At 58.4% G+C, this 57,671-nt stretch carries 50 protein-coding genes and 1 tRNA gene (1 of these 51 running past the window's edge); 17 read left to right on the plus strand and 34 right to left on the minus strand.

The window, feature by feature from the left end; all coding sequences use genetic code 11:
• Positions 1 to 178 precede the first annotated feature (178 nt).
• The 17 genes from DWY03_RS05740 to recJ form a co-directional block, all read right to left on the minus strand.
• Entirely contained in the window at positions 179 to 787 is a 609-nt protein-coding gene (locus tag DWY03_RS05740; protein WP_117840142.1) for a helix-turn-helix transcriptional regulator, read from the minus strand.
• A 272-nt stretch (positions 788 to 1,059) separates the two neighbouring features.
• The gene (gene rplT / locus DWY03_RS05745) at positions 1,060 to 1,419 is read right to left on the minus strand and encodes a 50S ribosomal protein L20 (protein ID WP_006234421.1); all 360 of its coding nucleotides are present in this window, start codon (positions 1,417 to 1,419) and stop codon (positions 1,060 to 1,062) included.
• Between the two features lie 46 nt (positions 1,420 to 1,465).
• Positions 1,466 to 1,657, minus strand: coding sequence for a 50S ribosomal protein L35 (gene rpmI, locus DWY03_RS05750; protein WP_006234422.1), 192 nt, complete (start codon positions 1,655 to 1,657; stop codon positions 1,466 to 1,468).
• Between the two features lie 32 nt (positions 1,658 to 1,689).
• Positions 1,690 to 2,259, minus strand: a complete 570-nt coding sequence (infC, locus tag DWY03_RS05755; protein WP_006234423.1) for a translation initiation factor IF-3 — start codon at positions 2,257 to 2,259, stop codon at positions 1,690 to 1,692.
• Positions 2,260 to 2,691: 432 nt separating this feature from the next.
• Positions 2,692 to 2,778, minus strand: a tRNA-Leu gene (locus DWY03_RS05760).
• Positions 2,779 to 2,817: 39 nt separating this feature from the next.
• Positions 2,818 to 4,251 (minus strand): transglutaminase-like domain-containing protein, encoded by a 1,434-nt coding sequence (locus tag DWY03_RS05765; protein WP_117840143.1) that lies wholly within the window; start codon positions 4,249 to 4,251, stop codon positions 2,818 to 2,820.
• 351 nt (positions 4,252 to 4,602) lie between these two features.
• Positions 4,603 to 5,469 (minus strand): class II fructose-1,6-bisphosphate aldolase, encoded by an 867-nt coding sequence (fba, locus tag DWY03_RS05770; RefSeq protein WP_117840144.1) that lies wholly within the window; start codon positions 5,467 to 5,469, stop codon positions 4,603 to 4,605.
• Between the two features lie 187 nt (positions 5,470 to 5,656).
• Positions 5,657 to 6,577 (minus strand): AEC family transporter, encoded by a 921-nt coding sequence (locus DWY03_RS05775; RefSeq protein WP_117655166.1) that lies wholly within the window; start codon positions 6,575 to 6,577, stop codon positions 5,657 to 5,659.
• A complete protein-coding gene (locus DWY03_RS05780) occupies positions 6,577 to 8,010 on the minus strand; it encodes a glycoside hydrolase family 1 protein (protein WP_117736935.1) in 1,434 nt (477 codons plus the stop codon). Before DWY03_RS05780 ends, DWY03_RS05775 begins: the two co-directional genes overlap by 1 nt.
• A 66-nt stretch (positions 8,011 to 8,076) precedes the next feature.
• On the minus strand, positions 8,077 to 9,540 hold the full coding sequence (locus DWY03_RS05785) for a glycoside hydrolase family 1 protein (RefSeq protein WP_117655168.1): 1,464 nt from the start codon (positions 9,538 to 9,540) through the stop codon (positions 8,077 to 8,079).
• Between the two features lie 97 nt (positions 9,541 to 9,637).
• Positions 9,638 to 10,948: a PTS sugar transporter subunit IIC gene (locus DWY03_RS05790; RefSeq protein ID WP_117655169.1), complete on the minus strand. Its 1,311-nt coding sequence runs from the start codon at positions 10,946 to 10,948 to the stop codon at positions 9,638 to 9,640.
• 96 nt (positions 10,949 to 11,044) lie between these two features.
• A complete protein-coding gene (locus DWY03_RS05795) occupies positions 11,045 to 11,353 on the minus strand; it encodes a PTS sugar transporter subunit IIB (protein ID WP_117655170.1) in 309 nt (102 codons plus the stop codon).
• A 63-nt stretch (positions 11,354 to 11,416) separates the two neighbouring features.
• Positions 11,417 to 11,737, minus strand: a complete 321-nt coding sequence (locus DWY03_RS05800) for a PTS lactose/cellobiose transporter subunit IIA (protein WP_117655171.1) — start codon at positions 11,735 to 11,737, stop codon at positions 11,417 to 11,419.
• A 12-nt stretch (positions 11,738 to 11,749) separates the two neighbouring features.
• A complete protein-coding gene (locus DWY03_RS05805; protein WP_117840169.1) occupies positions 11,750 to 13,678 on the minus strand; it encodes a transcription antiterminator in 1,929 nt (642 codons plus the stop codon).
• 119 nt (positions 13,679 to 13,797) lie between these two features.
• Complete coding sequence (locus DWY03_RS05810; protein WP_117655172.1) at positions 13,798 to 14,478, minus strand: MBL fold metallo-hydrolase; 681 nt, start codon at positions 14,476 to 14,478, stop codon at positions 13,798 to 13,800.
• An 84-nt stretch (positions 14,479 to 14,562) separates the two neighbouring features.
• Entirely contained in the window at positions 14,563 to 16,923 is a 2,361-nt protein-coding gene (locus tag DWY03_RS05815) for a bifunctional (p)ppGpp synthetase/guanosine-3',5'-bis(diphosphate) 3'-pyrophosphohydrolase (RefSeq protein WP_117840145.1), read from the minus strand.
• Positions 16,924 to 16,938: 15 nt separating this feature from the next.
• Positions 16,939 to 20,226: a single-stranded-DNA-specific exonuclease RecJ gene (gene recJ, locus DWY03_RS05820; RefSeq protein ID WP_117840146.1), complete on the minus strand. Its 3,288-nt coding sequence runs from the start codon at positions 20,224 to 20,226 to the stop codon at positions 16,939 to 16,941.
• A 276-nt stretch (positions 20,227 to 20,502) separates the two neighbouring features.
• Here recJ and DWY03_RS05825 point away from each other — a divergent pair, with 276 nt between their 5' ends.
• Positions 20,503 to 21,501 (plus strand): bile acid:sodium symporter family protein, encoded by a 999-nt coding sequence (locus DWY03_RS05825; protein ID WP_117640564.1) that lies wholly within the window; start codon positions 20,503 to 20,505, stop codon positions 21,499 to 21,501.
• A 30-nt stretch (positions 21,502 to 21,531) separates the two neighbouring features.
• On the opposite strand, the gene DWY03_RS05830 is transcribed toward DWY03_RS05825, so the two are convergent.
• From DWY03_RS05830 to DWY03_RS05865, 8 genes are all read right to left on the minus strand, one after another.
• Positions 21,532 to 22,329 carry a DUF4931 domain-containing protein gene (locus tag DWY03_RS05830; protein ID WP_117840147.1) on the minus strand — a complete coding sequence of 266 codons (798 nt, stop codon included), beginning with the start codon at positions 22,327 to 22,329 and terminating at the stop codon, positions 21,532 to 21,534.
• 3 nt (positions 22,330 to 22,332) lie between these two features.
• Positions 22,333 to 23,010 (minus strand): copper homeostasis protein CutC, encoded by a 678-nt coding sequence (locus DWY03_RS05835; protein ID WP_117840148.1) that lies wholly within the window; start codon positions 23,008 to 23,010, stop codon positions 22,333 to 22,335.
• A 319-nt stretch (positions 23,011 to 23,329) separates the two neighbouring features.
• Positions 23,330 to 24,031 (minus strand): ABC transporter ATP-binding protein, encoded by a 702-nt coding sequence (locus tag DWY03_RS05840; protein ID WP_035137222.1) that lies wholly within the window; start codon positions 24,029 to 24,031, stop codon positions 23,330 to 23,332.
• Between the two features lie 12 nt (positions 24,032 to 24,043).
• A complete protein-coding gene (locus tag DWY03_RS05845) occupies positions 24,044 to 24,904 on the minus strand; it encodes an ABC transporter ATP-binding protein (RefSeq protein ID WP_117840149.1) in 861 nt (286 codons plus the stop codon).
• Positions 24,894 to 25,973 carry a branched-chain amino acid ABC transporter permease gene (locus tag DWY03_RS05850; RefSeq protein ID WP_117840150.1) on the minus strand — a complete coding sequence of 360 codons (1,080 nt, stop codon included), beginning with the start codon at positions 25,971 to 25,973 and terminating at the stop codon, positions 24,894 to 24,896. Before DWY03_RS05850 ends, DWY03_RS05845 begins: the two co-directional genes overlap by 11 nt.
• 9 nt (positions 25,974 to 25,982) lie before the next feature.
• Positions 25,983 to 26,864 (minus strand): branched-chain amino acid ABC transporter permease, encoded by an 882-nt coding sequence (locus tag DWY03_RS05855; RefSeq protein ID WP_117757685.1) that lies wholly within the window; start codon positions 26,862 to 26,864, stop codon positions 25,983 to 25,985.
• A 139-nt stretch (positions 26,865 to 27,003) separates the two neighbouring features.
• Positions 27,004 to 28,191, minus strand: coding sequence for an ABC transporter substrate-binding protein (locus DWY03_RS05860; RefSeq protein ID WP_117840151.1), 1,188 nt, complete (start codon positions 28,189 to 28,191; stop codon positions 27,004 to 27,006).
• A 271-nt stretch (positions 28,192 to 28,462) separates the two neighbouring features.
• Entirely contained in the window at positions 28,463 to 29,629 is a 1,167-nt protein-coding gene (locus DWY03_RS05865) for an ABC transporter substrate-binding protein (protein ID WP_117840152.1), read from the minus strand.
• Between the two features lie 251 nt (positions 29,630 to 29,880).
• Here DWY03_RS05865 and DWY03_RS05870 point away from each other — a divergent pair, with 251 nt between their 5' ends.
• The 7 genes from DWY03_RS05870 (at position 29,881) to DWY03_RS05900 (ending at position 37,460) form a co-directional block, all read left to right on the plus strand.
• Entirely contained in the window at positions 29,881 to 31,224 is a 1,344-nt protein-coding gene (locus DWY03_RS05870; protein ID WP_117840153.1) for a homoserine dehydrogenase, read from the plus strand.
• A gap of 214 nt (positions 31,225 to 31,438) precedes the next feature.
• Complete coding sequence (locus tag DWY03_RS05875; RefSeq protein ID WP_117645711.1) at positions 31,439 to 32,188, plus strand: SDR family NAD(P)-dependent oxidoreductase; 750 nt, start codon at positions 31,439 to 31,441, stop codon at positions 32,186 to 32,188.
• Between the two features lie 402 nt (positions 32,189 to 32,590).
• Complete coding sequence (locus tag DWY03_RS05880) at positions 32,591 to 33,523, plus strand: FHA domain-containing protein (RefSeq protein WP_117774287.1); 933 nt, start codon at positions 32,591 to 32,593, stop codon at positions 33,521 to 33,523.
• A gap of 19 nt (positions 33,524 to 33,542) precedes the next feature.
• Positions 33,543 to 34,649 carry an SPFH domain-containing protein gene (locus DWY03_RS05885; protein ID WP_117774286.1) on the plus strand — a complete coding sequence of 369 codons (1,107 nt, stop codon included), beginning with the start codon at positions 33,543 to 33,545 and terminating at the stop codon, positions 34,647 to 34,649.
• On the plus strand, positions 34,649 to 35,323 hold the full coding sequence (locus DWY03_RS05890) for a hypothetical protein (RefSeq protein ID WP_117840154.1): 675 nt from the start codon (positions 34,649 to 34,651) through the stop codon (positions 35,321 to 35,323). Before DWY03_RS05885 ends, DWY03_RS05890 begins: the two co-directional genes overlap by 1 nt.
• Positions 35,323 to 35,982 carry a TIR domain-containing protein gene (locus tag DWY03_RS05895; RefSeq protein WP_117840155.1) on the plus strand — a complete coding sequence of 220 codons (660 nt, stop codon included), beginning with the start codon at positions 35,323 to 35,325 and terminating at the stop codon, positions 35,980 to 35,982. Before DWY03_RS05890 ends, DWY03_RS05895 begins: the two co-directional genes overlap by 1 nt.
• Positions 35,979 to 37,460 (plus strand): hypothetical protein, encoded by a 1,482-nt coding sequence (locus DWY03_RS05900; RefSeq protein WP_117840156.1) that lies wholly within the window; start codon positions 35,979 to 35,981, stop codon positions 37,458 to 37,460. The genes DWY03_RS05895 and DWY03_RS05900 overlap by 4 nt, the downstream gene beginning before the upstream one ends.
• A gap of 127 nt (positions 37,461 to 37,587) precedes the next feature.
• Here DWY03_RS05900 and DWY03_RS05905 read toward each other — a convergent pair whose 3' ends face one another.
• Both DWY03_RS05905 and DWY03_RS05910 read right to left on the minus strand, forming a co-directional pair.
• A complete protein-coding gene (locus DWY03_RS05905) occupies positions 37,588 to 38,829 on the minus strand; it encodes a Fic family protein (RefSeq protein ID WP_117774095.1) in 1,242 nt (413 codons plus the stop codon).
• Between the two features lie 420 nt (positions 38,830 to 39,249).
• Positions 39,250 to 40,812 (minus strand): cation:proton antiporter, encoded by a 1,563-nt coding sequence (locus DWY03_RS05910; protein WP_117840157.1) that lies wholly within the window; start codon positions 40,810 to 40,812, stop codon positions 39,250 to 39,252.
• Positions 40,813 to 40,996: 184 nt separating this feature from the next.
• Here DWY03_RS05910 and DWY03_RS05915 point away from each other — a divergent pair, with 184 nt between their 5' ends.
• Positions 40,997 to 44,743 (plus strand): phosphoribosylformylglycinamidine synthase, encoded by a 3,747-nt coding sequence (locus DWY03_RS05915; RefSeq protein ID WP_117840158.1) that lies wholly within the window; start codon positions 40,997 to 40,999, stop codon positions 44,741 to 44,743.
• Positions 44,744 to 44,842: 99 nt separating this feature from the next.
• Complete coding sequence (locus DWY03_RS05920; protein WP_117840159.1) at positions 44,843 to 45,778, plus strand: DMT family transporter; 936 nt, start codon at positions 44,843 to 44,845, stop codon at positions 45,776 to 45,778.
• 98 nt (positions 45,779 to 45,876) lie between these two features.
• On the opposite strand, the gene DWY03_RS05925 is transcribed toward DWY03_RS05920, so the two are convergent.
• The 4 genes from DWY03_RS05925 to DWY03_RS05940 form a co-directional block, all read right to left on the minus strand.
• Positions 45,877 to 47,019: a GGDEF domain-containing protein gene (locus DWY03_RS05925; protein WP_117774092.1), complete on the minus strand. Its 1,143-nt coding sequence runs from the start codon at positions 47,017 to 47,019 to the stop codon at positions 45,877 to 45,879.
• Between the two features lie 189 nt (positions 47,020 to 47,208).
• The gene (locus tag DWY03_RS05930) at positions 47,209 to 48,231 is read right to left on the minus strand and encodes a 2-keto-3-deoxygluconate permease (RefSeq protein WP_117840160.1); all 1,023 of its coding nucleotides are present in this window, start codon (positions 48,229 to 48,231) and stop codon (positions 47,209 to 47,211) included.
• Positions 48,232 to 48,381: 150 nt separating this feature from the next.
• Positions 48,382 to 48,705: an AzlD domain-containing protein gene (locus DWY03_RS05935; protein WP_035137063.1), complete on the minus strand. Its 324-nt coding sequence runs from the start codon at positions 48,703 to 48,705 to the stop codon at positions 48,382 to 48,384.
• Positions 48,695 to 49,387, minus strand: a complete 693-nt coding sequence (locus DWY03_RS05940; RefSeq protein ID WP_117840161.1) for an AzlC family ABC transporter permease — start codon at positions 49,385 to 49,387, stop codon at positions 48,695 to 48,697. Before DWY03_RS05940 ends, DWY03_RS05935 begins: the two co-directional genes overlap by 11 nt.
• Positions 49,388 to 49,513: 126 nt before the next feature.
• Here DWY03_RS05940 and DWY03_RS05945 point away from each other — a divergent pair, with 126 nt between their 5' ends.
• The gene (locus DWY03_RS05945) at positions 49,514 to 50,326 is read left to right on the plus strand and encodes an HD domain-containing protein (RefSeq protein WP_117840162.1); all 813 of its coding nucleotides are present in this window, start codon (positions 49,514 to 49,516) and stop codon (positions 50,324 to 50,326) included.
• On the opposite strand, the gene DWY03_RS05950 is transcribed toward DWY03_RS05945, so the two are convergent.
• The 3 genes from DWY03_RS05950 to DWY03_RS05960 are packed head-to-tail and all read right to left on the minus strand — an operon-like array spanning position 50,323 to position 53,948.
• Positions 50,323 to 51,528 (minus strand): electron transfer flavoprotein subunit alpha, encoded by a 1,206-nt coding sequence (locus DWY03_RS05950; protein WP_117840163.1) that lies wholly within the window; start codon positions 51,526 to 51,528, stop codon positions 50,323 to 50,325. The genes DWY03_RS05945 and DWY03_RS05950 overlap by 4 nt on opposite strands.
• Positions 51,529 to 52,344 carry an electron transfer flavoprotein subunit beta/FixA family protein gene (locus tag DWY03_RS05955; RefSeq protein WP_117840164.1) on the minus strand — a complete coding sequence of 272 codons (816 nt, stop codon included), beginning with the start codon at positions 52,342 to 52,344 and terminating at the stop codon, positions 51,529 to 51,531.
• Positions 52,345 to 52,346: 2 nt separating this feature from the next.
• Positions 52,347 to 53,948, minus strand: coding sequence for an FAD-binding oxidoreductase (locus DWY03_RS05960; RefSeq protein WP_117840165.1), 1,602 nt, complete (start codon positions 53,946 to 53,948; stop codon positions 52,347 to 52,349).
• A 346-nt stretch (positions 53,949 to 54,294) separates the two neighbouring features.
• On the opposite strand from DWY03_RS05960, the gene DWY03_RS05965 reads away from it, so the two are divergent.
• The 6 genes from DWY03_RS05965 to DWY03_RS05990 form a co-directional block, all read left to right on the plus strand.
• The gene (locus tag DWY03_RS05965) at positions 54,295 to 54,591 is read left to right on the plus strand and encodes a hypothetical protein (protein WP_117563502.1); all 297 of its coding nucleotides are present in this window, start codon (positions 54,295 to 54,297) and stop codon (positions 54,589 to 54,591) included.
• Entirely contained in the window at positions 54,588 to 55,097 is a 510-nt protein-coding gene (locus DWY03_RS05970) for a hypothetical protein (protein ID WP_117647479.1), read from the plus strand. The genes DWY03_RS05965 and DWY03_RS05970 overlap by 4 nt, the downstream gene beginning before the upstream one ends.
• Positions 55,098 to 55,187: 90 nt before the next feature.
• Positions 55,188 to 55,787 carry a hypothetical protein gene (locus DWY03_RS05975; protein WP_117563504.1) on the plus strand — a complete coding sequence of 200 codons (600 nt, stop codon included), beginning with the start codon at positions 55,188 to 55,190 and terminating at the stop codon, positions 55,785 to 55,787.
• The gene (locus tag DWY03_RS05980; RefSeq protein ID WP_117563505.1) at positions 55,771 to 56,052 is read left to right on the plus strand and encodes a hypothetical protein; all 282 of its coding nucleotides are present in this window, start codon (positions 55,771 to 55,773) and stop codon (positions 56,050 to 56,052) included. The genes DWY03_RS05975 and DWY03_RS05980 overlap by 17 nt, the downstream gene beginning before the upstream one ends.
• An 18-nt stretch (positions 56,053 to 56,070) precedes the next feature.
• Positions 56,071 to 57,501, plus strand: a complete 1,431-nt coding sequence (locus DWY03_RS05985) for a hypothetical protein (protein WP_117840166.1) — start codon at positions 56,071 to 56,073, stop codon at positions 57,499 to 57,501.
• A gap of 118 nt (positions 57,502 to 57,619) precedes the next feature.
• A protein-coding gene (locus DWY03_RS05990) for a DUF554 domain-containing protein (protein ID WP_197032801.1) crosses the window boundary here: on the plus strand, positions 57,620 to 57,671 show its start. The gene runs 665 nt beyond the window's last position; 52 of the gene's 717 nt are visible here — the first part of the coding sequence; its start codon is at positions 57,620 to 57,622; its stop codon lies beyond the right edge, outside the window.

Here is a 57,671-nt window from a genome sequence, read left to right on the forward strand (position 1 = left end):
ATTGCCAGACCGGAGGGGCGCCGGGGGCGGGAATCTGGGTGCACACATTTCCTACACAAATGAGAATGGGGCCCTCTCTGTGAGAGCCTAGAAAGAACAGGGCCGCGGCTCCCCTATTAGAGCGGCCCTTCGGTTTTCCAACGGTTAAGCTTCGGCCGCATTAATGGCTGTATACCCATTAGAAATGGGACATAGCAGCGTTAATGAGTTCAAAAACGATTAGTCCAATAAGAGCCGCTGCGGCAAACTTGATGGCATTCGCAAGCTGTGGATGCTCATAAGCCCAGCCCGTCCTCGTCTCTTCGCTGTCCGCCTTCTTTCCGTCCAAGAAGTCGGATATCTCTTGATACGTCACCAAATCATTCTTCTTCTTGATATGTTCCGCTGCAAGCGCGCAGCACATTGCGCCAGCACCAAAGACGCCTGCCAACACCATCGTCGGAACGCACTGGACCATCCCCCACCCGTGGTTTTGTTGCCACATGAGCCAGGCCATAGAGACGGTAAACGCAAGAAGCCCAGCCAACATCCCCGCACCCAAGCGATAGAGCGTGCCCCTATCGCGTTCAACCCTTTCTCTAATTATTGAAATGTCGCCTTTAACAAGCTCGTCAATCGTTACATCCAGTTGTTCAGACAGCAGTAGGAGACTCTGGATGTCGGGGTACGTTTTACCGCGCTCCCAATTACTGATGGTCTGACGTGTTACAAAAATGCGCCTTGCAAGATCCTCCTGGGACAAACCAGCATCGAGTCGATACTGTTTAAGGCGTTTTGGCAGCCGCATGGCGTTCCCTTCGAATGCATTTCAACTCTTATTGGGCGGCTACACAACAGAAGCCGGCAAGCAAAGCGTAATCCCAAAATCAAACCCATAAGGATGGCTGAGCGCAGATTAGAGTGTCAAAAATCTTTGACACATACGCTACCTGCTCTTTCTTGCAACTCGGACGCTATCGAATTGATCGGTTTGGCTACGTCCCAAATCGATCACATCCCTAATCAATCAAAAAGGGGCGCTTCCGGATTGGAAGCGCCCCTTTAAGATGCAAGAAGCAATTAAGCCTCGAGAGCCTTCTTGGCGATGGTAGCCAGCTCGTTGAAGGACTCGATGTCCTCGTAAGCCATCTGAGCCAGGACCTTGCGGTCGAGCTCGATGCCGGCAACCTTCAAGCCGTGCATGAACTGAGAGTAAGAGATGTCGTTCAGGCGAGCAGCAGCGTTGATACGAGTGATCCAGAGAGAACGGATCTCGCGCTTCTTGTTGCGGCGATCACGATACTGATACTGCAGGGAGTGCTGGACCTGCTCTTTAGCATGCTTGTAAGTACGCGAAGCGGCACCGTAGTAACCCTTCGCACGGTGCATAACGGTACGGCGCTTCTTCTTGGCGGCAACAGCGCGCTTAATACGTGCCATGTTCTATCAACTCCTAGACGGTTAAACGAAAAACGGGAACGCGAACTTAGGCGAGACGCGACTTGATGACCTTGCGGTCGGCAGCGGCGATCTCGGTCTCCTGACGGAAGCCACGCTTACGCTTGGTGGACTTCTTGCTCAGGATGTGGCTCTTGAAAGCCTTGGCGCGCATAAGCTTGCCGGTACCAGTCTTGCGGAAACGCTTCTTGGTGCCGCTGTGGGACTTCATCTTAGGCATGAAATACTCCTTAATCGGTTACAGAACACTAGTTACTTGGTATCGCTTGCCGCTTTATCCTCATCGAAGGCGCCCTTAATCGGGGCGAGCAGCATAAGCATGTTACGGCCTTCCATCTTAGGCTTGGACTCGACCGTAGCGTAAGGCTTGAGATCCTCGGCGAGACGCTCGAGAACGTTAAGGCCCTGCTCCGGGTGAGCCATCTCACGGCCGCGGAACATGATGGTGATCTTAACGCGTGCGCCCTTCTTGAGGAAACGCAGAACGTGGCCCTTCTTGGTCTCGTAGTCGCCAACGTCAATCTTGGGTCGGAACTTCATTTCCTTGACCTCGACCTTGGACTGGTTCTTACGAGCAGCCTTGGCCTTCATGGCCTGCTGGTACTTGAACTTACCGTAGTCCATGACCTTGCAGACCGGCGGCTCCGCGTTGGGAGCGATCTCGACCAGGTCGAGACCCTGATCGTCGGCGACGCGCTGGGCATCGCGGATGGCGAACAGGCCGAGCTGAGAGCCATCGACGCCAATCAAACGGCACGAAGATGCAGTGATCTCGTCGTTGATGCGGGTGTCATCAGACTTAGCTATTTTCCCTACCTCCATTCATAAAAAAATAACCCGGCGCTTCTCAGCAACCAGGTCGTACACATAGACATCCTCGATTTGAGGAAGTGAATCTAAGTTGTATGACCAGTCAGCTGCTCATTGGCGCCAAAAGGTGGGAACCCTCGGGTTCCTCTTTAGGGCATTGCGGTAACAACGCCTTCTGGATAATAACACGCGCAGCGCGTTATCACATTACGTACACGAAAAAGGGGGCCGCAACCCCCTTGAACGCTCACTTGCATGTATGGTGCCCGAGGCGAGACTCGAAGGGCCTTCGCTTCGCGAAGCCCCGGGCTTCGGGCGCACGGCGCCCTCGCCACGCTCCGCTACAAACAGGCCACAGGCCTGTTTGCCTAACGCTCCGCGCGCTCACGCGAGTTCGGCACGAAAAAGGGGGCCTTGACCCCCTCGAACGCTCACTTGCATGTATGGTGCCCGAGGCGAGACTCGAACTCGCACGTTGTTGCCAACGGTGGATTTTGAGTCCACTGCGTCTGCCAATTCCGCCACTCGGGCACGTAATGCGTGAGTTAGTTTATCACAGCTTTCTACCGATTAGTCCGAAAATGGAACTTCGAGCATTTCGATGAGTTCGACCGTGCGGAGCATCTCACGCTGACGGCATCCGCGACCGCCGACCGAAGCCTCACCCATCTGGTTATCGTAAGGGTCCTCGCGCATGCCGTCGAAAGAGGGCTCAAACTCTGCCTGGAATCGATTGTTGGCCACCATACGCCACGGGTCGAGATTGCCAAAGTAGTGACGGCGGCGCCACTCCTCCCCCATCCTGCGAGCAGAAGATCCAAATGACACATCGGCGTTGAGCCAACCGGTCTGCGGCGTATAGAACTCTGCCCAGTCGTGCGACCCCACCGAATCGGGCGCAACGTACAGGCCGCTCTGCCAACGGGCGGGCACGCCCGCGATACGGCACATGGTGATAAACGTGAGCGCCATAACGCCGCAATCGCCGCGGAGCGAATGCGCGCAGTCATCGGCAATAGATCCCAAAAGCAAGTACGGCGGCTGATAGCGATAGTCGATATGCTGCGTCAGGTAATCATAGATAGCACGGGCGCGATCGAGCGGATCCTCGAGTCCGTCAACAACACCGGCCGTCAGCTGCAGCAGATACGGCGTGAATGCAATGTGCGGACGGTCCTCGGAAATATCCTCGGGCAGAGGCGCGTCCATACGCGGATGAACCGGAAGTGTGCCACCGTAGACATCACAATAAGCAGCATCGATGTGATAACGATAGGTCACCGAGAATGAGCGTTCACTCGAAGAAGACCACGAGGCGGTACGTGCCGAAGCGTTCGCGGGAGCAACAGCACCCTCCGGCGTCATGTCGAGAATCTCGACCCGAGACTGCTGGCGGCAGGTGGCGGCAACGGGAAGCCAAGCGCGAACGGTCTCCCCCTCTAGAGCGCCGGGGACAGACACAGACGCTTTAAGCGTAATGACGCGAGCCAATCCGTTTTGCGACTCCATCTCCTTGAGCATCTCGTTGCGCAGTGCAATTCCGTCCGTAGGATCGGGACGCATGCCGGGAACCTCTTTGGGATATACGCGAAGCGAATCGAGGAAGTTGTCGAGAACGAACAGCTCGCCATCGATAAAGCGCCAGTCAATACGCTTACGGTCAATCAGATCGTCAAACTGCTCCTCGGTAAACTCAGGCCACTCCTCGCGAATCATCGCAATGGCCCGATCACGCGACACCGAAAAATGAAGCGGCGTCTCGAGCATGCGATACCGCTCTGCACGAACACAAGCAGCCAGCGAAGGCTCAGGGTTCTGCTCCAAAAGGCGATCGCAGGCAGCAACAGCCTGCGTCAAATACCCGGCATCCTTAAGACGAAGAATCTCGGGTGGCAGTCCAATATCGAGATGGCGAAAATCATCACTGCAAACATCAACAGAGCAGCCAACAGGACCCTCGTCAATAACCTTCCCATCCGAAGGCAGCACATTAATAACAGCCATACCAAAACTCCAAGTCACTAGAACGCTTGAAGCCCATTGTAGCGAGATAAAAAGAAAGCCCCAACAAGGGAGCCATCAACACCGCTGAACGGTAACCATATAACTAAAATCAGACCAGTAACCCTGTAGCAAGTTAACAAAGGAGGCCCCGTTTCCCCGGAGCTGATTCCGTCGCGCGACTTCTGGCAAAGCCAGTAGCCATCTTAATTCAGACTCGTAACCCTGCGGCGTTAAACGAAGGAAGCCCCGTCCCCCGGAGCTGTTTTCTTGGCGCGACTTCTGGCAAAGCCAGGTGAGCGCAAAGGAAACAGTGTAGGGGGACGGGGCTTCCGGCGGGAAGTTTAGCGACGCTTACGCCTTGTTGACGGAGCCAAACTCCTCCATGAGCTCCTTGGTGCGGGCAACGATGTTGTCGCGACCAGGCTTGAGGAGCTTGCGGGGGTCAAAGCCCTTGCCCTGCTGATCCTTGCCAGCCTCGATGTACTCGCGGACGCCCTTGGCGAAGACGAGCTGCAGGTCGGTGTTGACGTTGATCTTGGAGATGCCCAGGGAAATGGCCTTCTTGATCTGATCCTCGGGGATGCCGGTGCCACCGTGCAGGACGAGGGGCAGGTCGCCGGTCTGAGCCTTGATCTCGCCCAGACGCTCGAAGGAAAGGCCAGCCCAGTCGGCGGGATACACGCCGTGGATGTTGCCGATGCCGCAGGCGAGGAAGTCGACGCCCAGGTCAGCGATCTGCTTGCACTCAGCAGGATCAGCGAGCTCGCCGCTGGAGGTCACGCCGTCCTCGGTGCCGCCGATGCCGCCAACCTCGGCCTCGATGGACATGCCCTTGGAGTGGGCAAGCTCAACGAGCTCCTTGGTGCGGTCGAGGTTAAGCTGGAAGGTCTCCTCGTGAGAGCCGTCATACATGATGGACGTGAAGCCGGCCTCGATGCACTTGAAGCAGTCCTCGTAAGAACCGTGATCGAGGTGAAGGGCGACGGGAACGGTAACGCCCGTGGCCTCGACGGCAGCCTTGACCATGTCGGCGCAGACCTTGAAACCGCCCATCCACTTAGCGGCACCAGCGGTGCACTGAAGGATCAGCGGAGACTTGGCCTCCTCGGCGGCCTGGAGAATAGCCAGGGTCCACTCGAGGTTGTTGGTGTTGAAGGCACCGAGAGCGTACTTGCCGGCCTCGGCCTTCTTGAGCATGTCTGCTGCGTTGACGAGCATAAAAGAAACCTCCTGTAAGGTTGCTCCGATAACGCCTGAGATTTTACCACGGCATACCCAAGATAAACGTTCGTTTGTTCACGAATATGGGTACTTTAGCGATTTTTTATACCGCCTGCCGCCTCAGAACGGCCGTTGACGAGTTTGGGGGGTTGACGTTATTGTCAACCCCCCAAATACCAACCAGCTATACGATCACCAAAGACGCGAGCTCAAGCATGATGGGCATGGCGACGAGCGACAGAATCGTGGACAGCGTCACCAAACCGATTCCAAACTTATAGTTGCCGCCGTATTTCTCGGACAAGATGGCCGCGAACGATGCGACAGGTGCACCGAGAGCGATAAGCATCGTGAGGCGAACCTTGGCATCAATCCACGGGAAGAGCGCCAATATGCCAACAACGATCGCCGGGATGATGACGAGTCTCACCAAGCTAACGAGATAGGCCTTTTTGCTCGTAACGACAGCGCGCATATCGCTCTGCGCCAAATAGGCACCAAGCACAAGCATCACAAGGCCCGTATTGAGCGCACCCAGGTCATCGAGAATCGTCGCCATCAACGCGGGCGGATGGATTGAAAAGAAAAAGCAAACAAGACCAATCAAGATCATGATGAGATTGGGGTTAGTAATGCAGTTCTTAAAGGACATCTGGCTCTTATCACCCGAAACCAACCATACGCCATACGTCCAAATGAAAAACGTGAGGCATGAGACTCCGATGGAGAGGTAGAAGACGTACTCGGACCCGAACACGCCCATAACAATGGGAACCCCGATAAAGCCGCTGTTGGAGAAGATGGCACCGTAACGGGCGACACCATCCTCCTTTTTAAAAAACAGACGCGTGAGCGGAATCGAAATTAGTGTGACCACAACGGTAAGCACAAAGCAAAATCCCGCGTCGCGGATCATGTTGGGTTCGAAGTCGACCATAAGGGTTCTCAGCGTAATGCAGGGATACGCCACATAGATGACCACATTGGCCATCTGGCTCGTGCCCTTGCGGTCGATAATCTTCATGCGGTAGAGAAAATAGCCGATCGCCATCAGGATAAACATGATGACGATCTGACTGATAAGCGCGGCAACCGCTCCTCCCATTACAGCTCCTCGCCGTTGGTCTCAATAACCTTCTTGTACCAGTAGAAGCTCTTTTTACGCGAGCGCTCCATAGTACCGGTGCCGTCATCGTGCTTATCGACATAAACAAACCCGTAGCGCTTGGCCATCTCTCCATCGGCATTGCTCACCAGGTCGATGCAGCCCCAAGGCGTGTAGCCCCAGACCTCAACACCATCCTTGATGGCCTCGGCCATGGCCTTGATGTGATCGCGCAAGTACTCGATACGATAGTCGTCGTCGATGGATCCATCCGGATTGACCTCGTCGCAGCAGCCGAGGCCGTTCTCAACCACCATAATGGGAATTTGATAGCGCTCGTACACCTGGTTGAGCATGATACGCAGACCCATAGGGTCGATTGGCCACTCCCATGCAGTCTCCTTGAGGTAAGGATTCTTGGCGCCCCCGAGAAGGTTACCGCTCGTCTCCTCGGCAGGGTCAGTGCTTGCGCACTGGCTCTGATAGTAGCTGTGCGTATAGAAATCGACCGTACCCTCTTTGAGAATCTTACGGTCCTCGTCGGTGATATCGAGCGTCACGCCCTCCTCGTCCCAGATGCGCTGGGCAAAGTAGGGGTACTCGCCGCGCACTTGGACATCTGAACAGTAGTAGTTGCGATACTGGTTACGCTCGCGGGCAAGCTCGACGTCCGCAGGATTGGGCGTGAGCGGATAGGCCAGCATGTAGGCAATCATACAACCCATCTTGTTGTCGGGGTCGATCTCGTGCCCCGCCTTGACCGCAAGAGCACTTGCGACAAACTGATGGTGCAGCGCCTGCAAACGCTTCTGCGGGTCATCTTTCTGATGGCGAAGGTCAAAGGAGCCCGGATTCAGAATGCCGAGACTCATGTAGTTGCCAAGGGACATCATGCCGCAATTGATCTCGTTGAACGTGAGCCAGTAGCGACACTTGCCCTTGAAATGCTCCATGACGGTCTTGGCATACTTCACGTAGCAGTCAATAGCCTCGCGCGAAGCCCAGCCATCGACTTTCTGGCACATGGCAAAAGGCATCTCGTAATGACTCAGCGTCACGAGCGGTTCGATGCCGTACTTATGGCACTCGTCCATCACGCAATCGTAAAACGCAAGGCCAGCCGCGTTGGGCTCATCTTCGAATCCCGTTGGGAAGACGCGAGGCCAGTTCATCGAGAAACGAAAGACCTTGAATCCCATCTCGGCGAGCAAGGCGATGTCCTCTTTGTAGTGATGGTAGAAATCGACACCATCGTGACAGGGATAGAGCTTGTTGGGGTCGAGCTCGGGCGTGATCTCGCGCGGGTGGTGATGGTTGCCGTTAGTGGCCATATCCATGCAACTCGGACCCTTGCCGTCTACGTCCCAGGCTCCCTCGAACTGATTGGCAGCAGTCGCGCCGCCCCAAAGAAAGTCTTTTGGAAAAACACCCATGGTCGTCCTCTTTTCTATAGGAAACGGGCCGTCATCGCGACGGCCCTCACACTTGTTGAATGAAAGCTAGTCGAGGTCAGCACCGTTGGTGGCGATAACCTTCTGGTACCAATCGAAGCTCTTCTTCTTAGAGCGTGCATAGGTACCGTTGCCCTCATTGTCGAGGTCAACATAGATAAAGCCGTACCGTTTGTCCATTTCGCACGTCGACATCGAGACCAGGTCGATGCACCCCCACGGGGTATAGCCCATCACGTCGACACCTTCCTCGATAGCAGCGCCGATGGCCTTAATGTGCTCACGGAAGTAGTCGATGCGATAGTCATCGTCAATCGTGCCGTCTTCGTTGACCTTATCGTAGGCGCCAAGACCGTTCTCGACGATAAAGAGCGGCTTATGGTAGCGGTCCTGCATATCGATCAACGCGTAGGTGAGGCCATCGGGGTCGACCTGCCAACCCCAGTCAGAAATGGGCAGGAAGGGGTTCTTGACGCCGGTAGCAAGGTTTCCTCCGACTTTCTCGCGCTTGTCCGCATCAATGGAGTCAACCATCGACATGTAATAAGAAAACGAGACGAAGTCGACCGGATACTGCTTGAGAATGGCCTCGTCACCCATGCCGAACTCGACGTGGATGCCCTTGCGCTTCCAATAGTTGAGCACATGCTGCGGATACTCGCCAAGTACCTGGACATCGCTATAGAAGTAGTTATCGCGGTTGTCCTTCTGCGCAAGCAGCATGTTTTTGGGATTGCAGTTCTCGGGATAGGTGAGGGTGCGCGTGACCATGCAGCCCATCTGAGCACCGGGAACCATCTCGTGCAGCATCTTGGTGGCAAGGGCGCTCGCCACAAACTGATTGTGCACGCACTGGTAGATAAGCTCCTCGCGCTTATCCTCGGGATAACGCTCGGTGCAAACGCCGATCGTGGTCCAGGGGTGGCGGAACACAGAGTCGATCTCATTGAATGTGAGCCAATAGGTAACGTACTTTCCAAACTCGCGGAAGCAGACTTCGCAGAAGCGCAAGAAGAAGTCGATGACTTCGCGCTTGCCCCAACCATCGTAGTGGTTTGCCAAATAGAGCGGCATCTCGTAGTGGTGAAGCGTCACAAGTGGCTCAATGCCCGCATCCTTCATGGTGCGGAACAGGTCGCGGTAGTAGTCGATGCCGGCCTGGAGCGGCTCTTCCTCTGTACCCGTGGGGAACAGGCGAGTCCACTGGATGGATACGCGCAGCGTCTTGAAGCCCATCTCCTGGAAAAGCGCAATGTCCTCCTTGTAGCGATGAAAGAAGTCGATGCCGTGACGCTTGGGGTACACGTGGATATCGGTCGAAGCCTCGGCCTCCTTGATCTGTTCGTCAGTGATGCCGTGAAGGGCCGCGTAGTCCTTTTTGTCGACCTTGGGCTTATAGGTGGTGCAGTCGGCGACCGAAAGGCCCTTGCCATCCACATCCCAAGCACCCTCGCACTGGTTGGCGGCAGTGGCACCGCCCCACAAAAAGCCTTCGGGGAACACGTAGCTCATAGTTATCTCCTTAGTTAAAAAGAGGGGCACGGCGCTCCCGTGCACCGCGCCCCTCGAAGTTACAGGCATATTATCGGACAGCCGATAGGTGTAGCCATTAGGCCTGAGCAGCCTCTTCCTGCTCCTTCTTGGCCAGCTTGCTGTTGGCGAGGACGAAGGGGATCCAGATAAGGACGCCCACGACGAGCTCGACGACCTGGACCACAACACCCTGCCAGCCATGGCCAACAAAGGCATTAAGCAGGATGGGCACACCAAAGGGCACGTCAACGGTGTTGCAGGGAAGGAAGCCGATAGAGGTGGCGAACATGGCGATGGCGACGCAGATACCGGAACCAAAGGCAAACGGAATCGCGTAGATCGGGTTCAAGACCAGAGGGATACCGAAGACGACGGGCTCGGAGATGCCGCAGATGCCAGGCAGGAAACCGAGCTTGGCGATAGCCTTTTCCTCATCGCGCTTGGAGCACAGGAAAATAGCGATGATGAGGCAGAGGGTCATACCGGCGCCACCGGGAGCAACGAAGCAGTTCCAAAAACCCATGGTGAACGGAGAATCGGGCATGGTGCCAGCGGCAAGGGCGGCGGTGTTGGCGGCGATTGCAGCATTGAACATGGGGTTGCGCACCGGGGAAACAATGAGACCGCCATGGATACCGAGAACCCAGAAGAGCTGGGACACGACAACGATGATGACAACGCCAGCCGGAGTCTTGAAGGCCGCCTCGAGCGGAGCCTGCATAAGGCCGTAGATCCAATCGTTGATATAGGAGCCGGTAAGGGCCTGGAAGCCAAGGCCGAAGATAGCGCTCACGACGAGGACAATAAAGACCGGGATCATAACGTTGAAGGACTGGGAGATACCAGAGGGAACCGAAGGAGGCATCTTGATCTTGATCTGGTCGATCTTAGAGAGCCAGCAGAAAAGCGAACCGAACACAACGGCCGTGATCATGCCGACAAAAAGACCCTGAGCGCCCATCTGAGTGGTAAGAAGACCAGACACCGGAGCCTCGAGAGCCGTGCCGGCACCGTCGACCTTGATGGAGGTGCAAATCATGGAGATGTAGGCCGCCACGGAGACGAGCGCCGTCGGATACTCCGGAGCCTTCTTGGCACGGGCCAGGTAAAGGCCAATCAGGAAGGTGATGGGCACCGTCATGAAGGACATGGTGCAGTAGTTGATAGCGGAAAATGCCGGCTCAAGCCCCGCGAGCGCGGGCACCCATTGTGCAAGCCCCGTCGTGGTGGAAGAGACCAACGTCTTGAGCAGCGTGCCCATAGAACCCACGATAACGAAGGGCATAAACGCGGTAAAGGCATCCTTAATTGCGGAGAGATATACGTTGTCGCCTACTTTTTCTGCGACAACCATCATCACATCTTCGAATTTCTCGGAGAAAGCCATATGATGTACCTGCTTTCGAAAGTTAATGACGTGCTTTCGGATGTAGACCGCTGTCGAGTGCTAGTCGCACAGCGGCGATTTTGGGCTATTGAGCCCTTATGCCTTGGCGACCAGGTCCTCCGCCTGCTTGAGGACCTTGGCGCCATCGCAGCTGCCGTAGGCAACCGGATCGATTACGGCAACGGGAGCTTTGCCGTCAACGACTTTGGTGAGCTTGCGCTGAAGATGGCGGACCTGCGGGCCAAGCAGCAAAACGTCAAAGTTTCCGAGTTCCTCGGCAACCTGGCCTTGCTCGACGGCCCAAATCTTGTAATCATCCTTGCCCTGGGCCTTAGCGGCCTCCTCCATCTTGCTCACAACGAGCGAGGTGCTCATACCAGCACAGCAAGCCAACATGATGTTCATAACGGACTCCTTTCAAAAGCGCTCATCTTGGGCGCCCGATTGACCAAACTCGGTATTTTAGGGCTACTTGCCCTCGTACTTATCGCGATAAAGCTCGATAAAGCGCTCGGCAAAATCACTCGCCATGATGGCCATCGTCAGATGGTCTTCGGCATGGATCAAGATGATGTTGATATCGACGGTATTGCCGTTCGCTTCAGCCTGAGTGAGCTCGAACTGCATCTTGTGGGCAGCGCTCATCTCGGACTGCGCCTCGGCGAGCTGTTTCTCGGCCTCTTCGAAATCGCCATCATGGGCGGCGTCGATTGCCATGAGCGCGGCGGACTTGGCGTTGCCCGCATGCAGGATGATTTGAAGGGCATTTTCATATTTGCTCTCGTCCATCGGTGTCTCCTTCTACTCGTTGTTGTCTGTTTTTCCATACATATTCAAAAGCTTGACGACGGTCTCCCATCGTTGGTTGTCGACAAGCTCCTGGATAGCCTCTTTGCTGGTAAGCATCTTGGCCATACTGCGGTAGAAACGGTCAAGCTTCTTGTCCTTAGCCTTTGAGACTGATACTAGAAAGACCGCCCGCACCGCTTGCCCGTTCCATTCGACCGGCTCGCGCAGCAGTCCAACGCAAACAAACGTCTCGTCCGTCACGGCCTTGACCGAATGGGGCATGGCGACCTGATTGCCAAAACTCGTCTGCGCGAGTTCCTCGCGACGCATGACCAGCTGCTTAAACTCGTCAGGCACGTTACGCATGGCGGCGACCTGCTCGCATAGAATTGAGATGACCTCGTTCTTGTCTGCAGCGACCATATCGGAGACAAAAAGGTCAGCCGAAAAATAAGGTGCAAGGTCACCGGTAACATTTGCACCGGCAAGAATCTCACGAACATCGTGCATATCATCGGCATCGAGAAAGAAGCTCACCTCGCGCACGGGCACCGGAAGCGCTCGATGCAGGGGCACCGTGGTAAAAACGTAATCGATACCCGTCATATCAATACTGTCGACATGGGAGGCATCGCAGGTCACAATCTTGTCCACGAGAGCACCGAACTCTTGGCGGTATCGGTACTCAAGGAGCTTGGCGCTTCCCTGTCCGCTCGCGCACACTACGAGGATATTCTTACGCGGGACCTCGCTCTTCTGGCGCTCAAGCGCCAAGGCGAAGGCGAGTGCGATATAGCCGATCTCGTCATCCGAAAGACGACTACCGTAGTGCTCGGCAAGGATGACCGACGAATCGAGTGCCATCGAATACGCGAGCGCGAATCTCTCCTTGATATCGGCAAGCAGCGGATTATCGATATGCATGCGATATTTGAGACGCACGGCAAGCGGAACGATATGACGCGCGAGGTTCATGCGGAGCTCAAGATCGCCGCGAAAATCAAAGTGATAGGAATCCCAGATGCACTCGAGCATCTCAGTGACCACATCCCAAACCTCGTCGGAAATTACGAGACCTTCATCTGCACCGTCGGAACTAGCATACAGAGATTGCTTTCCCGCAAGGTGAATGGCGATGTAGGCAACCTCCTCCTCTGGGAGCCGAATGTCGAAAGCTTTCTCGATACGCAAAGCCACACAACCGGCCACCGCAAACTCGCGCGCTGTACGCAGCTTCTCAATATGTTCGGCTTCGAGCGGGACGTAGCACTGCTCGCGGATTCGCCAAATGGCGACCGCGATATGAACCAGCAAGTTTTGATAGGCCGCTGAGTTGATTTGGAAGCCTTCCTCGGCAATGACCTCATTCACACAGGTGGCAATCGTGTCGAGGGTCACCTGGTTCTGAGAATCGCTCTCACGATGCTCTGCAAGCTTGTCGAGCGTAATGCTTGCCAAGCAGAGGCGACGCGACATCTCCGAGCCGCTCACGCGAATCCCGTAATGAGGACGCCGTTCAAGCTTGAGATCGAACTTGGCCAGCTGTGCCTCAACCCGCTTGAGATCGCCTGAAATAGCATTGCGGGATACATAGAGGATCTCCGAAAGATCGTCCAGGGTGATCCAGTCGACGCGACTCAACAGGTCGTTCAGCAAGTACTCAACGCGCCCCTCGCTCGTAGAGGGAATTGACTTGAGACCCCCATTGGATGCATCGTCCTTGATCGAGCGGTATGCGTCGCAATCGCTGATATTGAGGGTATAACCCCCGCCACGGTGTTTATGGATATGGGCCTGAGGCTCGAGGACAGCGTTGAGCTTCTTGACATAAGTACGAATCGTGCGATCGCTCACGCCAAACTCTTCGCAAAGACGAGCGGGCGAAACATCGTGATTAGCCTCTATGTAGTCAAGTACTTTTTGAACCTGTGAATCTAACACCAACGTTTCACCTCCCCGTATCTATCTGACAATTAGAAAGATACAAGGTTTATGAAAGGTGTTCCACAATCCCGATTTCCCCAGAAGTCGGAAGTCTCTTGGGTGGAAACGGAAACTGTCTAGCGCATGAACGGGTTGCACATGAGTTCACGCGCCATAGTGGTCGAGGGACCGTGGCCAGTCAAACAAACGGTATCGGGTGGAAGCATGTGGGCGAGCTTGGAGAGCGAGCGCAGAATCGCTGCCTCGTCGCCACCGGCAAGATCGGTGCGGCCGTGGCTGCCCGGGAATAGGGTGTCGCCCACAAAGGCAATGTTCCTCTGCTCAGTGGCGGCGAACAGAACGATGCCGCCCGGTGTGTGCCCGGGCACCTCAATTACCTGCAGGCAAATGTCGCCCAGCTCAATGGTGTCGCCCTCGGCAAGCAGCCGCGTCGGCTCACCTGGATCGGGCGTCTCGATGCCCCACATCGCTCGCTGCTCCTCGATATTCGCATGCGGCACTGCTGCGTCCTTGCCACACAGCTCGTACAGGGCGTCGGCGCCAACGGCGGCCCGAACTCCAGCGACACCGCCAACATGGTCGGCGTGACCGTGCGTGCAAACGGCGCCGAGCACCTGCACATCGGGGTGTTCGGCTCGAATATGCTCCACCAAGCGCTCGCCTTCCCATGCGGGGTCGATAATCACGCACTCATTGTCCGAAATGACAGCATAGCTATTGGTCTGAATGGGACCGTTTACGAGCGTCTCGATCTCGACCGATCCCTTGGGAGTTAAATCCAAGGACACAGCACTCATGCCCCTCTCCTCTCTATAGAACTCGAGGCATCAAACGATGCCTCGAGTGTAGCGAATATCGATAATGTGGCACGTTCGTCGCGACTAAACGCGACGCTTGAGCTGAGCTCCACCCTCACCCGGCATCAGACGGCGTGCGTCATAGACCGAGTCGACACTGCTGATGGAAGCCAGCAGCGGATCCAGACCACTCGCGTCCGAAATCTCGACCATAAAGCGCAGGGTTGCAATACCCTCGCGGTTGGTCGACGTGGCGGCAGAAAGGATATTGCCGCCCGCATCGCCAATGGCAATGGTGACATCCTTGAGAAGGCCCATGCGGTCCAGGCACTCGACCACGATCTCAACCTGGAACAGGGTATCGGCAGCGCCGTCCCACTCAACGTCAATCATGCGCTCGGGGTGTTCCATAAGACCCTTGACGTTGGGGCAGTTGGCACGGTGCACCGAGACGCCGCGGCCGCGCGTGATGAAGCCCACGATATCGTCGCCCGTCACGGGGTTGCAACAATGCGCCAGACGAACCAGCAAGCCGCTGTTGCTCTCGCCCTTGACGATGATACCGTTGCTGGCACTCTTGCCACGCTTTTGGGGCTTGCGGTTGGATCCGCGCGCGGGCTGCTTCACGACCTCGGCAATGGCCTCGGCCTTGGCGAGCTGCTCCTCGGGCTTGGGATCCAAGATCTGCTCGACTTTGTTGCCCACGGCACGCGGGGCGACTTTGCCCGCCCCAACGGCTGCGAACAGGTCCTCGAGCTGCTTGTAGTTAAACTGCTCTGCCACGGCATTGAGCGCACGCGTAGATCGCGGCGTAGAGATGCCGTACCCGCGCTTGCGCAGGTCCTTGGCCAGTATATCGCGGCCGGCGGCAGCGTCATCGTCTTTGGTCGCGGCAGCGAAGTAACGGCGAATCTTCGACTTGGCCGAAGGTGTCTTGACGATCTTGAGCCAATCGCGCGACGGCTTGGAACTCTTATTGGTCAGGATTTCAACGCGGTCGCCCGTCTTGATCTCATGCGTGAGCGGCGCGACCGCACCGTTGATCTTAGCGCCGACGCAGTGGTTGCCCACCTCGGTGTGAACGGCATAGGCAAAGTCGAGCGGCGTGGAGCCGGCACGAAGCGCCATGACCTCGCCCTTGGGCGTAAAGACAAAGATCTCCTGGTCGAAGAGGTCGACCTTCAACGAGTGCAGGTATTCCTTGGCATCGGTAATCTCATCAGACGCTGCCCAATCGAGCGAATGCTTGAGCCAGTTTATCTGGTCGTCCAGACGCTGGGCATCATTGGTCTTTGAAGCAGACGATCCGCCCGACTTCTTGTACAGCCAGTGGGCGGCGATGCCGTACTCGGCCTGCTCGTGCATCTCGTAGGTTCGAATCTGAATCTCGAGCGGACGGGCCGTGGGGCCGATAACCGTCGTATGAAGCGACTGATAGTTATTGACCTTGGGCATGGCGATATAGTCTTTAAAGCGACCGGGCATGGGGTGCCACAGCGTATGCACCGCACCGAGCGTGGAATAGCAATCGCGCACCGAATGAGTGATGACGCGCAGCGCCACCAAGTCATAAATCTCGGAGAATTCCTTGCCTTTGCGCTTCATCTTTTGGTAGATGGACCAATAGTGCTTGGAGCGGCCGTTGATCTGGAAGCCCTCCAGGCCAATGCGGTTGAGTTCATCGGTGAGCGTCTTGATAGTCTCGGCCAGATAGCGCTCGCGAACCTCACGCGACTCTGCCACCATGCGCGCGATGCGCTGGTAGGCGTCGGGCTCCAAATAGAAGAAGGACAGATCCTCGAGCTCCCACTTAATAGAGCTCATGCCCAGGCGGTCGGCCAGGGGCGCGTACACGTCCATAGTCTCGCGTGCCTTAAACAGGCGACGGTCCTCGCGCAGGGCGGCGAGCGTGCGCATATTATGCAGGCGGTCGGCGAGTTTGACGATGATAACGCGGATGTCCTTGGACATGGCGAGGAACATCTTGCGCAGCGTGAGCGCCTGTTTCTCGTCCATGCTGTCGACTTCGATGTTGGTGAGCTTGGTCACGCCATCGACGAGCTCGGCCACCGTATCGCCAAACAGGCCGGAAACATCAGCAAGCGAGGTCTCGGTATCCTCGACGGTATCGTGCAGCAGCGCGGCGCACACCACATCGCAGTCCATCTTGAGATCGGCCAAAATGATGGCCACCTCGACGGGATGGTTGATGTACATCTCACCCGAGCGGCGCTTTTGGTTGCAGTGCTTCTCGGCAGCAAAGCAATAGGCCTGCTCCACCTTAGAAAAGTCGTCCTCATTCATATATTTGAGGCACAGGCGCTCCAGCTTGTCGTAGCTGTCCGCCATAATCTCGGGCGGCAGCTCATCGGCATGCTTATAGTGCTCCATCTCCGAGAACGGCTGGAGGGTGGAATCATGGGCGGTACGGGCTGCGGCATCCATCGAGGTCCCCTTCCCCTAGGCCCGCGGTACGATCGGGCGGTTAACTTTGGCTAGCATATCAGAAGCGCACGAATCGAGCGCCCAACTCCGGAAAGCCGAGAACTCCATGCGCGAACGCAACCCCTCCAAATAGCGAATTGACCTGCTCAATTGCACACGGCCGGGGTTTTCGGCCATCGCGATGCGACGGGTGTCGTCAAACCCCGAAACGCGACAGAAACCAAGCTCTTCGAAGATTCCCAGGCCACTCTCCACCGAGCGCTCGTCGACCGGCGTGCGAGCATCGATGGCAAGGCACATCTGCGCGATGTCGATATCGCTCGCGCTAAAGGAATCGTCCCCGGTCTTGCCGCGGTTGGAGCGCCACATGGTTTGCAGCGCGCGATAGAGCGTGACGAGCTCGTCGCGCTCGGGCGCATAGCAGTCGAGTAGGCGCTCGTTAATGCGGGCGTCGCGCGACGAATAGAGCAGGTGGATCACGGCGGGCTGGCCATCGCGACCGGCGCGGCCGCTCATCTGGTTAAACTCAATCGCGCCAAACGGCATGTGGTAGAGCACGACATGGCGAATATCGGGAAGGTTGACGCCCTCGCCAAAGGCAGAGGTCGAGACGATGCAGCTGAGGCATCCGTCACGAAACGCCTCCTCTACGCGATGGCGGTCGGTGCGCGTAAGGCCCGCGTTGTAAAAGGCGATATGCGACGCGTAGTCGGGAACGCGTTTGCGTAGCGTCTTGGCAAGCGCCACGGACTGATCACGCGAGTTAACGTAGATGACGGTCTTCTCCCCCGTCGCGACGATGGACACCAGGCGGTTTTCGCGGCTCGCAAGATCGCGGTCGTCCTCGAGCCGCAAGTTCTCGCGCACGGTCTCGTCGACCACCGTACGGGTAATCGGCAACACGCGGGCAAGCTCCGCCACGACCGGAGCCGTCGCGGTGGCCGTCGCCGCCATAACGACCGGATCGCCCAGGGCCTTGAGGATGTCGGGCATGTCGAGGTATGCGCTACGGTCGCCGCCCTTGGCAAGACCGGCATGATGCGCCTCGTCGATAACGACAAACCCGATACGACCCGAGCGAGCAAAGCGGTCTCGGTGAATAGACAGGAACTCCGGCGTCGTGAGCACGATGCCGGTGCGGCCCGAAGCCAGGCCGGCAAACACGTCATCGCGCGCTGCCTCCACGGTCTCGCCGGTCAACACGCCCACGCCAATGCCGAGCGCAGCCATCGTCGATGAAAGATGATAGGCCTGGTCGGCAACGAGCGCGCGCAGCGGATAGACAAAGATGCTCGCGCGACCGCGAAGGACCGCCTCGCGTGCGGCGTGCACGTGGAAAATCAGAGACTTACCACGTCCCGTCCCCATAACGGCCAAAACGCTCTGGTGGTCGGCGAGCGCGTCGAGTGCCTCGACCTGCGCGCGATGTGGCTGGTTCGAGCCGATAAAGCTATGGATAAGCGAGCGCGTGAGCTCGGTATAAGAAAGCTGGGCGAGCGTCTCGCGTTTACGCGACTCCAGGCGCGGGCCTAAGTCCGCCGGTTGCACGCCGCGACGAAGCTCGCACGCCGGATCGTCGATATTGGGCGCCGTGGTATCACGCACCAAGACATCCTTGATCATGAGCTTGGGCTTCACGCGTCCCTGCCAATGCTCGGCCACGGCCTCGAATACCAAGTCGACGGCGCTGTCGCAATTGATGAGCCTATCGATCTGCGGCACGCGGAACATGATGGCCGGCACACTCGCGGCGCCATCAGTCGCCACAAAGCGCATGTGCTCGCCGGTTTTGCCCACCACGGCGCGATCGCACATCGTCACGCCCTCGGCCGCCAACAGCGGCACCTTATTGCCCTGGCCAAACGGCTCAAGACGAGAAATCTGCTCGATAGTCTCGATATTTAGCTCGGAGAGGTCAACGGTGGCGGCAACCTCGTCAGTGTCCTCAAAGTCATCGGCGGGAAGCTCCGATAGCACGGCCGAAAGGCGACGACGGAACTCGTCGAGCTTGGACGCCTCGATGGTCACGCCCACCGCACCCGCATGCCCGCCGCGGCGAATCAGCAGATCCGAGCAGCGCTCTACGGCATCGAACAGGTTGACCTTGCCCACCGAGCGGCCCGATCCGCGTGCAACGCCGTCCTCGATCGAAAAGAGCAGCGCCGGCACGTGATAACGGTTGGTCAGACGGCTCGCTACGATACCCTTGACGCCCTCGTGCCAGCCCTCGCCACCCACGACGATTGCGCGACCGCCATCATAAGTCTCCTCGACCTTTGCCATGGCGTCGCGTGTGAGCTCCGCTTCGATCTCGCGGCGCTGACGGTTGATCTCCTCGAGCTCGGCCGCCAGCGCGCTTGCCTCGATAGGATCGCGGGCAAGCAGCAGGTCGAGCGCCAGCTTGGGATCGGCCATGCGACCGGCGGCGTTCAAGCGGGGAATGAGCGAAAACGACAGGCCATCGGCCGTAATGCTAGAGAGGTCGGCCTTGGCGAGCGCTGCCAGCGCGATGTAGCCGGGACGAGCCGTCACGCGCATCTGCTGGATGCCCTCGGCGACCAACGCGCGGTTCTCGGGCGTGAGCGGCATCATGTCGGACACGGTGCCCAGCGCCGCGACCTCTATCAGCGAACGCCAATACGACGGCTTGCCCAAACGCTCGCCCAGAACCTGCACCAGCTTGAGTGCCACGCCGGCACCGGCAAGCTCACGCGAGGGACCCTCGTCCTCGAGCTTGGGGTCGGTCAAGGGCACGCCCTGCGGCACCTGGTCGGAGGGCTCGTGATGGTCCGTGACCACCAAATCGATCCCCAGGCTCTCCAGATAGGAAACCTCTTCCTTGGCGGCAATACCGTTATCGACGGTCACAATCAGGTTGGGTTGGGCGAGCTCGTTGACGCGGTCGAGCGCCGCACGCGACAGGCCGTAGCCCTCGTCAAAGCGATGCGGGATAAACGGCGTGACGTTGGCGCCAAACGAACGTAGCGCCTCGGTCAACAGACAAGTCGACGTAATGCCGTCGACGTCAAAATCGCCAAAGACGGCGATGCGCTCGTGGCTGTGAATAGCACGCTCAACGCGGGCGGCGACGACCGCCATGCCCGGAATAACGAGCGGGTCCGCCCAGTCGCGATCGAGCGAAGGCGTCAAAAACAGTTGGCCTTCTTCGATGGATGTAATGCCGTGCGCGACCATAATGCGCGCCACCAGCCCGGGTATGCCCAAGCCAGCCGAAAGCTCCTTTTCGAGCTCGGGGTTTTGCCGAGCGACCGCCCAGCGATGCGTCGTCTTAAGCGATGACATAGGCGCCCACCCCCGATAGGGGCAGGTCGCCGCGATACCTCTCACGGTTCATAGCGATGAGTCCTCTGTGTATGCCCGCTTCGGCAGGCAGATCTGTTGAACGGATTTATTATACCGTGCAGAGCAGACGCAAATCGCCGCAGCACGCCGCGGTTTCGGTAAACGATGCCGGTAATAGCCTCGAAATATTCGAGCGTTTCTGACGCACGGACGCATGCGAGCGTCTAGCATATCCATTCAAAACGGATTCACGGGCAAAGGGAGTCACAAGCGCATATGAAGCAATGGGTTGGACTGGGCAAGTTTCTCGCGGGGCACATGCAGGTCATCGTTCCGATTTGCGTGGCGCTCGGCGTGCTCTTTCCCCAACAGATTGGCGTACTCAAGCCCATCGTTCCCACCCTGTTTGCCTTTATGACGTTTCAGGGTGCGCTCAGCAACACCTTTCACCAGGTAACCGAGGTGTTCCGCCGTCCGCTGCACCTGGTCTTGGCGTTACTCGTCTCGGCGGTGCTTATCCCTATCGCAGCCTATGCCATGGGATCGTTATTCTTTGGCTCCAACCCCAACCTTGTCTGCGGCATCGTGCTCGAGTACAGCGTACCCGTGGCAGTCACCGCCTTTATGTGGATCAGTATGTTCGGCGGCAACGGCCCGCTCGCGCTCACCATCATCCTGACATCCTCGGTCATCTCGCCCGTCACGATTCCGCTCACGCTTAAGCTCCTGCTGGGTGCCACCGTTGCAATCGATGTTACGGGCATGATGCAGAACATGGCCTTTATGATCGCCATCCCCGCCGTGCTCGGCATCGTGATCAACGAGTTCACGCGCGGATGGGGACACGAGAAACTCTCCCCCGCGCTTTCGCCCGCCTGCAAGTTTATGATGATGGGTGTCATCGCCTCCAACTCCACCGCCATGAGCGAGTACGTGCTACACATGAATGCGGTGCGCCTGGAAGTTGCCCTCTTTATTTTGACCTTCGCCATCAGCGGCTTTGTCGTCGGCATTCTGGTCGCCCGCGCGTTGCACCTGCCGTATAGCGAGACGACCACCATGTGCTTTACCTGCGGCATGCGCAATATCTCTTCGGGCGCCGTCATCGCCACGCAGTATTTTCCCGGCGAGGTCGTGTTTCCCGTCATGTGCGGAACGCTGTTTCAGCAGGTGCTCGCCTCGGTTATCGGACATCTCTTTGAGCGACTGACCGGCGAGGAGCGCGCCAAACAGCGCAAGCGGGTCAAGGCTGGGCGCGACGCGATGGCACGCTAGGCAGCACACTTTTCGCAGGCGCTCGCCTTGCTATACGAGCGTTTCCAGATGCGCGCGTAGGCGCTCAGCATCGATATAGAGCGTGGTCTCGGCATTAACCTGGGCCAGACGATAGCCCACGAAGTAGGGCGATACCACCCAACGTGGCAACGCCTTGGCAATGGTCCGGCCGTCCATGTGGTAGAAGAACAAGTTGTACGACTCCGCGCGACCGCCGTGGTGTTCGTGCAGGATATAGCGCAGGGCCACCTGAATCGCATCGGCAAACAGGTCCGCTTCGGCTTGGTCGCGGGCGTCGTCGCTGGCGGCGATTCCCTGTGGAGCCGAGACGTTGACCTCAAAGAATCCCATGATCGGCTCGGTTGAGATGTTGACCGAGATTCTCCCCTGCCGCCAGACATTGATGCCTTCGAAATTGGCGGAAGTCAGCGAAGCATAGCCGTCTTCCTGCTCCAAACCCACAATCTGCATGTGAGGATGGACGAGGCTGCCGCCCGAAAGCGGGCCTTTGTTCTTGTACATGAGCACGCTGAGGTACTGTTGGGAATCGATCATCTGCTGCCAACAGCCCAGGGCAAACCGCATCACATGATGCAGCTCATCCGGTTCATAGGTCGCCAGGTCGACGTCGTGATTGGCCGACTCGATCAATACGGTCTGACGGGTGGCCCGCAAGGTCTTGAACTTATTCTCGAGCCAGATGCAGTCACCATCGCGCTCGATGATGTTGGCGAGCCCCTCCGTGTCGCAAAAGGGGCACGCGGTGCCAGGGCGACGATTATCGTCGGGCTTACCGTTCGCCTGCTGAACGTCAAATACCAGCGCCACGGGTTATACCTCCAACTGCACGATCTTGGTGCCATGGAGCTCGGAGACGCTCAATGCCGCCGCGACCGCGTCGCGATTTGCCGTAGTAATGCCGCCGCCAGGAAGGATGGTCAAACGATCGCCCGCGTACTCGATTAAACGAGCCAGGTGATCGTAATTATCCTCGATCGACGCACCGGCCGCGCCGCCATGCGTGAGGATGCGCGTAACGCCGCAGTCGGCAAGTGTATCAATCGCATCGAGCTGAGCCTCGGGCGAGAGCTGGTCAAATGCCATGTGGAAGGTGATGTCAAGGGGCTCGCGCTTGCACTCCTCGGTCGCGCAGCCCGTAGCCATAACGAGAGCGCCGAGGGTGAGCTCGTCGAGCGCCCAGCCGCTGGCACAGGGCTTGCAGCAGCCAAAGACCAGGCCGTCAACGCCGGCGCTCACAGCAAGGCCCAGGTCCATCTCCATCATGTGCAGCTCGTCCTGGTTGTAATGAAAGTCGCCACCACGCGGACGAATCATGCACATCACTCGCGCGTCATGCTCGTGAGCGTAACTGACTGTAGCGCTAATAACGCCGGCGGAAGGCGTGGTGCCACCGACGGCGAGGTTGTCACACAGCTCAATGCGCCCCGCACCGGCCTCGATGGCCGCCGGCACTCGCTCAAAGTTCTCGGCACAAAACTCGTACAGCATAGATAGGCCCCCAAAGACAGCAGATGTTTTCCGACGGGCATTGTCACACATCCCCATGAAGTTGCGGTGGAATAGGGACTGCTCTTGGCCTCTGGAGCCCGTATTCAGTCCCTATTTCACCGCAACATAAAGGGGGCAGAACCAAAGTAACGCCGCAGGCAGAGGACCGACAGCGAGCGGGCGCCAGAGCGAACAAATTGGCATGAAAAGAGGGCGGCATAGACCTTCTGGTCATGCCGCCCTCTTTGAATGACAAGTTGTCGCTCTGGCGCCCGCGCAGCGTCGACTGGTCCGCCGTTCGGTAGAACGGCGGAACCGCCTAACCGCCCAGGTAAGCCTTGCGGACGTTGTCGTCGTGCAGGAGCTCTTGGCCGGTGCCGGTCATGGTGATCTTGCCGGTCTCGAGCACGTAGCCGCGCGTGGCGATCGAGAGCGCCATTTGGGCGTTCTGCTCGACCAGAAGCACCGTGGTACCGGCCTTGTGCAGGTCCTCGACAATCTGGAAGATCTGCTCGATCAGGATCGGCGCCAAACCCATGGAGGGTTCATCGAGCATGAGCAGCTTGGGATTGCTCATAAGGGCGCGCCCCATAACGAGCATCTGCTGTTCGCCGCCCGAAAGGGTGCCGGCCACCTGGCGACGGCGTTCCTTCAGGCGCGGGAACTGCTCGTAGACGCGCTCAAGGCCCGGAGCAACCGTGGACTTGGGCTGCGTATAGGCACCCATCTCCAGGTTCTCCTCAACCGTCATCTGCAAAAAGGCGCGACGGCCTTCGGGAACCTGAGCCAGGCCCTTACCAACCAGCTTGTCGGCGGGCGTATGGGTAATGTCCTCGCCCATAAACTTGATGGAGCCGGTCTTAGAGCGTAGCAGGCCCGAGACGGTCTTGAGCGTCGTGGACTTACCGGCACCGTTCGCGCCGATCAGAGCCACGATCTCGCCCTCGTTAACGTTAAAGGAGATGTCCTTGATGGCGTGGATAGCGCCGTACCAGACGTTGATGTTGTAGACGGAAAGCATCGGCTCTGCCATTTAGTTCTCCCCCTTATCCTGCTTGCCCAGATACGCCTCGATAACGGCGTCGTTGTTCTGGATTTCCTCTGCCGTGCCCTTGGCGATGACCTTACCAAAGTTGAGCACGCAGATGCCCTCGCAGATGTTCATGACGAGCGACATGTCGTGCTCGATAAGCATGATGGCAATGCCAAAGGTGTCGCGGATCTTGACGATGTTCTCCATGAGCTCGGCGGTCTCGGACGGGTTCATGCCGGCGGCAGGCTCGTCGAGCAGCAGTAGCTTGGGGTTGGTGACAAGCGCGCGGACGATCTCCAGACGCCGCTGAGCGCCGTAAGGCAGCGATCCGGCCTGCTCGTTTGCCAGATGCTCCATATCAAAGATGGACAGTAGTTCCATGGCGCGCTCGTGGGCGGCCTTCTCGTGCTTCCAATACGTCGGCAGGCGTAGCACGCCCTCAAAGCCGGAGTAGCGCTCCTGGTTGTGCAGGCCGACCTTAACGTTATCCTCCACCGTCATGGTGTTGAACAGGCGGATGTTCTGGAACGTACGGGCGATACCCATACGGTTGACCTGGTAGACGGACTTGCCCGAGGTGTCCTCACCGTCGAGCAGGATGGTACCGTGCGTGGGCTGGTACACCTTGGTGAGCAGGTTGAAGACCGTGGTCTTACCGGCACCGTTGGGACCGATCAGACCGGCGATCTCGGTCTTACCGATGGTCAGGCTAAAGTCGTCGACTGCCTTAAGGCCGCCAAATTCAATGCCCAAGTGGATGCACTCGAGCGCCGGGCGCTGGCCCAGGTCGCGGTCGGGAACGATGGCGCCAGAAGGATACGGGACCATCTTGCCCTTGTTGAACTCAAACTTACTGGGCATCGGCTGCCACCTCCTTCTTGGAAGCAAAGCGATCCTTAATGCGTGCGAAGAACGCCTTGAGCTGCGGGTTGTTAGTAAAGACCATGACCAGAATCAACACGATGGCGTAGATGAGCATGCGGTAGTCCGAGAACTGACGGAGCAGCTCGGGAAGTACCGTGAGCAACGCCGCTGCGATGACGGAGCCGCGCATATTGCCCAGACCGCCCAGGACCACGAACACCAGGATGAGGATGGACGTGTTGAAGTCGAACTTGGTGGCGGAGAGCTGCGAGAAGTTACCGCCGAAGAGAGCTCCGGCAGCACCGGCGAGGGCAGCGGAAACCACGAAGGCGATCATGCGGTACTCGGTGACGGAGATGCCTACGGACTCGGCTGCAATCTTATTATCGCGCACGGCCATAATGGCACGGCCGGTACGGCTGCGAACCAGGTTGAGCACGATCACGAGTGCAACCATAACCAGGATGGCACCGGCGAGGAAGGTCGAGTACGTCGACACGCCCGAGGCGCCCTGGGCGCCCTTGATGATGGCGGTGCCGTCCTCGAGCAGGTGCAGGTCGTCGATCGTAGAGTTGCCCGTGATGTTAAAAATCACGTGCAGGCCGCGGGAATCGACGCCCACAATGAGGCAGGTGACGATCTCTTTGATAATCTCGCCAAAGGCCAGCGTCACGATAGCCAGGTAATCGCCGCTCAGGCGAAGGACCGGGATGCCGATCAAGAAGCCCAGGATAGCGGCAGCGATGGCGCCGACCACAATGCTGATGACAAGACGTATTGGATCGGAGGGAACGGCACTCTCGAGGGCGACAGCGGTAACGATGCCCGTATAGGCGCCGACGCTCATAAAGCCCGCGTGGCCCAGCGACAAGTCGCCCGCGATGCCGACAACGAGGTTGAGCGAGATGGCCATGACGATATAGGCCGTGATGGGAACCAGCTGACCGGCGATCATGCGCGGGATCATATGGTTGGACTGCATAAAGAACACGATGGCAAATGCCACGATGCACATGGCGTACGTAACAAAGTCGTGACGCGTCTGCTTGTCTTTAAGAAACTTCATAACGCTCACCTACACCTTCTCGGGGACGTACTTGCCCAAGAGGCCGGCAGGCTTGACGAGCAGGACGATGATCAAAACACCAAAGACGATGGAGTTGGCAAGGCTCGTGGAAATGTAGGCCTGCGCCATCGCCTCGATGATGCCGATGAGAATGCCACCGACAAAGGCGCCGGGGATGGAGCCGATACCGCCGAAGACGGCGGCGTCGAAGGCCTTGATGCCAGGCATGGCACCCGTCGTGGGCTGCAGCACCGGCGAGTAGGAGCACAGCAGCACACCGGCGATGGCGGCAAGGGCAGAGCCGATGGCAAACGTCATCGAGATGGTGCGGTTGACGTTGATGCCCATGAGCTGAGCGGCGGCCTTGTCCTCGGACACGGCGCGCATGGCTTTGCCCATCTTGGTCTTACCTGTAAAGAACATCAGGCCGGCCATGATAACCAGACAGGCGACGATGGTGACGAGCGATACGGCGCTCACGTTGAACTTGGCCAAGAACTCCGGCACCGGGAAGGTGACGAGCGAAGTGAAGTTCTTGGGCGTGGCGCCCCACAGAAGCTGCGCGGCATTCTGCAGGAAGTAGGACACGCCGATGGCCGTGATCAAAACGGCCAGCGGGCCTGCTTGGCGCAGCGGCTTATAGGCCAGACCCTCAATGAGAACACCGAGAACCGTGCAGGCCACGCAAGAGAGAATTACAGATGCCCAGCCCGGGAGGCCGAGATACGACGTGGCGCAGAACGAGACATAGGCACCGACCATGATGACGTCGCCGTGAGCGAAGTTCAGCATCTTGGCGATACCGTAGACCATGGTGTAGCCCAACGCGATGATGGCGTAGACGCTGCCCATGGACAGGCCGTTGACCAGGTATTGGATAAAGACCGTCATGTTCCACATCCCCCTTTCGAATAGGTTTCCAGTTGATGTATGAAACAGGGACGTTACACTGTCCCTAGATACCAAGCAAGCAGGGAAGGCCAAAACCTCCCCTGCTTGGGATCAAAACCGCTCTATGTAAGGCGGTCTATTAGGCCTGTACGTACTTGCCATCGGTGATAACGTACGCCGTGGGGTCCTTCTGGACCTGACCCTTATCGTTCCAGGTGAGCTTGCCGGTCAGACCGTCAACGGTAATCTTGAGCATAGCCTTGGGCAGCTTCTCGGCGACCTCGGTCGGGTCGGCGTCGACACCAAGACCGGCCTCCTTGAGGGCCTCGGCCACCGCGTGCACGCCATCGTAGGCGTCGGCGGCAAACTGGTCGGGGGTATCGCCGTACTTATCCTTGTAAGCGTTGACGAAGTCGGCGTTCTTCTCGTCGTCGGCGGAGAACGGGGTCATGAGCAGCAGACCCTCGGCAAGAGAAGTGTCGAAGCCCTCAACGCCCAGGATGCCGTCCATGCCGTCGCAGCCCATCATCTTGACGTCGTAGCCCATGTCCTTGGCGTTCTTGAGCAGGACGGACGCCGGCGTGTAGTAGATCGGCGCAAAGATCATGGTGGCGCCTGCCTGCTTGGCCTTGGTCAGCTGGTTGGTAAAGCTCGTGGCGGAGTCGTCCTTAAAGGTCTCCTCGTCGACAATCTCAAGCTTAGACTTAGCGGCCTGGGCCTTAAAGGAATCTGCGATGCCCGAAGAATAGGCGTCGCCGGAGTTATAGAACAGCACGAACTTCTCGTTCGCATACTTCTCTGCCAGGAACTTGGCAGCGTTGACACCTTGGTTGGGGTCGGTAAAGCAAACCTGGAAGACGCAATCCTTGCCCTTGGTAACGTCCTCGGAGGACGCAGACGGGGTGATCATGAACGTCTCGGGGTCGTTGCCGCACTCGGCGGCAACGGCGACCGACGCACCCGTGGTGGTCGGACCGACGAGGGCCTGCATGCCCCAGTCGAGCAGGGTGTTGAAGGCGTTGACGGCCTTCTCACCGTCAGCCTGGTCGTCCTCGGCCTTGCTGACAAGCGGCAGCTCCTTAGTCGAGAAATCCTTGCAGCCAAGCTCGACAGCCTGTGTAACGGACTTGCCGTAGGACGCGTTGGCGCCGGTCAGCGGGCCGATGGTGCCGATCTTAAACGAAGCGTCGCCCGACGCGGAACCGCTGTCGCCGCCGTTGGAGGAGCAGCCAGCTAGAATGGACATCGCCCCCAGACCTGCTGCGCTCGCGATAACGCTCCTGCGATTCATAACAGGGTTCAATGACTTACCGGTGAGGCTCGACATGCGGCTCTCCTCTCAAATCTCGTCGGGTTTCGGTTACCCGACAGGCCATCCTTCGCCGTGTTCGGCGTTCGCAAAATAGTAGACGCTTTAGTTAGGAAAAGTGGCGAATATTTCAACTTTTCTTTGGATTTGTTCATTTATCCATATTTCTGCGTATTTCTATTTTTTTATGCAGTAATGCCACTTTATTGTGTAAAAGTAATGTTTCCATTCTGTTACAAGCGCCCTTGCCCTGATTAAAACAGCCTCACCGGTCGCGTTTTGTACGCACCTAGGCGGCGATGTACTTGCCGTCCTGAATCACATAGGCCGTAGCGGGCTTTTCAACCTGCCCTTTGTCGTTCCACGTCAGCTCGCCCGTCAGGCCCTCGATTTTGATCTTGCGCATGGCCTTGGCAAGGTCGCCGGCAATGTCGGCGCCGTCGGCCGTAATGTCGATGTCTGCCTTATCGATAGCCTCGACAATCGCATGGACGCAGTCATAGGCATCGGCGGCGAACTGGTTGGGCGTCTCGTCGTAGGCGTCCTTATAGGCCTTGACGAAGTCGGCGTTCTTCTCATCGTCGGCAGAGAACGGGGTCATGAGCAGCACGCCCTCGGCAAGAGAGGTATCGAAGCCCTCAACGGAGAGCAGACCGTCCATGCCGTCGGTGCCCATGAGGGTCATGTCGTAGCCCATGTCCTTGGCGTTCTTGAGCAGGACGGACGCCGGCGTGTAGTAGATCGGCGCAAAGATAAGCGTGGCGCCGGCCTCCTTGGCCTTGGTGAGCTGGTTGGTAAAGCTCGTGGAAGAGTCGTCCTTAAAGGTCTCGGTATCGACGATGTCGAGCTTGGATGCCTTGGCCTGCTCGGCAAAAGCGTCGGCAACGCCCGAGCTATACGTATCGCCGGAGTTGTAGAACAGGGCGATCTTGGCGTCTGCATACTTCTCGGCCAAGAACTTCGCGGCGCTGGCACCCATGGTGGGATCGGTGAAGCAAACCTGAAAGACCGTTGTCTTATCCTTGGTCACGTCGAGCGACGAGGCCGAAGGCGTGACCATGAGCATATCGTCGGCAATCTCGCCCGAGACGGCGACGGCAGCACCGGTGGTGACGGGGCCGAGGAGCGCCTGCATGCCCCAGTCGCACAACGTATTGAAGGCGTTGATGGCCTTCTCGCCGTCGGCGACATCGTCCTCGGACTTAAGCGAGAGCTTGAGGTCATTGGTCGAGAAATCCTTGGCGGCGAGCTTGGCGCCCTTCTCGGCCGAGACGCCATAGGTTGCCGCGGCGCCGGTCAGAGGGCCGATAACGCCAATCTTGAAGGTCTTGCCGTCATCGGCGGAGCCGCCGTCCGAGCCACCCGACGAACAACCAGCGAGTGCCGCGGTGCTGCCGAGCGCCGCGGCGCCGGCGAGAAAGTTCCTTCGGCTGAGCGTGCTGTTGATGTTGAACATGGTGTCCCCCTTTTTCGCTGGCCGCAGTGCGGCCGTCTTGCGGTACGGGGCAAACCTTATGGCGCAAACGTTGACAGTTTGTTACGGAGTTCCGTTTGTAGCGAGCATGTTTCCAATGTTTCCGCAGCGTTTCGGGGGTGCCGTTTTGTGCGACTCCTGTTGCCTGGCGAGCACGCGCCCTCGGTTCACGCTAGAATGCACTCAACCTTTAAGCGGTTAATCCATCCATAAGATGCACGAAGGAGCTATCTATGAGCGAATCCCTGCGCACCGTGAACGTCGGTCTGATCGGTCTGGGAACCGTCGGCGGCGGCGTGGCCCGTCTGATCAAGAGCCACCACGATGAGTACCTGGCAGCCTACGGCATCGACCTTAAGCTGACCCGCGCCTGCGCGCTTGCCTGGGAGCAGGCCGAGGCAGCCGGTATTGAGCACGAGGCCTTTACGAGTGACTGGCATGACGTCGTCACCGACCCCGCCGTCGACATCGTCGTCGAGCTGATTGGCGGCGAGCACCCCGCGACCGAGATCTTCACCACCGCCTTTGAGCACGGCAAGCACGTCGTCTCTGCCAACAAGGCCCTGCTGGGCCGTCATGTCGAGACGCTCGCCGAGAAGGCGCGCGCGTGCGGCGTGCAGATTAAGTGCGAGGCCAGCTGCGGCGGCGGCATCCCCATCGTGAGCACGCTCGAGCACGACCTGGTGGGCAACAAGATCCTGACCATCGCCGGCATTCTCAACGGTACCACCAACTATATCCTGTCCCGCATGGACGCCGAGGGCGCCGATTACGCCGACGTACTTGCCGACGCGCAGGCCAAGGGCTATGCCGAGGCCGACCCGTCCGCCGACGTCGACGGCTTCGATGCCGCCAGCAAGACGGCCATCCTCGCCTCCATCGGCTTTGGCACCCGCGTTACCACCGATGATGTGTACCAGCAGGGTATCCGCACCATCGGCGCCGAGGACATCGCCCAGGCCCGCGAGCTCGGCTACACCATCAAGCTGCTCGGCATCGCCCGCAACACCGACGCCGGCGTCGACGTTCGCGTGCATCCCACGCTCATCCCGGCAGACCATATGCTTGCCAAGGTCAACGGCGCCATGAACGCCGTCTACGTGGTAGGCGACGCCGTGGGCGAGACCATGTTCTACGGCGCGGGCGCAGGCTCCTTCCCCACCGCGAGCGCCGTCGTGGGCGATATCCTGTCGCTCTCCGAGCAGATCAGCCGCGGCGTGGCTCCGCTGCCCGAGATTGAGCCCTATGGCCACAACCTCACCTTTAAGCCCATGGACGAGCTCCAGACCAAGTACTATGTGCGTCTGAAAGTCGCCGACCGCGTGGGCGCCCTGTCCGAGACGGTCGACATCTTTGCCAAGCACAACATCTCGATCTCGCTCATCAACCAGGTCGAGGACGGCAAATCGGGCGTCAGCGATGCCTGCTCGGTCATCTTCCTGACGCACCGCGCGCTCGAGAAGGACGTCCACGCAGCCGCCGCCGAGCTTGCCAGCGTCGGCTGCGTGGCCGAGGTCGCCAACGTCCTGCGCATCGAGGACGTTGAGGCTTGGACCGAAGGCGTCATGGCGAACTAGCCCAACGCTCGCCTAGCAATACGCGCCTTGAGGGCTCCCGTCCGATGTGGGATGGGAGCCCTTTTGTCACCTGCCCTAAGCACAACGGCAAAGCACATTTGCGCGAGCCGCTCATCGGTAACGCGGGCTACCGTTCACCGATATGCAAACGCGGCCGATTCCGACTACCGCTACGCTGTGCTGCGAATGTCCGCCCGCGATGAGAGGAAGCACCATGTTGCTCGAGGGCAAGAAAGCAATCATCACCGGAGGCACACGCGGTATCGGCTATGCCATCGCCTGCCGTTTTATCGAGGAAGGCGCTGCCGTCACCGTCTTTGGCTCGCGCCAGGAGACTGCCGACACGGCCGTTGAGAAGCTGACAGCCGCCTATCCCGACGCCAAGGTCTGGGGTCGCTCCTGCGATCTCACCTCGCTCGAAGCCGTGACTGAGGCCTTTACGCAGACTGCAGCCGACATGGGCGGCTTGGACACGGTCGTCAACAATGCCGGTATCTCCCAGCGTTCACCCCTCTTGGACTACACGGCCGAGGAGTTCGCAAAGGTCATGGACCTTAACGTCGTCGCCGTCTTTAATGGCCACCAGGCTGCCGCCAAGATCATGACCGAGGCCGGCCACGGCGGCACCATCACTACCACAAGCTCGATGGTCGCCAAGTACGGCCAGCCCTCCGGCGTCGGTTACCCCACGTCCAAGTTTGCCGTCAACGGTATGGTCCAGTCGCTCTCGCGCGAGCTCGCTCCCATGGGCATCCGCGTCAACGCCGTCGCCCCCGGCGTGACTAAGACCGACATGGTCGCCAACCTGCCCGAAGAGGTCATCAAGCCCATCATCGCCACCATTCCGCTGGGTCGCATGGGCGAGCCCGAGGATGTCGCCAACGCCTTTGTTTTCCTGGCGAGCGACATGTCCTCCTACGTCACGGGCGCCGTGCTCCCCGTCGACGGAGCCGCCCGCTCCTAAGGAGCCACAAGCTTTGGCTTCAAGCTTCAACATAGCTCAACCAAAAAGGCGCGCCGTCTGAATCAACTGCAGACAGCGCGCCTTCTCCTGTTATGAAAGGGAAACTATGTCCCAGTATTTCGGATCAGAACGGGGCACGGTTTCCCCCAGGACCTCCTTGCGGAAACTGCATCCCACTCTGAGCGCCCATTCCGGGACACAGCTTCCCGAAGGGCGGCTGAGTCGTGCCATCCTAATCAAAACGCGACCGCATAGCGCCCCTAAGATAACCAGTTCTCATGCTGGAGCAAACGCATCAGGTGGCGTGACCGCTCACCGACATGCAATTTGTTGCACAGTAAAATCGGCTAGTGGCACCCTTATCCTTTATTTAGCGAATAAGTTCAAGGAAGGGAGAATGTCATGCCAAGACGGCAAACACCGCTCGAGGTCATGTTCTCCCTGTTCAAGACTTCATTTACCCTGAGCCATCGCGCATTTGCCGAACTGTTACTATCCGATCTGCCGTTAACAAATGGACAGCCTACCGCCCAAATGGCACAGGACACCAGCTGGCTTTCGCGCACGATTGTGCACTCGCAGCCGGGCTCCCTAGAAGATCGCTACTTTGCCGACTGGTCCTGCGCATCGAATCAAATCCTGCACAAGCTACGGGAAAAAGGGTATTCGAACGCCGACATCTATACCATGATTGCGGCAGCGACTGACACGATGGCTCAAGCGCTCGGTGCCTGTGGGCGTAATGGGCTCCTTTACCGGAACGCCGCCTCGCGCCTCGTCAGCAGCCAGCCAGACAAAGATGACAGGGCTCTTATCTCAATCACGCTCGTTGTTTCGACCGCCTGTTGGTGCGATCCGGCCCGTGCTATCGCGTACATCAGGGACCGCTTTGAATTCGCAGAGAACGTCAGGTCGTTTACCCCCTCAAGTATTTCTTTCTGTCCATGCGATTTAAAACAAACGGGCACCGAACGTGCGATCGGCCTTATCAGGATCGACAACGAACTCGTCGTCGGGGGCCCTTATGTCATTGAGCCTTCTACCATGGGCTCCATCATCGGAGCGCTCGCACTCGAAGACGGCGCTGTCACCGATGTTGGGCTGGATGTCTCCGCCAAGCATCTCCGCATCTTCGCCGAGAACAATGCTTGGTACGCACAAGACCTCGGTTCGACCAACGGCACGCATCTGATTCGAACAGCCGATAACAGCGAACTCGACATCAGCTCCGGCGCACCCGCCCAGCTGTACCCCGGCGACATCCTGCGCCTGGGTCTCAGCACTTCTTTTGCCGTCGTAGCAACGGCGGCTATCTTAGCAAATCCACATCACTAACCATGGAAGCAGGAGGACTATGAGCATCACGGATGTCATCAAATATGAGGGCAATAACCAAACTTTTATCTGGAAACACCCCTCAGAAGACTTCAATACGGGCTCGCAACTCATTGTTCACGAGACCCAAGAAGCAATTTTCTTCCTTAATGGACAGGCCCTGGATTCGTTTGGACCAGGCAGGCATGAACTTGAGACTCAAAATCTACCGTTACTGAACGGCATTTCGAAGATAACGACCGGTGGTGTCAGCCCGTTTCACTCAGAAGTCTACTTTGTTAACCTCATCGAGCAGATGGGCATACGCTGGGGAACCAATTCCAAGATTCAGTTCATGGAACCGACTTATGGATTTCCGCTCTCGCTCGGGGCGTCCGGAGAGATGGCTCTTGCTGTAAAAGAGCCCCGCAGGCTCCTTCTCAAGCTTGTTGGAACCGAAGCTTTGCTCTCCCAGGACAAGCTGATCAGCTATTTCAAAGCTTTCCTGCAAACTCGAGTAAAAACTCATCTGGCACAAGTAATTACCGAACAAAAACTCTCCATTTTCGAACTTGATGCACACCTTGAAGAGTTATCCGACTCGCTTAAGAACAAGCTGCTTCCCGACTTTGCCGCATACGGCCTCTCATTAACGCAAATGCTGGTCACCGCCATCGTCAAACCCGAAGGTGATCCGGTATACGAGAAGTTTAAGGACCTCCATTTCAAGCAATATGCCGACGTACGCGAAGCACAGATAAAACAACAGGTCAGCATTATCGAACAAGAAACTGCGGCGCAGCGCACCGTAATCTCCGCAAAAGCGCGCGCAGAAAAACGGCAAATCGAAGGCTATACCTATCAACAGGAACGCAGCTTCGATGTTGCCGAAAAGATGGCCCAAAACGAAGCGACTGGCGAATACGCAAACATGGGAATTGGTCTGGGCGTAATGGCCGGTGTCGGCGGGACCATGGGGTCAGTTATGACCGATGCACTCTCACAAGCCACCGGCACGTCCGCGACGCAGCCCATCCCTGCGGATACCAATTCGCAGCAAAGTGCTGCAAAGTTCTGTTCCGAATGTGGATATCGCTTCTCTGGAACCGAGAAGTTCTGTCCCGAGTGCGGAGCACGGAGGTCATAATGAAGAACACACAGGCATATATTGCAGCAATCCCCGTAGCCCTCTTCATAGCTATCGAAAGCGTGACAATACTTTTATTTGGACCCTCAACCACTTTTTGGATTGAGAGCGCATTCTCTTTGGTCATGCTCGCCCTGGTGGTTTCAACCTTGTTATTTGGACCCCAAAAGAATCTTAAGATATTTGGTATCTCAAAGATACTTGTTATTGGCGTATCGTTTGCAGTCCAATTGTTGCTAGGCATACTAGGGTCCGCGTTAAAAACAGAGGCGCTTCCAGCAATTCCAATTCTCAGTTTTCTGCTAGCAAGCGCTGCGACAGCCACGCTCTTCGCAACAGGCGCTTCCGAATCTCACGCATCTACCATTGAAAACCAAATTTCAAGCAAATCGCAATCCATGCAGAACCTTGAACTTCAGCTAAGACTGCTTCTAGATGAATCACCTTCAGAGTTGCGCGCATCAATGACCAGCTTCTTGGAAACTTCAAGCCTTGCCGACCCCGCCAGTTGTGAAGCAAGCGCTCAAGTTGAAGACGAAATATCGAGCGCACTTCGTGATCTATCGCAATCAATCGAATCAAACGATATCGAAGGCGCGAACTCGAAAATATTGCGCATGACTTCATTGATAAGGCAAAGAGCAGCACTGGTTAAAGCAAGCAAGGACAGCTAATGATCGATAAGGATAAAATAATCTCGCTTCTTATTTCAAAAGAAATTCCAGTAAAAACGACCCGGAGATACAAAACTATTGGCTATCGAATAAAGCTCGAGAGTGGAACAGCCGTATATGTCTACGACAGCGGCGGCTTCTTTTGTCAAGGAAATAACGCTGATCAGGTCCGAAAAGCCATCGAAGATGAAATCATTGATGAACCAAACAACAAAGTTTTCGTTGTTTACGGCCACGATAAAACCGCACGAAACCAACTCCAACGTCTTCTCGAAGAGTTAAATCTCGAGCCTATTTTTCTCGATAATCAGCCTATAGGGGGCCGAACAGTAATCGAACAACTAATGGAATACATCCCTTGCGCTAATTTCGGGATAGTACTTATGACCCCGGACGACATAGGCTATCCAAAGAATAAACAGGATCGACCGCAGCCAAGAGCTCGCCAGAACGTAGTTTTGGAGCTTGGGATGCTACTGATGAAATTCGGCAGGTCTAGGACCGCGATCCTTCTCAAAGAAGCCGACCCACCAATAGAAAAACCGTCCGATATAAACGGCATCTTATATCTCCCTTACAAGGAAGACGTTTTTGAGATAAAGCAGAAACTAATACGGGAAATGAACAGCAAGGGGTATGAAATGGAGCAATCGAAATGAAAGCGCTACAATGCGAGCTCTGCGGTAGCACAGAGATTATCAAGGATGGAGACTTTTTCGTCTGTCAAAGCTGTGGAATGAAATATACGCTTGAAACCGCAAAGAAAATGATGGTCGAAGGTGTTGTCCAAGTCGAAGGCACAGTGAAAACAGACCGCACTGAAGATGTCGATCGATATCTCGCCTTGGCCAGAACCGCTCAAAAAGCCGGTAACAACGCTGATGCTGAGAAATATGCCTCCATGGCCCTCGAGATTGATCTTAAGAACGCCGAGGCATGGTCAATAAAGGCAAAAGCGATAGACTGGCAGCTCACGTTTGACAACGATCGCTTGTCGGAATCAAATGCAGCATGCATTAATATGCTAAAGCTGCTAAATCGAGCCCCATCAGATTTTGATGAGATAAACACCGCGCTAAACATAGCGATAGGTTTCATTGAGCATTTGCGAGCTATCGCAAACTCTGAGATAGACTATTTCTGCCAGGAACTTGCAAATCTACCGAATGCGAAGAATCTAGAGTTAATTCAATCGGGGCTCATTCGTCACCTACAGTCGCGTGAACTCCAATGGAAAAATATAGAGGCCTTGTGCGAATTACAAACGGCTGCCGTAAAGAGGCTCAGCAAAGAGCAGGGGGAGAGTGCCAAGATACCCGAGAATATCGAAGATCTCCTCGGCGCCCTTACCGAAGACCTTTCCGGTCTTGCAGCGCGCAGCATTTCATCAATGTATTACAATGCTGCAATCACGATCCTAAAGTCTGCGGTCAACGGCTGCTCCACATGGTCGGAACGGTGGAACAAGGTCCGTGTATTTGATTACTACGCGACAGATGATTTCGACTATGACAACGAAAAAGAAGCTTTTGATCTATGCATAGATGCGTACGATAGTTGCATAAAAGCGGCTCGCTTAGCTATCGACCTCTTTGACAATAAAGTCACTAAACAAGGTACTGCCACAGACGAGATGCTCTTAAGATGCTGGGGCATATTGTGCAGTCTCGAGGAGCTATGTATCAAAGTTCGAACAAATCGCCGATACTACGGATACTACGGACACTCCAGCGAACAAATAACAAACGACGGCTTTTTCCTTAGCGATGAGGCAAAGCAGCTTCGGAGAGAACAGTTAGAAAAGGACATGGCAAAGCGTGACGAATACGACCCCGAGAAGAAGAAGGAACGTGAGCGCGCTGAAAAAGAAGCAGAGCTCCAAGCCAAATATTGGTTAGATAATCCTGTTAAAAAGTCGCAAAAACAAGCGCTCGAAGATGAATTTGACCGTTTGGGGAACGAACTTCGAGAGCTTAAGAGCAGACGTTCTTTCTTCAGTCCATTCGAATTCAAAGCGAAACGAGAATGTGACACAAAAATAGAACAGGCCCGCGCGCGCAGGCGGGAAATCAAAGACTCTTTGAAGGCCTTAGACGATGAACTCATGGCGTACGTGTCGAACGAAATTGAATCATAGCTTTCACCGCTTGCCGCAACAGTCCATTGGCGACCTCAAAGGCGCCTCAATGGGATAAGAGCGATTTCACACCATGGAGGAATGGCGGGCAAACGCTCGGAGTGTTCATTTGTCTGATAACCGATGTTCACTCTAGCCCGAGCAGATTAAGTCCCGCCACCGTCATCTTGCACACGAGCGGCCTTGCGGACACCTTTTCTAAATATCCGGCAGCGATTAGGCTCGACAATGACCTACTCGCTGTCGGCTTTGTCACATCGAGATAGCCCGACACACCATCAAGCGTAGATTCACCAAAGGCACCGAAGATATGCATCTGTGCCGCATAAAACAGAATATCTTTTGCCCTTTCGGTAAACGTATCGTCGAGTTCATCGATCGCCCGCTTGAGATCATCGAGTTGTACGCGCTTTTCGGCCAAATCGCTCAGAACGGCATCTTGCGCTTGCTCGACCAAATCAAGCATCATTGCAACAAACGGAGTAGCCTCGCTACCGTTAAGGGGCCTCTCCACCACGTCAAACGCCTTGTAATATGCGGTTTTATTCTCAGCAATCGTCCTAGAGAGCGACAACACCGTAGGCTGCGACAACGTCTCGTTCAGGCTCAACGCGAGAAGATACCTCCCCGTTCTCCCGTTACCGTCATAGAAGGGGTGAATATACTCAAAGAGAAAATGGCAGATTGAGGCTGCATAGAGGCTTGGGACATCTTCGCGATTGCCCAACTCTATCATCTTGCCAAGGAGGTCAATGATTTCGGGCTCCGAGGAAACACCCTGATGGAGAATCTTGCCCCGACTGTTCTCAATCACAACGGGACCCAAACGGAACATCTTGCCATCCGGACGGTCCTTCGGGTCAAGCACGCCCTTAGTGACGGCATCGAAAATCTCGCGAATATCCTCGGGTTTGCCGGGACGACTTGAACCATCCACCAGCTGAAGGTAGAGGCGAGCGAATTCAATAAAAGGAGTGTGCTCCTTTTCGGCGGCACCGCAAAGTTCGGCCGCAGCATCCTCCGCAGACTCCAGCGCCGCTTCAATCTGGCGCCGCGTGCTGTGCACACCCTCCATCTCGTTGCTGAAAACAACCTCCTCAAGCACCAGCGAACGAATCGAGGCCCCCAAAGCCACATAAGGCAAGCTGTTCCACAGGTTGGAAATCTTTCGCTCTTTTCTGAGGATCCGCTCGCTAGCAACGGACAGGTTCAAAGGAACACAAGCGAACAGTTCACCATGCTCAAGGTGAATTCCAGTCCGCACCGTGCCGTCGGCAGTAAGGCGCTCGCGCAGCAGCTCGTCATGGCAAGCATAACGATCGGAGCTTGGATCTGCATAAAAGAGTTTTTCGAGCGTCTTGTACGCCATCGCTTCATCGCTCCTTTGAAATCAAATAGCTTAATCGTCTTTCATTATTTCGAATATATCCGATATTTGCAATTAAGACTCAAGAAATGCATTGTCTAATTTCAGAATTTGAAGTATTGGGAATTAAGGGTTCTTTTTTACATAGCGAGCTAATTTCAAACCTCAGCAGAGCTTTATGCAAGAAGGCACGCTGTCTGCATCAACCGCAGGCAGCGCACCTCCTTCTATTCGAAAAGGAAACTGCGTCCCATAATTCCGGCTCAGAATGGGATGCGCTTTCCCTAACGAGCCTCTCGCGGAAACTGCATCCCACTCTGAGCGCCCATTCCGGGACACAGCTTCCCAACGGCCCCCGTTTCGGAAACCACATCCCGTTCCGAGCCTTCAAAGCGGGACGCGGCTTCCCCGAGAAAGTATCGACTACTTACCGTCGTCGTCTTCGGCTTCTTCGCGCGCATAGAGCTCCAGCATGCGGCGGCGGTATTCGCGCACAGCGAGCTTGGCGCGCTCTAGGCGGCGACGCTCACGCGGGGTGAGCTCGGACGGATCTATCTCGTCGCCATAGGTCTTATCGGCAAGAAGATGCGCCGCGTCCACGATGCGGGCATCGATGTGGCCGCTCGCCGCCTCGGCGGAAAGACGCTCGGCAATCGTATCGAGCGTAGGCAGGCCCTCGAATACGCGACCATGGCCATGCGAGGTCAGCAGCTCGTGCTCTCGTGCGAGCAGACTCGCCAAATCGTGATGGGCACGCAGGATATCGAGTGCCTCGGCAGGATGCTCGGCAACCTCTGCCACGGCGGCGACCGGCGCGGCATCGACCACGCGGTAGAAGAGCTGCGCGAGCAGCGGCATCAAGAACACCGTGATGGCACCGGCGGCAACCATGACCGACGCAATATCTTGCGACAGCGCGCCCGCGTTGACGGCCACGCTCGTCACGGCAACGATGATCGGCAGCGCCGTGGTGCAGTACAGGGCCACGGTAATGCGACCATACGCCGACACATCGCGCGTCGCAGGACAAATGCTCATAGAAATAAGAATGGGTACGGCACGAATAATCAACAACGCCACGATAAAGCCCACGAGCAGCCCGGGGCGCGACACCACGGCCGTCAGATCGATCTTTGCGCCCGACACGGTAAAGAACACCGGGATCAAAAAGCCGTAGGCCAGGCCGTCGAGCTTGGTCTCAAGCGTATGGTTGCCCTCGGGGATGATATAGCGCAGGACGAAGCCGGCGGCAAAAGCGCCCAACACGATATCGAGGCTAAAGATGGCCGAGAACGCCACGAGCGTGACCAAAATAAGCACCGTCAGGCGCACGAAGGTCTGCGACGTGGTATCGGCGCGCTCCTCGACAAACGCAAAGAAGCGGCTGCCGACGCGTTTGGAGCGGCTGGGGACCACGGCAAGCAGCACGCACACCACGGCGAACAGGCCCAAGATCAGCAGCGTCTCGATACCCGTGCGGGCAGACAGCAGTACCGACATGGCGAGCACGGGGCCGAGCTCGCCCCACGTACCATAGGCGAGAATCGAATCACCGACGCGCGTTCCGGCAAGCAACCGCTCGCGCAAGATGGGCATGAGCGCTCCAAGCGCCGTCGAGGTCAAGGCGAGCGTCACGGCGATACCGTCGAAATGGCTGACCGAGAACCACGGGGTAAAGCGCACGGCAAGCCAGGCGATACAAAATGTGACAACCCACGTGGCCATACCGTAGCGCCCCTCGACGCCCGTGATGTTCTTTGGGTCGATCTCAAAGCCGGCAAGCAGGAACAAAAATGCCAGACCGAGCTCTGACACAAGCGAGACCTCGGCATCCACATGGATGACGCCAAGCATATGAGGTCCCAACACCGCGCCGAACACGAGCAAAAAGACCGTTTCGGGAACGGGTTTTCCAGGAATCGCCGAAGCGATGAAGGGGCTTGCAAAGGCCACGAGTGCGATGATGGCGAGCGAAACGAATGCCATGTGATGCCTTTCTCTTGTTTGCGCTTCACTGTAGCACCCTCGCCGTCCTCTACGCGCCGCGAGCTGTCGTATCATAGTGAGGTTTACAAACATGTGGCTCAAGGCGACCGCAGGGCAGGCCCCGCAAACCGACCGCTGCCGCATACCGTACCGTACGCCCAACCGATCAGGAAGGCAGGAACCAATGGTCTCTCGTATCTACGTGGAGAAGAAACCCGGGTTCGACGTCGAGGCTCAGCAGCTCAAGGGCGAGCTGACCGAGATTCTCGGCATCAAGGGCATCGAGGCCCTGAGGATCATCAACCGCTACGACGTCGAGGGCATCGACGAGGAGCTTTTCCGCTCCTGCGTGCCGACCGTCTTTAGCGAGCCCCAGGTCGATGTGACCTACGACGAGCTCCCCGCAAGCGACGGCGCCGTCTTTGCCGTCGAATTCCTGCCTGGCCAGTTTGACCAGCGTGCCGACTCCGCCAGCGAGTGCGTGCAGCTCATCAGCCAGGGCGAGCGCCCCGCCGTGCGCTCCGCCAAGGTCTATATGATCTCGGGCGCCCTGGACGAAGCCGCCATCGAGGCCATCAAGCACTACGTGGTGAACCCCGTCGAGGCGCGCATCGCCTCGCTCGACCTGCCCGAGACGCTGTACATGGAGACCCCCGAGCCTCAGCCCGTCGAAGTGCTCGACGGCTTCCGCGAGCTCGATGAGGCCGGCCTTGCCGCCTTTATTTCCGAGCGCGGTCTTGCCATGGACGAGGCGGACATCGCCTTCTGCCAGCAGTACTTCCGCGATGAGAATCGCGACCCCACCATCACCGAGATCCGCGTGATCGACACGTACTGGTCCGACCATTGCCGCCACACCACCTTCGGCACCGTCCTGGATGACGTGACGATCGACGACGCCGTGGTGCAGCAGGCCTTCGACCGCTACATGGAGATGCGCCACGAGCTCGGTCGCGACGCCAAGCCCGTCTGCCTCATGGACATGGGCACCATCGGCGCCAAGTACCTTAAGAAGACCGGCGTCATGACTGATGTCGATGAGTCCGAGGAGATCAACGCCTGCACCGTCAAGGTGAAGGTCGATGTCGATGGCGAGGACCAGGACTGGCTGTTCCTCTTTAAGAACGAGACCCACAACCACCCGACCGAGATCGAGCCCTTCGGCGGTGCCGCCACCTGCGTGGGCGGCGCTATCCGCGACCCGCTCTCGGGCCGCAGCTATGTCTATCAGGCCATGCGCGTCACCGGCGCCGGCGACCCCACGGTCCCCGTCTCCGAGACGCTCGAGGGCAAGCTTCCGCAGCGCAAGCTCGTGACCACCGCCGCCGCCGGCTACTCCAGCTACGGCAACCAGATCGGCCTTGCCACCGGTCAGGTCAACGAGCTCTATCACCCCGGCTACGTGGCCAAGCGCATGGAGGTCGGCGCCGTCGTGGGCGCTACCCCGGCAAACCACGTGCGTCGCGAGTGCCCCGCCCCCACCGACAAGATCATCCTTTTGGGTGGCCGCACCGGCCGTGACGGCATCGGCGGCGCCACTGGCTCCTCCAAGACCCAGAACACCGAGTCCATCGAGACCTCGGGTGCCGAGGTCCAGAAGGGCAACGCCCCGGTCGAGCGCAAGCTGCAGCGTCTGTTCCGCCGCGGCGACGCCTGCCGCCTGATCAAGCGCTGCAACGACTTTGGCGCCGGCGGCGTCTCGGTCGCCGTGGGCGAGCTTGCCGACGGCCTGTATGTCGACCTGGACACCGTGACCAAGAAGTACGACGGCCTGGACGGCACCGAGCTCGCCATTTCCGAGTCCCAGGAGCGCATGGCCTGCGCCGTCGCCGACGGTGACGTCGAGGAGTTCATGGGCTACGCCGCCGAGGAGAACCTCGAGGCGACCGTTATCGCCGAGGTTACCGCCGAGCCGCGCATGCGCATGGCCTGGAACGGTGTCGCCATCGTCGACCTGTCCCGTGAGTTCCTCAACTCCAACGGCGCGCCCAAGCACCAGGTCGCCCACGTCTGTGCCCGCAGCGTGTGGCAGCCCAGCTGGGCCGGCGCCACGCTTGCCGAGCGCATGACCTCGCTTGTCACTGACCTCAACGTCGCCTCCAACAAGGGCCTTTCCGAGCGCTTCGACTCCACCATCGGTGCCGCGACCGTGCTCATGCCCTTTGGCGGCAAGACGCAGCTCACTCCGAGCTCTGCCATGGTCGCCAAGTTCCCCGTGGACGGCGAGACCACCACGGCAAGCGCCATGGCATGGGGCTTCAACCCCTACCTGATGGAGGCCGACCAGTTTGCCGGCGCCTACCTATCCGTGGTCGAGTCCATCGCCAAGCTCGTGGCCGCCGGCTTTGAGCACAAGCGCGCCTACCTCTCCTTCCAGGAGTACTTCGAGCGCCTGCGTACCGAGGCCGAGCGTTGGGGCAAGCCCATGGCAGCCGTCCTGGGCGCCCTTATGGCCCAGGTCGACCTGGGTGCCGGCGCCATCGGCGGCAAGGACTCCATGAGCGGCTCTTTTGAGGACGAAGCCGGCGAGCTCAACGTTCCTCCGACCCTGATCAGCTTCGCTGTCGCCGTGGGCAAGGCGGCCCGCGCCGTCTCGCCCGAGTTCAAGGGCCTCACGCACCGCGTCGTCCGCATCACCCCCGCCACCTATGGCGAGGACTACCGCCCCGACGCCCAGCAGCTGCTCGCCGCGTTTGACGCCGTCGAGGCGCTCACCGCCACCGGTGACGCCCTGGCCGTCTCTACGCCCGGCTACGGCTGCGGCGCCGAGAGCCTCTTTAAGATGTGTGTCGGCAACCAGATTGGCATCGAACTTGCCGAGGACGTGGACGTGGAGAGCCTCTTCACCCCGCTCTACGGCAGCTTTATCGTCGAGCTCGCCGAGGACGCCGAGCTGCCCGAGGTCGCCGACGGCGTTGTCGTGGAGCCCCTGGGTACCACCGTCGAGGGCTATGTCATCGACACCGGCTCCGAGGTCATCGAGCTCTCCGAGCTCCAGGAGGCCTGGGAGAGCGGCATCGAGGGCGTCTTCGCCTACCGCAGCGCCGGCGAGACCCCCGAGGTCGAGACCATCGACTTCCGCGCCAAGGACATCCACGTGTACGGCGGCGCCAAAATCGCCCGCCCGCGCGTGGTTATCCCCGTGTTCCCCGGCAACAACTGCGAGTACGATAGCGCCCGTGCCTTCCGCGCAGCCGGTGCCGAGGCCGACACCTTCGTGATCAACAACCTCACGCCCGAGGCCGTCGCCGAGAGCACCCACGAGCTTGCCCGCCGCATCCGTGCAAGCCAGATTGTCATGATCCCCGGCGGCTTCTCGGGCGGTGACGAGCCCGACGGCTCCGCCAAGTTCATCACGGCGTTCTTCCGCGCTCCTGAGGTCACCGAGGCAGTCCGCGACCTGCTCAAGGCCCGTGACGGCCTGATGCTGGGCATCTGCAACGGCTTCCAGGCCCTGATCAAGCTCGGCCTGGTGCCCTACGGTGACATCGTCGACGCCACGCCGGATGCACCCACGCTGACGTTCAACACCATCGGTCGCCATCAGAGCCGCCTGGTGCGCACCCGCATCTCGTCCAACCTGTCCCCGTGGCTGTCGCAGTGCAGCCTCGACGACCCCTACACCGTCGCCATCAGCCACGGCGAGGGCCGCTTTGTCGCCAACGACGAGGTGCTCGCCCAGCTGATCGCCAACGGCCAGGTCGCCACGCAGTACGTGGGCGAGGACGGCAAGCCGAGCATGGACCTTTCCGTCAACCCCAACGGCTCCGCACTCGCCATCGAGGGCATCACGAGCCCCGACGGCCGCGTCTTGGGCAAGATGGGTCATGCCGAGCGCCGCGGCGACAACCTGTACCGCAACGTGCCCGAGCATGTCCCCGGCGATAAGTTCATGCCGATCTTTGAGAGCGGCGTGGCCTACTTCGCTTAAAGCTATCCCATCGGGTACAATCCCCTCGGGTAACAACACCCGCCACCGGCACGCCCGGTGGCGGGTTCTTTTTTGCTTCGCGCATACAGGAAGGACATCATGGAAAGCCGCAAGCCGTATCTCGCCACCCTGCCCGGGCTCATCCTGGGCTGCCTCGTCTGCTGCGCGCTCTGGGGGTCGGCTTTTCCCTGCATCAAGATCGGCTACGGCCTCTTTGGCATTCCCGCGCACGACAGCGCCTCGCAGCTGCTCTTCGCGGGTCTGCGCTTCACCCTTGCCGGCATGCTGGTCATTGTCGGCATGAGCGTGGCCCAGCGCCGCCCGCTCGTTCCGCAAGCGCGCGATATCAAGTCTATCCTCACGTTGTCGCTCTTCCAGACTATCGGGCAGTACTTCTTTTTCTACCTGGGACTCTCGCGCGCCAGCGCCATGTCGAGCTCCATCATCGAGGCCAGCGCCAACTTCTTGGCCATCCTCTTTGCCGCCCTGGCGTTTCACACCGAAAAGCTCGATGCGGCCAAGGTGCTCGGCTGCGTACTGGGCTTTGCCGGCGTCGCGCTCGTCAACCTTTCGGGCGCGGACGGTACCTTTGGCTTTACGCTCGACGGCGAGGGCTTTATCCTGGCCTCCACCGTCGCGGGTGCCCTTTCGACCTGCCTGATCGGCATCTTCTCGCGCGAGCACGACGGCGTCTTGCTTGCCGGGTGGCAGTTCTTGGTCGGCGGCCTGGTCCTCACCGCCATCGGCTTTTTGATGGGCGGCACGCTCTCCCCCACAGCGATTGCCCCCGCCATCGCGCTCATCATCTACATGGCGCTTATCTCCGCGGTCGCGTACTCGCTGTGGTCGCGCCTGCTTGCCGTCAACCCCGTAAGCCGCGTTTCGGTCTTTGGCTTTATGAACCCAGTCTTTGGCGTGCTGCTGAGCGCGCTGCTGCTCGGCGAGGGCGCTGGCACGAGCCCCGTTACCGTCATCGTTGCCCTGCTGTTGGTCTGCGGCGGCATCATCATCGTCAACAAACCCAAAAAGGCCTAGCGAGCTCACTTTTTTGAGAGGTTGTTCGCACACTTTAGCTTATTGGAGTACATCGGTGAGCTGAGGGCCGCCACGCACGCAAGCGTGCGCCCCTTTTTCTAGCGTATCTGAACGCCGGCTTTCTTTTTCTCGGCCTTGACGCGGTAGAGCTCCGCATCGGCAGCGCGAAGTAAGTCTTGCCAGGTATCAACACTATCGCCGACCCGCGCGTAACCAATGGACATCCGCAATGCATACGGCACCTCGGCACGAGCGAGCTCGTCGTTAATCGCCGAACACAGGTCCATGATGTCCTGCTCCGCCGCTGCCTTTTGAAGCACCACGAACTCATCGCCGCCATAACGTGCGATAAAGCCACCAGACGCTGAGCAGACCTCTTTGAGCGTAGCAGATACGACCTGGAGGGCATGGTCGCCCTCCACATGTCCATAGCGATCGTTAATCTGCTTAAAGCCGTCAGCGTCCATCATGAGCAGATACACATCTTCGGCCTGATCCATATTCGAGAAGAGCGACAGCATATAGGTCTCAAAGCGGTTGCGATTGTTGAGACCGGTCAACGGGTCGGTCGAGATCATCTGCTCCTGGCAAACAATGTAGAGCTGCAACATACTTAACATGATGCCGACACTAAGGCAAGGACCCGAATAAAAGACCTGAAAGACACCAGCTACCAGGGCCGGAATGGCGAAAAATGCCAAGGTTTGATAGATGGCCTTCTTTTGTAGGCTCTCGACCTTGCAAGATTGTATAAACGCATGCAGGGACGTATATATAACGTAGCAGTAGCTGACGATGGGCTGGATCATATAGACAAAACCACGACGATACGCGCCCTGCGCATCGATATAGAACAGGGCATGCGTCCAGTAGCTCGAAAACGCCAGTACGACTACCAGCGCCGCAGGCAGCGTTACAAGCGCCACTCTAGAGCGCGCGGTCAAAAGGCGAGAACCCTGCACCGTCTCGGAATAGATAAACCAAATAAGGCACGCGGCGGCAAAGAGCGAAAACGAAACCGCGTTGGAAATCCAGTTGGCAGCAATGCCCAGCGTGCCGCCCACACCGTCCGAAAGCGTCCAGATTATATCGAATAACATGTACGCGGCAGAGGTGTAGCCGAGCGTACTAAACAATAACTGCTGGGTACTCGAGAACAAGGAGTGGCGACTTCGCGCGGCAAGCCCGATAAGAACAATCATGCATAGCAGGAATATCTCGATCTTGAGTGCCTTAACCACTAGACGCCATCCCTTCAATATCCAAGTGGTCAGAATCGCCCGATTCGTGCCTGGGCAATAAACACCCCTACTCCGCAGGGGTATAGGGAATAATAGCAGAGCGCCCGAACGTCACTGCAAGACAGCTCTCGTTCGGGCGCCCATACGGCGCGAATTGCACACGCCGGCTTGATTGACTCGCGTCGACGATTACTCGCCGTCGATGTCGGTCGCGACGGCCTCCTCAATAGCCTCGACGCCTTCGACCGACAGATCCTCTTCGCCGTGGCAGAACTTCTTATCGACCCAGCCGGTCAGAATCGGGGCCATGATGGCCGTGATGATGACGGCGGTGGCGATCTGCGCATACGCGGTGGGCGCAAGCTCGGCATAGCGCGGCGCGACCTCAGCAAGAGCAACCGGCGTGGTCATAGCCGTGCCGGCGATGGTGGAGCAAGCAACGGCGGCCTTGCCGTTGCCGCCGCACAAGCGCTCGAAGGCAAAGGTGATGGGGCCAACGATAAAGAGGGTGATGAGGCCCAACAGAATGCCGGAAATACCGCCGGTGATAAAGCTCGACAGGCTCATGGACGCACCGAGCTGAAATCCGATGACGGCAATCGCGGGATTGGCACCGGGAACCAGCAGGTTCTTGATAAACGGGAACAGGTTGCCCAGAACCATGCCAATAACGAGTGGCAAGATGGAGCCGATAATGGTGCCAATGGGAATGTTGGCGAGGCCGGAAACACCGAGGATGATCATCGTGACGGCGGGGCCAGCCGTAAAGAACAGGATACCGACGGCGCCCTGCTCGGACTCATCGCCGAACTCGCCCATGATGCCCGTATAGAGCGCCATGTTGCAAAACGTGATGCCGCCGATGATAGACACGGAGCTCAGACCCAGGAAGTTGTCGTTAAAGAAATATGCCACGCCCAGGCCGAGAGCCGCTGCGACGACCAGCTTGGGGATCAGCACGACGATACCGGTCTTGATGGCACCCGGCGTGGACTTAAAGCTGATGCCGGCGCCCACAAACAGCAGGATCGCGGCGACAATGGTATTGGAGCCACCGCGGCAGGCAGCCGTAAAGAATCCGCCGATCTCAAAAACCTGCGGGCAGAAGGTGTTGAGCAAAAGACCGACGATCATCGGATAAATCATGATGTCGCCCGGGATGCGCGGGACCTTGAATTTCTTTTGCTCGTTGGTGGTTGCTTCCTGTGCCATGAAACCCCCATTTCCGCTGACGGGATACAAAAGCCCACGTCACGCTTTGCTACAGTAAAGTTTGACCATGGTACCAGAAGAAATAGACCAGCTCGGTGAAAAACTCGACAAGTTGGGATGGAACGAGATTCGGCGCCCGCGACGCCACCCCTATATAAGGCTCAAGACGATATAGAGTACGATGCCCGAGACGCAGCACCACAGCATCGATTTTGTCTTGACCGCCACGACCACGACGCCGGCGGCCGCAATCCAGGGAACCAAGGCAGGCCAGAGCCCCGCGTCGAACGCGCCGGGACTCACCAAGTCGTTGGCGACCAGCGCGGCAAAGGCAGCGGGCGGGATATAGCCCAGGGCCTCGGTAATACGGGGCGACAGGGTCCGCCCGCGCAAGGCGAACGCCGGCGCGATGCGAAAGAACGCGATAGCAGCCCACGACGACAGCCACAGAACCAAGAACTCGTTAACGGGCATCGCGGGCACCTCTTCCGTCAAATACAGCATCGCACGCCAGCGCAATGGCAATGCCGACCACGACGCTTGCCGGCACGGTAATATTCATGAGGCCCAAGAACTTGCATACGGCGACGGACACCGCGCCCGAAACCGCCGCGACAACGTTGCCGCGCGACAACCGCTGCGAAAAGAGTAGACAGATAAAGAGCGACGTGCAGACGAAACTCGCAATAGCGGTGGGAACATCGACAACGGCGCCGACGATGGCGCCCGTCGTACACGATACGCCCCATGTTGCGATAAGGATCACGTTGAGCACAAAGGACTCGCGCGGGCCCCAATCCTCCCCTTCAACCAACTTGGCAAGCGAGATGCCATATGCCTCCTCGGTAAGTGTCGCGGCAACAGCCAGCGTCTGACGCTTCGAGGCGCCCGCCAGATGGGGTGCGATCGATGCCGAGTAAAGCGCAAAGCGCGAGGAGATGGCGGCGACGCTCGCGACGATCGATGCTGCAGGCACGCCCGCCAGCCACAGGTTGCAGATCATAAACTGGCCGCTGCCCGTCACAAACGTGCTGCTCAGAGCAAAGACCATCCAGGGCTCCATTCCCGTCTGCCCCATGATCATTCCGCACGGCGCGCCTATTGCAACATAGGTAAGCATCACTGGCCAGACGATTTTAAAGATCCTAAGGACCATGCCACTCCCATTCTGGTAATTCGTCTGCAGCGCGCCTTGCAACGCAGCAGAAATATCAACCGGTGGCAATAAAGTTCACCTACAATTGCCACCGGATCGAAAGACACAACTTTTTAGGAAGTCATTATGACAGTTATCGATCGAGACCGGGCGCGCGCGGCCTTCAAAAGCTACACCGATGCCTACGACGCCACCAACCCACGCATCGCGCTCAAAATCGAGCATACGTACCACGTGGCCGAGGCATGCGATGCCGTAGCGCGCGAGCAGGGCTGGTCGTCAGAAGATATTGACCTGGCATGGCTTTGCGGCCTGCTACACGATATGGGCCGCTTTGAGCAGTTGCGGCGCTGGGACACCTTTAAGGACGCCGAGAGCATGAGCCATGCAGCGCTGGGCATCGAGGTCCTCTTTGGCGAGAATCCCGCCGATGCACCCGCCGTAACGAGCATCCGCGACTTTATCGATGACCCGGCAGAGGACGAACTGATCCGCGCGAGCATCGCCCACCACAGTGATTTTCGCCTGCCCACGGAACTCGACACCCGTACACGGAGCTTCTGCGAGATCGTGCGCGATGGCGACAAGATTGACATTATGCGCACCATCGCCGACAGCACCGTCGACACCATCCTCAAGGTGGATGAGGACACGTTTCTCGCCAGCCACTTCTCGACACCGGCGCTTACCGCCTTTGACGAGCATCGCTGCGTCGCGCGTGACGAGCGCAACGAGCCGGCGGACTACCTGGTGGGGCTCATCTGCTTTATGTTTGAGCTCGTCCATCCGGCAAGCCGTGCACTGGCGCGCGAGCAAGGCGATATCTATCGCCTGCTCGACGCGCCCTTTGGCATTACGCGACCCTTTACCGACCCCGCCGCGCAGGCAACCTGGAGCCGCCTTAAGGACGAGCTGCGCCGCTGGCTGGCAAGCGCTTAGCACTCGAGCTGAGCCAGCAGTTCCTCAACGATCTCAACGGCATCGCCGACGACCTTGTACTGGGCGGCACCGAAGATGGGGGCATCCGGGTCCTCATTGATGGCAACAATGCACTCCGCCCCACCGATGCCGGCGAGATGCTGGATAGCACCCGAGACACCGATGCTCACGAGGAGCTTGGGCGAGACCGATACACCCGTCTGGCCAATTTGGTGGCGATACTCCAACCAGCCTGCCTCCACAATGGGACGCGTGCAACCAAGCTCGGCACCCAGGGCATCGGCGAGCTTTCGCATCAGGGGCAGATTCTTCTTGGAGCCGATGCCGCGGCCCACCACGACCAGACGCTCGGCATCGGCAATTGAGGCCTGCTGTCCCCACTCCTCGGCGGGAATCGAGATCTCGACGCGGGCCTTAACGTCATCCGCAAGCACTACCTGGGTAATCGTGCCGGAGCGGCTATAGTCAAACTCGGGCGCCTTAAAGATGCCGGGGCGCACCGTTGCCATCTGAGGACGGTGGTTGGGGCAGATAATGGTGGCCATCAGGTTGCCGCCAAACGCCGGGCGCGTCTGCTGCAGCAGACCCGTCTCCGTATCCACCGAAAGCACCGTGCAATCAGCCGTAAGGCCCGTCTGCAGGCGCACGGCAACGCCGGGTGCCAGTTCGCGGCCAAACGCGGTCGCGCCGTACAGAATGGCCTCGGGCTTGCGCTCGGCCACCAAATCGTAGATCAGGCGAGCATAGACCTCCGCGTCGTTCTGACGCAGGCGCTCGTCACGACAGACCAGAACTTCGTCCGCGCCGGCACAAACCAGGTGTTCGAGGTCCTCGAGCGAGCCCTCGGGGCTCATGCCGACCAGTGCCACCAGGCGACAGCCGCGGGCATCAGCAAGCTCGCGTCCCTTGCCCATGAGCTCGAAGGCCACGGATGCCACGGCATCGTGCTTGTCAGTTTGCACGAAGACCCAAATGTCTCGATATGCGTCAAGGTCTACCGCGCCGGCGGCCTCGTCGCGCTCGATCGAGATGGCGTTGACGGGGCAGGCGTCGACGCACCCGCCGCACAGGATACAGCCGTCGGTTACGCGGGCACAGCGATTGGGGCGCTCGCCCTCCACCACAATGCCGCCCGAGGCGCAGGCGCGAACGCAGCGACCGCAGCCGATACAGGCTTCGCTATCGATAATCAGCCCGCTCATCTATGCCATCCCCTCAATAATCTTGGCAAGTTTTACCGCCTGCCCGGACGCCGTTCCCTCGACGGCCTCGCACGTTTGGTCACGGTCGGGCACAAACGAGCGCACGACCTGCGTCGGTGATCCGGCAAGGCCGCAACGCGAGGGGTCGGCGTTTACGTCGGCAGCGCTGGCCACGCGCACGTCTGCATCCTCGGCCGCGCGAATACCGGCAATACTCGGCATGCGCAGCTGGCCAATCTCCTTGGCAGTCGTCATCGCACACGGCATCTCCAGGTACACCGTCTCCTCGCCGGCATCGCAGCCGTGAACGAGCGCCAGCGAGCCACACGTCGTAAATCCCGCGCTCTGCACACAGCTCACGTCGGTCACGCAGGGGACCCCAAAGGCGCCGGCCAGCTCGGGGCCGATCTGGGCCGTATCGCCGTCCACTGCCATCTTGCCGCAGATGAGCAGGTCAAAATCCTCATCGAGTGCCTCGATGCCGCATTTGAGGGCATAGGTGGTGGCTAGGGTATCGGCGCCCGCAAAGGCTCGGTCGGTCAGCAGCAGCGCGTCGTCGGCACCGCGGGCGATGCAGTCGCGCAGCAGCGATTCGGTCGCGGGGATGCCCATCGACACCACCGTCACACGCACGTCCATGCCAAAGCCGATAAAGTCGTCCTTCAGCGCTAGCGCACATTCGAGGGCACTTGCATCGAAGGGATTAATGACCGCCTGCTTGCCATCACGCACGATAGTATTGGTCTTGGGGTCCATCTTGACCTCGGTGCTTCCGGGCACCGCCTTGACGCACACCACCATATGGAAATCACTCATCTTCACGCGCCCCCTTTCTGAACGAGTTCATCCAAGAGCTTCTCCGTAAACAGGTTGCCGCGACCCAGCTGGCCGGCAGGATCGAGCTGGAGTTTGAGACGCGCCGACTCGACCATGGCCTCGTGGCCGTACATCGTCTCCAAGAAGCCCGCCTTGATCTTGCCGACGCCGTGTTCGGCAGAAACGGCACCGCCCATGGCCGTGACCTCGGAAGCCCACTGGGCAAAGAGTTCTCCACCACGACGGTAGTCTTGCGCATCGCGCGGCAGGATGTTCACATGCAGATGGTTGTTCCCGATGTGTCCCCAGGCAGCAGACTCAAGCCCGCTTTCGGCCAGCGTGCGGCGATAGAGGGCCATGACATCGGCAAGGCATGCATTGGGCACCGACATGTCCGAGCCCAACTTGGTGATAGTGGGATCCGTGCGGCGGCGCTCGTCGATAAGCATGTTGACGCTCTCAGGCACCGCGTGGCGGAAGAACCGCTGGCACTCGCGATCGACTTCGGTGCGGGCGACCCATGTCGCATCGTCGCGGCCGCCCGCAAGCTCCAGCACCCATCCCAGGTGGTACAGCTCCTCGGTCGCCTGCGCCTCGTCGTCGCAGTCGAGCTCCACGTAGACACAGACCTTTGCCTCGTCGTCGAGCGCCGGCAGCGAGGCAAACGCCGTCGACTGCTCGCGCTGGCGACGTAGAATATCCAGGGCGCCAGCATCGAAGTACTCGATGGCAGCCGCATGGGACAGGACAGGGCGCACGGAATCGGTAAAGGACACCGCCTTGTCCTCGCTATCGAAAAAGCAACTCACACCCCATACGACCGAAGGTGCCGCCTGCAGGGCGATCTCGAGCTCGGTAATGACGCCGAGCGTGCCGCACGCGCCGATAAAGAGGTCGATGGCGTCCATATCGTCCGCAACGAAATAGCCTGAGGCATTTTTTGTCTCGGGCATGGTATAGCCGGGAAGATCGAGCTCGAGCGTACGGCCCGCTGCCGTCACGAGCGACAGGTGGCGGTCCTGGGCAAAAGCCTCGCCGCGCTGAAGCTCAAGCAAATCGCCATCAGCCAGCGCGACGTGGAGTCCCGTGATATGCGGGCGCATGGGACCGTAAGCGTAGCTGCGGGCGCCTGAGGCGTTGCATGCCGCCATGCCGCCCAGACAGGCAGATGCCTCGGTGGGATCGGTGGGAAAGAACTGCTCGGGGGACTCTTGGAACTCCTCGTAGGCCTCAAGCGATGCCTGGTCCCAACCAGCGGTCGGCAGTACCTTCTTGCTCAGCTGCTTACGCAGCTCCGAGAGCACAACGCCCGGCTCCACGCGCAGCAGAAATTGGCCTTGTTCATCGCGGCGAAGGCCCAAGTAGCGATTCATACGGGAAGTATTGAGGATATGCCCACCGTGGGGCACGGCACCGGCGGCAAGGCCGGTTCGGGCGCCCTGAACCGTTACCGGGACACGCTCGGCATGGAGCGTTTCCAAAATGGCACGGACCTCGTCTTCCGTTGTCGGAAACGAGATGCTCGATGCTTCGCCCGATGCGCGAGATTCGTCGCGGCCATACTCTTCGAACTCGTCGGTGAAGGGTTTGATGGTTGCAGACACGCGAACTCCCCCTTTATCTAACTACAGTGTTTGCAGGGAGATGTTACCGCATCGTTTCGTCGACGTGTTCGAAACCGTCTCCATAATTGGCGATTTTTACGTTTGCGCAATTCGGCGAGCGGCTGGATTTCCTCGGCAGACGATGCTTTTGACAAATATCGCCCCGCCGTCGCCGACCGCTCGATTGTCGCTCGAAAAAAGTTGAAGTAATTATTTCCATCTTTTACCTGCGGAGATGTCAATCCGTCAAGCATTTGGTCAGAAATTGGTCAAGTAGCGGCTGATACGGTCGGCGTCGACAGCCAAAACCGATAGAAGTTTTGGCCCCAGAAGCAGGGAGGTTCCCATGGCATATTACTGGCCCCAGTACGGCGTCGCCATCGAGGTCGACGACGATCCCTATCTCCTGCCTTTCGACGAAGAGGCGTTCCCCGAAACGGCGGTCTACCACGTCACCACCGATGTTATCTGCGACCCCGAGTCGTTCTCGGCGCTCGCCCACCACATCGCGCGTATCCACGACATCGAGCTCCCTCACGACTTTGACGAGCTCATCTACTCGCGCCGCCTGATGCTTCACATGCTCTTTGGAGCGGACCCGTCCACGTTCGCACGTGTCTACACCACCAAGGACGCCGCATGAGTGCGAAGAAGCCGCCCCGCCTCGCAGGACTGGGGCGTCGCAAGAAACTCGTCGTTGTCTGTCTGGCTATCGTCTGCGCCCTTGTCGCCGTAGGACTATACGCCTGGCAGTCGCAGCCCGTGCCCGAAGCGGGCGCCTCAGTCACGACGGCAGAGGGTAAATCGCGACAAGAAATCCAAGATGAGCTCGATGCCATCGTCCGCGACAACATGATGACGATTTCGGTCGCGCCGGTCGCTCAGCTACAGGAGGACGGCAAGCTGCGCGTCAACGTGCAAAACGTCCAAGACAATAAATTTCCCCAGCGATTCCGCGTCATCCAAAACGACGAGACCATGTACGAATCCGGTGTGGTCGAGACCGGCAAGACAATCGAGACGTGCCCCGCCGGCGACATCAAAGAAGGCGAGGCATACATCGAGATCCAGGCACTCGATGCCAAGACCCTCGACAGCCACGGCAATCCGACACGTGTCAAGGTACGGGTTGAGCAAGCCGAGAACTAGCTTTTTCGACCGACGCGGCACCGCACGCAATTCACCAGCATTCGTCCAATCATCGCGGGGACGGCCCGCGGCGAATAGAAAGGAACGACCATGGACATCACCAGGAACATGAACGGAGCCAGAGCGCTCGTCGTGGGCGCAGGGCTCGCGCTCTCGCTCGCAATGGGCGCCGCCCCGACGCCAGCTCTGGCAGCCGGGCGCGTTGGAACCACAAAAGTAATGGTCAGGACCGAGATCGACAACGTAGAGTTCAAAGTTCCGACGGTTATTCCCTTCGTCGCCAAGGCCGACGGCACGCTTCAGGGCCCCTCAGAAGACGCGACCACCATCGACAATCATTCGGCCTACGGCATCCATGTCACCAACATGAAGATCGACGCCATGAACACCTGGACCATTGCCGCCGACGCCAAGGCCGGAACCGCGCAGAATTCCATCGACTTTAAGGTCGGCCCCAACGGCGCACTCCAGAACGCCAGCGCCGCAATGCAGGAGACGGGCCTCGATCTTTCCAAGAATGCAGCCTTCGACATGGGCTACCAGGGCATTGCCGGCGGCACGGACAAAATTAAGCTCAAGACAAGCGGAAACGTCGCCCGCGTCACGCGCGACATCTTCCGCGTAACCGGCGAAGGCGATCAAGTTGCAACGATCACCTGGACGGTCGAGCCCGGTGCGCACACGGCATAAGGCCGTCGCCCTGGCCACCGCCGTCAGTATCCTAGCGTTTGGGCCAGCCATGGCCTTTGCCCAGCAAGAACAGGCGCAGGCCGCCACGCAGGTGACGGTCGACCTCTCGGAGCTCGACCGCGGCAACTGCAAGGAACCGTTGGCACAGACAGACGACAGACGATGGCTCTTGGCAGCAGGCGCCACGACAGCAGGCGCGGGAACCGCCGGCCTCGGTCTGCACATCAAACGCAGCCAGAAACGAAACACGGACAGGCCGCACTAAATTAGCTAAGGAGACCCCATGGCATCGAAGAACCTTTTGCCCGTCGTCGCACTCTGCGGCGCGCTCGCAACCGGAACGCCTGTCGCCGCTTGGGCGACTCCCGTCATGGCAGACTCCTTACCAGCAGCCCTAAGCTCCGCACCAAATCCGTCGAGCGCCATTGCGTGCAAGCGTTTTTCGTTCGCACAGGCCGCAATCTCAACCTCGGGATGCCTTCGTCGTAATACGGACGGCTCGATAGTCGTGGATATCAATCGTTCGAACAAGGCAAACGGCTCCCAGGCGGGGTGCGCCGTCTGCACGTGGCGCTCGGTTGTGCTCGATGCAGATGGCGATCCGTGCGATTTGGGGTTGCGCATCGATATCGCTTCGGTCGATGACTCGGCGAACGGAGCGAAGGTCGCCTTCGACGGTGCGTTTTTCGAGAAAGGAGGCGGTATATGTCTGGGCTGCGCCGCCGCGAATGCAGACGATGTGCAGCCCACCCTCTCATTCACGGCATCGCTGCGGCTGACCAAGGCGGGCACCGATGCCATCGCGGCGGGAGAAGCATCCCTGCTGTTCTACGCCGCCAGCACCGAAGACACAGACATTCATTTCGAGAAGCCAGCCGGATCGCTCAGCCTTACGCGCGGGACGGAGGCAGGCCCTATTGCGATCGATACCCACACGCTAGGCAGGCAACGCATTCTTGCCGACCCGGCGCTTCTCGAGATGGAGTGGAACGGATCCGGAGCCGTCGGGATTGTCCCCTCCGCGCTTGACGCCAAGACGCTCCCCTCAAACGACGAACCCATCAACGCAACCATACAAGAAGAGAGCACGGACAAAGAAGCAGGTGCGGGCGACACGCCGTCGCCGACAAACAGCGTCCCAGCTTCTTTCGAAGCACCGAATGAGCCCGCTACCGGTCCAAACGATCCCGAGCTCGCGGACAGTCTGGGGCTTGCTGATCCTCAGGAGATCGATGAAGGTAACTGCTGCGTGCTTGCCGCCCTCGACCACACAGAGGTCATCGATGCTGCAAACATCGAAGTTGCCGCCGCCAATCAGCCCGTCCGCAAGTCGGCCATCATCGCATTTCCCGAATCCATCGAAGTCGTCTTTTTGCCATCGGGCGAGGTCGTGGCCCCAACACTGCTCACCTTGTTGGGCGCCAAGAATACTCGAAACGAAATTAAAAAGGTCACGGTTGTCGACCCTGCAACCACCGCTAAACTGCGTCTATACGCCGTTGCCCCAGACGGAGGCAAGACCTTGGAATTCGATGGCGACACACTTCTAGCCTGGCGACGTCTGGACATTATGCAAGACGTCTCGTATCAGATCGAACTCGAAGGGTTTGATCGTGCCCGCGATGCCAATATCATCGCCGCGGCTATTGAATCCCCGCAGCGGCTTATGACACTGCGCTTTGACTACTACCCCTATGTCCCGACAACCACCTGAGGCTTAAATGCTGCGCATCATTCCTAATACCACTTATATAACGTATTAGATGAGTCGCGATGTGCCTCGCATTTCGTTCTGCTACGATTGCCACGTTGGCATCAATACAGGAGGGCTCATGCCGGGCTTGGGAACAATCATCAACGTTGCGCTTTTAGTTGCGGGCGGTC

Source organism: Collinsella sp. AF23-2 (assembly GCF_003459245.1).
Taxonomy (GTDB): domain Bacteria; phylum Actinomycetota; class Coriobacteriia; order Coriobacteriales; family Coriobacteriaceae; genus Collinsella.

What these genes read in the sequence shown, in the direction of transcription:
- DWY03_RS05985 (WP_117840166.1), top strand. Translation starts at nt 56,071, where the DNA reads ATGGCATCGAAGAACCTTTTGCCCGTCGTCGCACTCTGCGGCGCGCTC.
- DWY03_RS05950 (WP_117840163.1), bottom strand. Translation starts at nt 51,528, where the DNA reads ATGAGCGGGCTGATTATCGATAGCGAAGCCTGTATCGGCTGCGGTCGC.
- DWY03_RS05915 (WP_117840158.1), top strand. Translation starts at nt 40,997, where the DNA reads ATGGTCTCTCGTATCTACGTGGAGAAGAAACCCGGGTTCGACGTCGAG.
- DWY03_RS05875 (WP_117645711.1), top strand. Translation starts at nt 31,439, where the DNA reads ATGTTGCTCGAGGGCAAGAAAGCAATCATCACCGGAGGCACACGCGGT.
- DWY03_RS05890 (WP_117840154.1), top strand. Translation starts at nt 34,649, where the DNA reads ATGAAGAACACACAGGCATATATTGCAGCAATCCCCGTAGCCCTCTTC.
- DWY03_RS05765 (WP_117840143.1), bottom strand. Translation starts at nt 4,251, where the DNA reads ATGGCTGTTATTAATGTGCTGCCTTCGGATGGGAAGGTTATTGACGAG.
- DWY03_RS05855 (WP_117757685.1), bottom strand. Translation starts at nt 26,864, where the DNA reads ATGACGGTCTTTATCCAATACCTGGTCAACGGCCTGTCCATGGGCAGC.
- rplT (WP_006234421.1), bottom strand. Translation starts at nt 1,419, where the DNA reads ATGGCACGTATTAAGCGCGCTGTTGCCGCCAAGAAGAAGCGCCGTACC.
- DWY03_RS05935 (WP_035137063.1), bottom strand. Translation starts at nt 48,705, where the DNA reads ATGCCCGTTAACGAGTTCTTGGTTCTGTGGCTGTCGTCGTGGGCTGCT.
- rpmI (WP_006234422.1), bottom strand. Translation starts at nt 1,657, where the DNA reads ATGCCTAAGATGAAGTCCCACAGCGGCACCAAGAAGCGTTTCCGCAAG.
- DWY03_RS05900 (WP_117840156.1), top strand. Translation starts at nt 35,979, where the DNA reads ATGAAAGCGCTACAATGCGAGCTCTGCGGTAGCACAGAGATTATCAAG.
- DWY03_RS05970 (WP_117647479.1), top strand. Translation starts at nt 54,588, where the DNA reads ATGAGTGCGAAGAAGCCGCCCCGCCTCGCAGGACTGGGGCGTCGCAAG.
- DWY03_RS05825 (WP_117640564.1), top strand. Translation starts at nt 20,503, where the DNA reads ATGAAGCAATGGGTTGGACTGGGCAAGTTTCTCGCGGGGCACATGCAG.
- DWY03_RS05910 (WP_117840157.1), bottom strand. Translation starts at nt 40,812, where the DNA reads ATGGCATTCGTTTCGCTCGCCATCATCGCACTCGTGGCCTTTGCAAGC.
- DWY03_RS05775 (WP_117655166.1), bottom strand. Translation starts at nt 6,577, where the DNA reads ATGGGAGGAGCGGTTGCCGCGCTTATCAGTCAGATCGTCATCATGTTT.
- DWY03_RS05965 (WP_117563502.1), top strand. Translation starts at nt 54,295, where the DNA reads ATGGCATATTACTGGCCCCAGTACGGCGTCGCCATCGAGGTCGACGAC.
- DWY03_RS05880 (WP_117774287.1), top strand. Translation starts at nt 32,591, where the DNA reads ATGCCAAGACGGCAAACACCGCTCGAGGTCATGTTCTCCCTGTTCAAG.
- DWY03_RS05870 (WP_117840153.1), top strand. Translation starts at nt 29,881, where the DNA reads ATGAGCGAATCCCTGCGCACCGTGAACGTCGGTCTGATCGGTCTGGGA.
- DWY03_RS05860 (WP_117840151.1), bottom strand. Translation starts at nt 28,191, where the DNA reads ATGTCGAGCCTCACCGGTAAGTCATTGAACCCTGTTATGAATCGCAGG.
- DWY03_RS05895 (WP_117840155.1), top strand. Translation starts at nt 35,323, where the DNA reads ATGATCGATAAGGATAAAATAATCTCGCTTCTTATTTCAAAAGAAATT.
- DWY03_RS05785 (WP_117655168.1), bottom strand. Translation starts at nt 9,540, where the DNA reads ATGAGCTACGTGTTCCCCGAAGGCTTTTTGTGGGGCGGTGCCACTGCC.
- DWY03_RS05810 (WP_117655172.1), bottom strand. Translation starts at nt 14,478, where the DNA reads ATGAGTGCTGTGTCCTTGGATTTAACTCCCAAGGGATCGGTCGAGATC.
- DWY03_RS05835 (WP_117840148.1), bottom strand. Translation starts at nt 23,010, where the DNA reads ATGCTGTACGAGTTTTGTGCCGAGAACTTTGAGCGAGTGCCGGCGGCC.
- DWY03_RS05930 (WP_117840160.1), bottom strand. Translation starts at nt 48,231, where the DNA reads ATGGCACAGGAAGCAACCACCAACGAGCAAAAGAAATTCAAGGTCCCG.
- DWY03_RS05940 (WP_117840161.1), bottom strand. Translation starts at nt 49,387, where the DNA reads ATGGTCCTTAGGATCTTTAAAATCGTCTGGCCAGTGATGCTTACCTAT.
- DWY03_RS05865 (WP_117840152.1), bottom strand. Translation starts at nt 29,629, where the DNA reads ATGTTCAACATCAACAGCACGCTCAGCCGAAGGAACTTTCTCGCCGGC.
- recJ (WP_117840146.1), bottom strand. Translation starts at nt 20,226, where the DNA reads ATGTCATCGCTTAAGACGACGCATCGCTGGGCGGTCGCTCGGCAAAAC.
- DWY03_RS05885 (WP_117774286.1), top strand. Translation starts at nt 33,543, where the DNA reads ATGAGCATCACGGATGTCATCAAATATGAGGGCAATAACCAAACTTTT.
- DWY03_RS05800 (WP_117655171.1), bottom strand. Translation starts at nt 11,737, where the DNA reads ATGGACGAGAGCAAATATGAAAATGCCCTTCAAATCATCCTGCATGCG.
- DWY03_RS05795 (WP_117655170.1), bottom strand. Translation starts at nt 11,353, where the DNA reads ATGAACATCATGTTGGCTTGCTGTGCTGGTATGAGCACCTCGCTCGTT.
- infC (WP_006234423.1), bottom strand. Translation starts at nt 2,259, where the DNA reads ATGGAGGTAGGGAAAATAGCTAAGTCTGATGACACCCGCATCAACGAC.
- DWY03_RS05790 (WP_117655169.1), bottom strand. Translation starts at nt 10,948, where the DNA reads ATGGCTTTCTCCGAGAAATTCGAAGATGTGATGATGGTTGTCGCAGAA.
- DWY03_RS05780 (WP_117736935.1), bottom strand. Translation starts at nt 8,010, where the DNA reads ATGGGTGTTTTTCCAAAAGACTTTCTTTGGGGCGGCGCGACTGCTGCC.
- DWY03_RS05945 (WP_117840162.1), top strand. Translation starts at nt 49,514, where the DNA reads ATGACAGTTATCGATCGAGACCGGGCGCGCGCGGCCTTCAAAAGCTAC.
- DWY03_RS05740 (WP_117840142.1), bottom strand. Translation starts at nt 787, where the DNA reads ATGCGGCTGCCAAAACGCCTTAAACAGTATCGACTCGATGCTGGTTTG.
- DWY03_RS05905 (WP_117774095.1), bottom strand. Translation starts at nt 38,829, where the DNA reads ATGGCGTACAAGACGCTCGAAAAACTCTTTTATGCAGATCCAAGCTCC.
- DWY03_RS05920 (WP_117840159.1), top strand. Translation starts at nt 44,843, where the DNA reads ATGGAAAGCCGCAAGCCGTATCTCGCCACCCTGCCCGGGCTCATCCTG.
- DWY03_RS05815 (WP_117840145.1), bottom strand. Translation starts at nt 16,923, where the DNA reads ATGGATGCCGCAGCCCGTACCGCCCATGATTCCACCCTCCAGCCGTTC.
- DWY03_RS05955 (WP_117840164.1), bottom strand. Translation starts at nt 52,344, where the DNA reads ATGAGTGATTTCCATATGGTGGTGTGCGTCAAGGCGGTGCCCGGAAGC.
- DWY03_RS05850 (WP_117840150.1), bottom strand. Translation starts at nt 25,973, where the DNA reads ATGAAGTTTCTTAAAGACAAGCAGACGCGTCACGACTTTGTTACGTAC.
- DWY03_RS05840 (WP_035137222.1), bottom strand. Translation starts at nt 24,031, where the DNA reads ATGCTTTCCGTCTACAACATCAACGTCTGGTACGGCGCTATCCACGCC.
- DWY03_RS05975 (WP_117563504.1), top strand. Translation starts at nt 55,188, where the DNA reads ATGGACATCACCAGGAACATGAACGGAGCCAGAGCGCTCGTCGTGGGC.
- DWY03_RS05845 (WP_117840149.1), bottom strand. Translation starts at nt 24,904, where the DNA reads ATGCCCAGTAAGTTTGAGTTCAACAAGGGCAAGATGGTCCCGTATCCT.
- fba (WP_117840144.1), bottom strand. Translation starts at nt 5,469, where the DNA reads ATGCTCGTCAACGCAGCAGACATGCTCAAGAAGGCCGAGGCCGGCAAG.